Origin of the sequence: Streptomyces sp. NPDC001401 (assembly GCF_042895385.1) — a bacterium.
GTDB lineage: Bacteria > Actinomycetota > Actinomycetes > Streptomycetales > Streptomycetaceae > Streptomyces.
Genome location: NZ_JBIAWI010000002.1, coordinates 111,586 through 169,256, shown reverse-complemented (window position 1 = coordinate 169,256; position 57,671 = coordinate 111,586). Strand labels below are relative to the sequence as shown.

General features: G+C 70.0%; 43 protein-coding genes and 2 pseudogenes (2 of these 45 only partly in view). 14 read left to right on the top strand and 31 right to left on the bottom strand.

Annotation, left to right across the window (positions count from 1 at the left end; translation table 11 throughout):
• From ACFY10_RS08470 to ACFY10_RS08440, 7 genes are all read right to left on the bottom strand, one after another.
• Window positions 1-810, bottom strand: the 5' portion of a protein-coding gene (locus ACFY10_RS08470) for a S1 family peptidase (protein WP_390664300.1). Its footprint begins 27 nt before the window's first position; 810 of the gene's 837 nt are visible here — the first part of the coding sequence; it begins with the start codon at window positions 808-810; its stop codon lies off the left edge, out of view.
• A gap of 137 nt (window positions 811-947) precedes the next feature.
• Window positions 948-2,477, bottom strand: a complete 1,530-nt coding sequence (locus ACFY10_RS08465; RefSeq protein ID WP_390664299.1) for an RNA polymerase sigma factor — start codon at window positions 2,475-2,477, stop codon at window positions 948-950.
• A gap of 427 nt (window positions 2,478-2,904) precedes the next feature.
• Window positions 2,905-3,792 carry a FadR/GntR family transcriptional regulator gene (locus tag ACFY10_RS08460; RefSeq protein ID WP_123967933.1) on the bottom strand — a complete coding sequence of 296 codons (888 nt, stop codon included), beginning with the start codon at window positions 3,790-3,792 and terminating at the stop codon, window positions 2,905-2,907.
• A gap of 161 nt (window positions 3,793-3,953) precedes the next feature.
• Window positions 3,954-5,960, bottom strand: coding sequence for an ATP-binding cassette domain-containing protein (locus tag ACFY10_RS08455; RefSeq protein ID WP_390664298.1), 2,007 nt, complete (start codon window positions 5,958-5,960; stop codon window positions 3,954-3,956).
• Window positions 5,961-6,049: 89 nt separating this feature from the next.
• Window positions 6,050-6,808, bottom strand: a complete 759-nt coding sequence (locus ACFY10_RS08450) for an NUDIX domain-containing protein (RefSeq protein WP_030939512.1) — start codon at window positions 6,806-6,808, stop codon at window positions 6,050-6,052.
• 131 nt (window positions 6,809-6,939) lie between these two features.
• On the bottom strand, window positions 6,940-8,808 hold the full coding sequence (locus tag ACFY10_RS08445) for a glycogen debranching N-terminal domain-containing protein (protein WP_390664297.1): 1,869 nt from the start codon (window positions 8,806-8,808) through the stop codon (window positions 6,940-6,942).
• A gap of 899 nt (window positions 8,809-9,707) precedes the next feature.
• Window positions 9,708-11,396: a DUF4192 domain-containing protein gene (locus ACFY10_RS08440; RefSeq protein WP_390664296.1), complete on the bottom strand. Its 1,689-nt coding sequence runs from the start codon at window positions 11,394-11,396 to the stop codon at window positions 9,708-9,710.
• 186 nt (window positions 11,397-11,582) lie between these two features.
• Between ACFY10_RS08440 and ACFY10_RS08435 the strand changes: the two genes are divergently transcribed.
• Complete coding sequence (locus tag ACFY10_RS08435; protein ID WP_390664295.1) at window positions 11,583-13,748, top strand: RecQ family ATP-dependent DNA helicase; 2,166 nt, start codon at window positions 11,583-11,585, stop codon at window positions 13,746-13,748.
• 311 nt (window positions 13,749-14,059) lie between these two features.
• Window positions 14,060-14,695: a hypothetical protein gene (locus ACFY10_RS08430; protein ID WP_390664294.1), complete on the top strand. Its 636-nt coding sequence runs from the start codon at window positions 14,060-14,062 to the stop codon at window positions 14,693-14,695.
• A 344-nt stretch (window positions 14,696-15,039) separates the two neighbouring features.
• On the opposite strand, the gene ACFY10_RS08425 is transcribed toward ACFY10_RS08430, so the two are convergent.
• The 3 genes from ACFY10_RS08425 to ACFY10_RS08415 all read right to left on the bottom strand — a co-directional run bounded on the left by ACFY10_RS08425 (window position 15,040) and on the right by ACFY10_RS08415 (window position 17,153).
• Entirely contained in the window at window positions 15,040-15,678 is a 639-nt protein-coding gene (locus ACFY10_RS08425; RefSeq protein WP_390664293.1) for a hypothetical protein, read from the bottom strand.
• A 68-nt stretch (window positions 15,679-15,746) separates the two neighbouring features.
• Window positions 15,747-16,448 (bottom strand): ribonuclease HII, encoded by a 702-nt coding sequence (locus ACFY10_RS08420; protein WP_390664292.1) that lies wholly within the window; start codon window positions 16,446-16,448, stop codon window positions 15,747-15,749.
• A gap of 81 nt (window positions 16,449-16,529) precedes the next feature.
• Window positions 16,530-17,153: a TetR/AcrR family transcriptional regulator gene (locus ACFY10_RS08415; protein WP_390664291.1), complete on the bottom strand. Its 624-nt coding sequence runs from the start codon at window positions 17,151-17,153 to the stop codon at window positions 16,530-16,532.
• Between the two features lie 187 nt (window positions 17,154-17,340).
• Here ACFY10_RS08415 and ACFY10_RS08410 point away from each other — a divergent pair, with 187 nt between their 5' ends.
• Entirely contained in the window at window positions 17,341-18,888 is a 1,548-nt protein-coding gene (locus ACFY10_RS08410; protein WP_390664290.1) for an MFS transporter, read from the top strand.
• A gap of 318 nt (window positions 18,889-19,206) precedes the next feature.
• On the opposite strand, the gene ACFY10_RS08405 is transcribed toward ACFY10_RS08410, so the two are convergent.
• The 3 genes from ACFY10_RS08405 to ACFY10_RS08395 all read right to left on the bottom strand — a co-directional run bounded on the left by ACFY10_RS08405 (window position 19,207) and on the right by ACFY10_RS08395 (window position 21,538).
• Window positions 19,207-20,127 (bottom strand): ADP-ribosylglycohydrolase family protein, encoded by a 921-nt coding sequence (locus ACFY10_RS08405; protein WP_390664289.1) that lies wholly within the window; start codon window positions 20,125-20,127, stop codon window positions 19,207-19,209.
• 12 nt (window positions 20,128-20,139) lie between these two features.
• Complete coding sequence (locus ACFY10_RS08400) at window positions 20,140-20,799, bottom strand: histidine phosphatase family protein (protein WP_390664288.1); 660 nt, start codon at window positions 20,797-20,799, stop codon at window positions 20,140-20,142.
• A gap of 133 nt (window positions 20,800-20,932) precedes the next feature.
• Entirely contained in the window at window positions 20,933-21,538 is a 606-nt protein-coding gene (locus ACFY10_RS08395) for a YdbC family protein (protein WP_344401720.1), read from the bottom strand.
• A 159-nt stretch (window positions 21,539-21,697) separates the two neighbouring features.
• Between ACFY10_RS08395 and ACFY10_RS08390 the strand changes: the two genes are divergently transcribed.
• Window positions 21,698-22,231, top strand: coding sequence for a TerD family protein (locus tag ACFY10_RS08390; RefSeq protein ID WP_390664287.1), 534 nt, complete (start codon window positions 21,698-21,700; stop codon window positions 22,229-22,231).
• A gap of 93 nt (window positions 22,232-22,324) precedes the next feature.
• Here ACFY10_RS08390 and ACFY10_RS08385 read toward each other — a convergent pair whose 3' ends face one another.
• Window positions 22,325-25,219: a vitamin B12-dependent ribonucleotide reductase gene (locus tag ACFY10_RS08385; RefSeq protein WP_390664286.1), complete on the bottom strand. Its 2,895-nt coding sequence runs from the start codon at window positions 25,217-25,219 to the stop codon at window positions 22,325-22,327.
• A 163-nt stretch (window positions 25,220-25,382) separates the two neighbouring features.
• Window positions 25,383-25,943 (bottom strand): transcriptional regulator NrdR, encoded by a 561-nt coding sequence (nrdR, locus tag ACFY10_RS08380; RefSeq protein WP_275781107.1) that lies wholly within the window; start codon window positions 25,941-25,943, stop codon window positions 25,383-25,385.
• 565 nt (window positions 25,944-26,508) lie between these two features.
• Here nrdR and lexA point away from each other — a divergent pair.
• Entirely contained in the window at window positions 26,509-27,288 is a 780-nt protein-coding gene (lexA, locus tag ACFY10_RS08375; RefSeq protein ID WP_030947215.1) for a transcriptional repressor LexA, read from the top strand.
• 153 nt (window positions 27,289-27,441) lie between these two features.
• Here the strand turns inward: lexA and ACFY10_RS08370 are convergent, their stop codons facing one another.
• The 4 genes and pseudogenes from ACFY10_RS08370 to ACFY10_RS08355 all read right to left on the bottom strand — a co-directional run bounded on the left by ACFY10_RS08370 (window position 27,442) and on the right by ACFY10_RS08355 (window position 34,650).
• Window positions 27,442-29,418 (bottom strand): ATP-dependent DNA helicase, encoded by a 1,977-nt coding sequence (locus tag ACFY10_RS08370; RefSeq protein WP_390664285.1) that lies wholly within the window; start codon window positions 29,416-29,418, stop codon window positions 27,442-27,444.
• Between the two features lie 223 nt (window positions 29,419-29,641).
• Window positions 29,642-30,451, bottom strand: a complete 810-nt coding sequence (locus tag ACFY10_RS08365; protein ID WP_390664284.1) for a GNAT family N-acetyltransferase — start codon at window positions 30,449-30,451, stop codon at window positions 29,642-29,644.
• Window positions 30,452-30,528: 77 nt separating this feature from the next.
• A pseudogene (locus tag ACFY10_RS08360) lies at window positions 30,529-32,490 on the bottom strand (IucA/IucC family protein).
• A 564-nt stretch (window positions 32,491-33,054) separates the two neighbouring features.
• Window positions 33,055-34,650: a diaminobutyrate--2-oxoglutarate transaminase family protein gene (locus ACFY10_RS08355; protein ID WP_390664912.1), complete on the bottom strand. Its 1,596-nt coding sequence runs from the start codon at window positions 34,648-34,650 to the stop codon at window positions 33,055-33,057.
• A 370-nt stretch (window positions 34,651-35,020) separates the two neighbouring features.
• Here ACFY10_RS08355 and ACFY10_RS08350 point away from each other — a divergent pair, with 370 nt between their 5' ends.
• On the top strand, window positions 35,021-36,253 hold the full coding sequence (locus ACFY10_RS08350; RefSeq protein ID WP_390664283.1) for a trypsin-like serine peptidase: 1,233 nt from the start codon (window positions 35,021-35,023) through the stop codon (window positions 36,251-36,253).
• 214 nt (window positions 36,254-36,467) lie between these two features.
• Here the strand turns inward: ACFY10_RS08350 and hflX are convergent, their stop codons facing one another.
• From hflX to miaA, 6 genes are all read right to left on the bottom strand, one after another.
• Window positions 36,468-37,961, bottom strand: a complete 1,494-nt coding sequence (gene hflX / locus ACFY10_RS08345; protein ID WP_390664282.1) for a GTPase HflX — start codon at window positions 37,959-37,961, stop codon at window positions 36,468-36,470.
• Between the two features lie 146 nt (window positions 37,962-38,107).
• On the bottom strand, window positions 38,108-39,664 hold the full coding sequence (locus ACFY10_RS08340; RefSeq protein ID WP_390664281.1) for a M1 family metallopeptidase: 1,557 nt from the start codon (window positions 39,662-39,664) through the stop codon (window positions 38,108-38,110).
• A gap of 235 nt (window positions 39,665-39,899) precedes the next feature.
• Entirely contained in the window at window positions 39,900-42,035 is a 2,136-nt protein-coding gene (locus ACFY10_RS08335; RefSeq protein ID WP_390664280.1) for a RelA/SpoT family protein, read from the bottom strand.
• A 298-nt stretch (window positions 42,036-42,333) separates the two neighbouring features.
• A complete protein-coding gene (gene dapF / locus ACFY10_RS08330; RefSeq protein WP_390664279.1) occupies window positions 42,334-43,227 on the bottom strand; it encodes a diaminopimelate epimerase in 894 nt (297 codons plus the stop codon).
• A 75-nt stretch (window positions 43,228-43,302) separates the two neighbouring features.
• Window positions 43,303-43,806: a hypothetical protein gene (locus tag ACFY10_RS08325; RefSeq protein WP_390664911.1), complete on the bottom strand. Its 504-nt coding sequence runs from the start codon at window positions 43,804-43,806 to the stop codon at window positions 43,303-43,305.
• A 108-nt stretch (window positions 43,807-43,914) separates the two neighbouring features.
• Window positions 43,915-44,853 carry a tRNA (adenosine(37)-N6)-dimethylallyltransferase MiaA gene (gene miaA, locus ACFY10_RS08320; RefSeq protein WP_390664278.1) on the bottom strand — a complete coding sequence of 313 codons (939 nt, stop codon included), beginning with the start codon at window positions 44,851-44,853 and terminating at the stop codon, window positions 43,915-43,917.
• 296 nt (window positions 44,854-45,149) lie between these two features.
• Here miaA and ACFY10_RS08315 point away from each other — a divergent pair, with 296 nt between their 5' ends.
• Both ACFY10_RS08315 and ACFY10_RS08310 read left to right on the top strand, forming a co-directional pair.
• The gene (locus ACFY10_RS08315; RefSeq protein ID WP_390664277.1) at window positions 45,150-45,305 is read left to right on the top strand and encodes a gliding motility protein; all 156 of its coding nucleotides are present in this window, start codon (window positions 45,150-45,152) and stop codon (window positions 45,303-45,305) included.
• 62 nt (window positions 45,306-45,367) lie between these two features.
• The gene (locus ACFY10_RS08310; protein WP_390664276.1) at window positions 45,368-45,637 is read left to right on the top strand and encodes an antitoxin; all 270 of its coding nucleotides are present in this window, start codon (window positions 45,368-45,370) and stop codon (window positions 45,635-45,637) included.
• Window positions 45,638-45,707: 70 nt separating this feature from the next.
• Here ACFY10_RS08310 and ACFY10_RS08305 read toward each other — a convergent pair whose 3' ends face one another.
• From ACFY10_RS08305 to ACFY10_RS08290, 4 genes and pseudogenes are all read right to left on the bottom strand, one after another.
• A complete protein-coding gene (locus ACFY10_RS08305; protein WP_390664275.1) occupies window positions 45,708-46,442 on the bottom strand; it encodes a class III extradiol dioxygenase subunit B-like domain-containing protein in 735 nt (244 codons plus the stop codon).
• A 54-nt stretch (window positions 46,443-46,496) separates the two neighbouring features.
• Window positions 46,497-48,014: a tRNA (N6-isopentenyl adenosine(37)-C2)-methylthiotransferase MiaB gene (gene miaB, locus ACFY10_RS08300; RefSeq protein ID WP_390664274.1), complete on the bottom strand. Its 1,518-nt coding sequence runs from the start codon at window positions 48,012-48,014 to the stop codon at window positions 46,497-46,499.
• 58 nt (window positions 48,015-48,072) lie between these two features.
• A pseudogene (locus ACFY10_RS08295) lies at window positions 48,073-48,428 on the bottom strand (response regulator transcription factor); the annotation flags it as partial.
• A 363-nt stretch (window positions 48,429-48,791) separates the two neighbouring features.
• Window positions 48,792-49,196: a MazG nucleotide pyrophosphohydrolase domain-containing protein gene (locus tag ACFY10_RS08290; RefSeq protein ID WP_390664273.1), complete on the bottom strand. Its 405-nt coding sequence runs from the start codon at window positions 49,194-49,196 to the stop codon at window positions 48,792-48,794.
• A 112-nt stretch (window positions 49,197-49,308) separates the two neighbouring features.
• On the opposite strand from ACFY10_RS08290, the gene ACFY10_RS08285 reads away from it, so the two are divergent.
• Entirely contained in the window at window positions 49,309-50,310 is a 1,002-nt protein-coding gene (locus ACFY10_RS08285; RefSeq protein WP_390664272.1) for a TAXI family TRAP transporter solute-binding subunit, read from the top strand.
• A gap of 41 nt (window positions 50,311-50,351) precedes the next feature.
• Here the strand turns inward: ACFY10_RS08285 and ACFY10_RS08280 are convergent, their stop codons facing one another.
• On the bottom strand, window positions 50,352-51,755 hold the full coding sequence (locus ACFY10_RS08280) for a sensor histidine kinase (protein ID WP_390664271.1): 1,404 nt from the start codon (window positions 51,753-51,755) through the stop codon (window positions 50,352-50,354).
• 9 nt (window positions 51,756-51,764) lie between these two features.
• Complete coding sequence (locus ACFY10_RS08275) at window positions 51,765-52,451, bottom strand: response regulator transcription factor (protein ID WP_390664270.1); 687 nt, start codon at window positions 52,449-52,451, stop codon at window positions 51,765-51,767.
• 286 nt (window positions 52,452-52,737) lie between these two features.
• On the opposite strand from ACFY10_RS08275, the gene ACFY10_RS08270 reads away from it, so the two are divergent.
• From ACFY10_RS08270 to ACFY10_RS08250, 5 genes are all read left to right on the top strand, one after another.
• Window positions 52,738-53,514: an amino acid ABC transporter ATP-binding protein gene (locus ACFY10_RS08270; RefSeq protein ID WP_390664269.1), complete on the top strand. Its 777-nt coding sequence runs from the start codon at window positions 52,738-52,740 to the stop codon at window positions 53,512-53,514.
• A 60-nt stretch (window positions 53,515-53,574) separates the two neighbouring features.
• Complete coding sequence (locus ACFY10_RS08265; RefSeq protein WP_390664268.1) at window positions 53,575-54,411, top strand: glutamate ABC transporter substrate-binding protein; 837 nt, start codon at window positions 53,575-53,577, stop codon at window positions 54,409-54,411.
• A gap of 121 nt (window positions 54,412-54,532) precedes the next feature.
• Window positions 54,533-55,198, top strand: coding sequence for an amino acid ABC transporter permease (locus ACFY10_RS08260; RefSeq protein WP_390664267.1), 666 nt, complete (start codon window positions 54,533-54,535; stop codon window positions 55,196-55,198).
• A complete protein-coding gene (locus tag ACFY10_RS08255) occupies window positions 55,195-56,124 on the top strand; it encodes an amino acid ABC transporter permease (RefSeq protein ID WP_390664266.1) in 930 nt (309 codons plus the stop codon). The genes ACFY10_RS08260 and ACFY10_RS08255 overlap by 4 nt, the downstream gene beginning before the upstream one ends.
• Window positions 56,125-56,299: 175 nt before the next feature.
• On the top strand, window positions 56,300-57,671 hold the 5' portion of the coding sequence (locus ACFY10_RS08250; protein WP_390664265.1) for an FAD-dependent monooxygenase. It continues 230 nt past the right edge of the window; only the first 1,372 of its 1,602 coding nucleotides appear in the window; it begins with the start codon at window positions 56,300-56,302; its stop codon lies off the right edge, out of view.

The window sequence follows — 57,671 nt, the reverse complement described above, 5'->3', positions numbered from 1 at the left end:
TCGTAGGGCCTCGGACACGCGCGTGTAGACGCCGGGGCTGCCCGCACGGCCGCAGCCGCTCCCCCAGGACACCAGCCCGATGAGCTTGCCCTGGGCGACGAGAGGCCCGCCGCTGTCGCCCTGGCAGGCGTCGTGGCCACCTGCGGCCTCCCCGGCGCACAACATGCTCTTGGCCAGGTACGTGCCGTCGGCGCTGCCCGGATACGCCTCCTCGCACCGGGCGTCGGGCAGCACGTGCACCCGTGTCGCCCGCAGACTGTGTGCGTAATCACCGCCACCGGTGAGGTCCCCCCACCCGGAGACCGTCGCGCTCGTACCCGGCTTGTACGCAGGATCGCCGGCCGCCGCCATCCCGATGACCGAGCTGCGTGGCAGCGGTCTGGCGAGAGTGAGCACGGCGAAGTCCTCGGCGTTGCTGTCGCTGTCGAAGGTCGGATTCACCCGGACGTTACGCACCGAGATCTCCCGGCCGCGGCCCGAGAGCAGGTCCGTACGGTTCGCGATGACCTTGAGGTCGTGGACACGCTCCGGCGGCGCCCCCAGGACGTCCTCGCCCATGCAGTGGGCCGCGGTGAGCACGGTCGTACGACTGATGGCCACACCGCCGCAGAACTGCCCCGCACGCGTACCCCCGAACCGGTCACGGCTGGACAGTGCCACCGTCCACGGACTCTCGGACACGTCGATCGGGAAACTCCCTATGACAACGCTGTCGGCGGCCACGGGGGAAGTGGAAAGCAACGGTATTGCGGTCGCCGCGGCCACAAGGGCCAGCGGCCGGGCCAGGGCCCGGACAAAGGGACGGCGCATACAGGCTCCTCACTCTGGGATGGTCGTGGGAGACCCAGAGTGATCCAGCCCGCCACACCCCGCACCTGCGCGACAGCACGAGAAGGCCCGGTTCCCCACGAGGGAGAACCGGGCCTTCGGTGTCGTACGACGGCGACCTAGTCGAGGTAGTCGCGCAGCACCTGCGAACGCGACGGGTGGCGCAGCTTCGACATGGTCTTGGACTCGATCTGGCGGATTCGCTCGCGCGTGACGCCGTACACCTTGCCGATCTCGTCGAGGGTCTTCGGCTGACCGTCGGTGAGACCGAAGCGCATCGAGACGACGCCCGCCTCGCGCTCGGACAGGGTGTCGAGCACGGAGTGCAGCTGCTCCTGCAGGAGCGTGAAGCTGACCGCGTCGGCCGGAACGACCGCCTCGGAGTCCTCGATGAGGTCACCGAACTCGCTGTCGCCGTCCTCGCCCAGCGGGGTGTGCAGCGAGATGGGCTCGCGGCCGTACTTCTGGACCTCGATGACCTTCTCCGGGGTCATGTCGAGTTCCTTGGCCAGCTCCTCCGGGGTGGGCTCGCGGCCCAGGTCCTGGAGCATCTGGCGCTGCACGCGCGCGAGCTTGTTGATGACCTCGACCATGTGCACCGGGATACGGATGGTGCGGGCCTGGTCGGCCATGGCGCGGGTGATCGCCTGACGGATCCACCAGGTGGCGTACGTGGAGAACTTGTAGCCCTTGGTGTAGTCGAACTTCTCGACCGCGCGGATCAGACCGAGGTTGCCCTCCTGGATGAGGTCCAGGAAGAGCATGCCGCGGCCGGTGTAGCGCTTGGCCAGGGAGACCACCAGACGGAGGTTGGCCTCCAGGAGGTGGTTCTTGGCGCGGCGCCCGTCCTCGGCGATGATCTCCAGCTCGCGCTTGAGCTTGGGGGCGAGCTTGTCGGCGTTGGACAGCTTGTCCTCGGCGAACAGACCGGCCTCGATGCGCTTGGCGAGCTCGACCTCCTGCTCGGCGTTGAGCAGCGGGACCTTGCCGATCTGCTTGAGGTAGTCCTTGACCGGGTCGGCGGTGGCACCGGCGGCCGCGACCTGCTGCGCCGGCGCGTCGTCCTCGTCCTCGTCGGAGAGCACGAAGCCCGCGCTCTCGGCGCCCTCGGGCTCGTCGGCGCCCTTGGGGGTGTCCTCGAGCACCTCCTCCTCGATGACTTCGCCGTCGTCCTTCTTGGCACTGGTCTTCTTGGCCGCCGCCTTCTTGGCGACCGTCTTCTTCGCGGGCGCCGTCTTCTTGGCGACCGCCTTCTTCGCAGCGACCTTCGTGGCGTCGTCCTCGACGGGCGCGTCGGCGGCGGGCGCCTCGGGGGTGGCAGTGGCAGTGGCCTTCTTGGTGGTCACCGTCTTTGCCGCGACCGTCTTGGTGGCGGTGCGCTTGGCCGGACTCTTCGCTGCGACGCTCTTTCGGGTGCGCTTGGGCTCCGCGGCACTGACCATCAGCGTCACACCCTCTTCCTCGAGGATCTGGTTGAGGCTGCGCAGTACGTTCTTCCACTGAGTGGCCGGAATCTGGTCAGCTTCGAAGGCCCGACGCACATCGTCGCCGGCGATCTGCCCCTCAGCCTTTCCCCGCTCAATGAGAGCCATGACAGAGACGGACTCGGCGATCTCCGGCGGGAGCGTACGGGATGTGCTGGCCGACACGAACAACCTCTCGGAACGTTGGAAAACGGCTTCCGGCCCCGTCCAGGACGGACAGGAGCCGACCGCCGGCTTGGGGATTGGGCCGACGGCGCGGGCGGGGGCCGGGAAGATGCACAGCGCCGCAAACGGCGTCCGTATTCCCTCCTCGGCTGTCACCTCTTAGGTCATCGCGCTGTTTCCCCGAGTGTTACGCCCAATCTGCGTGGTCCGAGTCACACCCTGTAAGCGCTCAAAAACGGTCATATGCGGATAGATGTGGTTACCAATGGGTGAGACTGGGGCTCTCTCAAGGTTGCCACAGCCCGTGGCGCCGTCGGACCCCGCAGGATCCCGGAGATCCTGCGGGGTCCGACGGAGGCGGTTCGGCGGCCGAGCCATGCCCCAGGAGGGGGAGGCATCTCCCGGCCGCGCCGCCCGCGGGGTGCGGTCAGTGTTCGCGCGGCGCGGGCACCACGCGCTCCACCTCGGGGTGGACGGTGAGCAGTTGACGCATGGCCGACTCGGCCGCCGTACCGTCCCCCGCGCCGAGAGCGTCGACGATCCTGCCGTGGTGCGCCAGAGACGTCTCGTTCGGCCGGTCGCAGCCGGTGACCGGGCCGCCGGAGACCTGGAGGGCGGCCGAGACGATCCCGGAGAGGTGCTCCAGCATCCGGTTGCCCGCAACCTGGATGAGCAGGGAATGGAACTCGGCGTCGGCGCGGGAGAAGGTGATGGCGTCACCCTGCCCCATGGCGTGGCCCATGATCTCGACCATGTCGGCGAGCCGCTGCTGGACGTCCTCGCGCCCGTGCCCCGCGGCGAGGCGGGCCGCGAGCGGTTCGATCGTCCAGCGCAGTTCGCTCAGCTCGCGGCGCTGGTCGTCGCGCTGCGGCCCGAAGGCGCGCCATTCGATGATGTCCGGATCGAGGAGGTTCCAGTCGCTGACCGGGCGCACACGCGTGCCGACGTTCGGCCGGGCGCTGACCAGGCCCTTGGCCTCCAGGACACGGAGCGACTCACGGACGACGGTGCGGGAGACCTCGAAACGCTGGCCGATCTCTTCGGGCACCAGCGGACGGTCGGCGCCCAGATCGCCGGAAACGATCATCTGGCCCAGCTGCTGGACGAGTTGGCCGTGCAGCCCGCGTCCGCGGCTGCCCGCGGCGCGCCGGCCCACGCGGCCCAGCTCCGGGTCCGCGCTCTCCCAGGCGGGGGCTCCGACGCGGTCGACCACGTGGGCCTCGGCGTAGGGGTAGCGGTCGAGATCGCCCGGGCCGGCCAGACCGGAGTCGGCGGAGCGGGCGGCGGTCATCATGGTGTGCGCAAGGGTACTCACGGATCCTTTGTCGGCGCCGTCTCCAACTCCCTTGAGGTCTTTGGTGAAAAGCACACGAAAGGGTGATCGCTCACCCCGTCGCAATTGACGCCTTATCGGAAAGAAATGGGCTTTCCCCAGGGAGTTGCGCACAGGGTGGGACGAAAGCGCGCGGGCTGTCGTCATCGGACCCTGCTGCGCAAGGTGGTGAGCAGATACGCGCAGAGCAGAGCGGTGAGCGACAACGTCAGGGCACCGCCCACGGGTTGGGCGATCACCCTCGCCACGGCCGACAGATAGCGCTCTCCCCCGAAGGGCCACTGCAGCAGGAACACCTCGCGCAACCGCAGCGGAAGCCCGGCCGCCATCCGCACGGACGATCCCGCCAAGGCCTTCTGTACGAGCGGAACGACGAGGACCGGTACGGAGATCACGGCCGCCAGTCCTGCCGTGGTGGACCGGAAGACGCCGGCGGCCAGCACTCCGGCCCAGGCACATCCGACGACCAGCCCGAGCCAACTGGCGCTCAGCGAAAGCCAGTCCGCGGGAACTTGCATGAGCTCCCGTCCGTAGACGAGGTAGAGCGCTTCGGCGTCGCAGCCGACCGTGAGGAAGGCCAGCATCAGCGCGGTGGCCGTGGCGACGAGGAGTTTTGCGGCGAGCAGCCCCAGCCGACGGGGCACGGTGCCACGGTCCACCGCAAGCGCGGGGTGGCGGAACTCGTCGCCGAAAGCCAGCGCGCCGAGGAGTCCCGCACCGAGCGCGGCGGGCGGCAGCGGCAGCTCGCGCGGCCACGCGGCCAGCAGGCGCGACTGCGGGGTGTGTCCGATCCGGGCCAGGAGGACGGCGGCGAGGGCGGACACGACGAGCACGATGGCCCCGGTGACGAACCCCGTGCCGATGCCGGCGGCGCGACGGATTTCGTAGCGCAGAGGGCGGAGGGGACTGGGAGCCGGGCGGACGGAGATGGGAGGCGGAAGGGAGGGCGGGCTGTCGAGGGCGCCGGCTTCGGTCGGGCGTACGGCCGGCGTCGGGGCGCGCCCGGAAGCCACACGCGACTGGGGTGCGGTGACAGGTGACTTCGGCGCGTCGGCGCTGCGGGGCGCGTCGGCCGGTGCCGGGGATTGCGCTTCGCGGGACGCATCAGCGCGAGTGAGGGAGCTCGGTGAGGCGTCTCCCTGCCGGGACGCTTCAGCCGGGGCCGAGTGGTGCGGTGCCGCGCCGGGCTCCGGGGCCCCGTCCGCCGTGCGCGGCTCCGACACCTGCGGCTCGTCGGCGGCTTCCGGCCCGCCGACGGGGGGTTCCACCGCACCGGGCCCCATGTCCCCGATCTCGTCGGCGAGTTGATGTACGAGGATGCCGTGGCGGAACGCGGTCTCTCCGACGTCGGCACAACTACTGCCGTACACGGAGAGGCGGTTGCCGCCCTCGTGTACGACTTCGACGGAGCGATGCGCGGTGCGGGCCTCCTTGGTGAGCAGGGCGGCGAGGCGCACGACGTGCGGGCTGCGGACGGCGACACGGGGGCGCAGCCGGGTGCGGGCGAAGTCGTCGGCGACCTGGTCGGCGACGAGCCTGCCCCGCTCCAGCGTGACGACCCGGTCGGCGCTGCGCGCGGCCTCCTTGGGGTCGGCCGTGGTGAACAGGACCGTGCCGCCCTGGGCCGCGTGCGCGCGCAGCATGCCGTACAGCCAGCGGGCCTCGCGGGTGGAGAGCCCGCCGGCGGGGTTGTCGAGTACGAGTGTGTGCGGGTCGGACAGCAGCGCGCAGGCCAGGCCGAGGCGGCGGTCCATGCCGCGCGAGAGGGTGCCCAGGCGTTCGTCGCGCAGGCTGACGAGGCCGACCACCTCGAGGACCTCGTCGGCCCGGCGGGCGGGGACTCCCGCGGCGGCGCACAGCATGCGGAGATGGCCGCGGACGGTACGAGCGGGGTGCCCCGGTACATCACCCAGGAACACGCCGACTTCGCGCCCCGGATGGGCGATGCGGTGCAGGGGGCGGCCCTTGAAGTAGGTGATGCCACGGCCCTGTTGGAGTTCGAGCATGAGTTTGAGTGCGGTCGTCTTGCCCGCTCCCGGCGCGCCGAGCAGCGCGGTGACGCGGCCTGCGCGTACGTCGAAGGAGACGTCGTCGACGGCGGGCGGAAGCTCCTTGCGGGGACTGCTGGTCAATCCGTAGGCCTGGATCACCCGAAGCAAGATAGCGCGCTATGTCCGATTTTTCGGGTATAGCGTGGCCCGCTCTGCAGGCCGCGGCCGGTCCGCCCGGAACCCTGCCGTCACACTTCGGGGCGCAACATCGGGGGGTTGAGCAGTGTGGCGCCGCCGGCCCTGAACAACTGGGCGGGGCGCCCGCCCTGGCGTGTGGTGGTCCCGCCGGTGGGAACGAGGAAGCCCGGTGTGCCCGTGACCTTGCGGTGGAAGTTGCGCGGGTCGAGCGCCACGCCCCACACCGCCTCGTAGACCCGGCGCAGCTCGCCGACGGTGAACTCGGTGGGGCAGAACGCCGTGGCGAGGGACGAGTACTCGATCTTGGAGCGGGCGCGCTCCACACCGTCGGACAGGATCTGGGCGTGGTCGAAGGCGAGCGGCGCCACCGGTTCGCCGTCACGGCCGTAACCGCCCTGCTGGAGCAGTTCCTCAACCGGAGCCCAGCGCGCATTGCTGGCGTCGCCGCCCGCTCGGGGTGCGGGCAGGTCGGGGGCCAGCGCCAGGTGGGCGACGCTGACCACGCGCATCCGGGGGTCCCGCTTGGGGTCTCCGTAGGTAGCGAGTTGCTCCAGGTGGGCGCCGTTGTCCTGAGCGGGAACGGCCGGGTCGTGGGCGCGCAGCCCGGTCTCCTCGGCCAGCTCGCGTGCGGCTGCCTGCGCCAGATCCTCGTCGGCCCGTACGAAGCCGCCCGGGAGCGCCCAGCGCCCCTGGAACGGTGGTTCGCCCCTGCGTACCGCCAGCGCACACAGGGCATGGCGGCGCACGGTCAGCACGACCAGGTCCACGGTGACGGCAAAGGGCGGAAACGCTGACGGGTCGTAGGGCATGCGGCGATCATAGTCGTCTGCCTGACGATAAACACTCCCTTCGTCGGCCGCTTCGGTGGCTGATCCACTTCGGTCCGGTATGGACCTCACCATCTGGTTCCGGGTGCTGTGCGGTGGTGCGTCATCCGAGGTCACACTCCCAATTGCAGCCCTTCGGCAGCCTCCTCGACCATGGCGAGGCCGAGTCGGCTGACCCGCACGGAGAAGGGAGCACCGGCGATCCGCAGTCCCCTCAGAACGATCTCGCCCAGGGGTGCACTGTGCATGGGCCGCAGTGTGACGGTCCCGGCCGGAGCATCCGGACGGATACCCGCGAGAGTCACCAGCAGCAGCACGCCGGCGGCCGCCGCGGTGGCGGCGGGACGACAGGCCGCCGGGTGCGGGAGGGGAGCGCTCCCGGCGGTGCGCTGCTCCCCCGCGTACATCTCGGGCAGCCGGTGCCCGAAGCTCTCGGCCGCCGCCAGTGCGCCCCTCAGTAGTGAACTTGCCTCCTTCTCGTAGCCGGCAGCGGCCAGGCCTGCGACGCCGATCGCCGTCTCGTGGACCCGCACGGCGCCGCTGCGGTGGCCGAACGGGTTGTATCCGGCTTCCTTCGCGCCGAGTCCGCGCAGACCCCAGCCCGAGTCCATGCCCGGGCCGCCGAGCAAGCGTGCCAGCTGTTCGGTCTGCACCTTGTCGAGCAGGCCGGGGGCCGACTCGCCGCCGCCGAGCAGTCCCGTGTCGAGGAGATGGGCGGCAGCAGCACCCAGGTGCGGCACCGGGGTGCCGTCGGGCGCGCGAGCGGCGGCCGGTCGGCCGCCGCCCCGGTCGTCGATCCAGAAGTCCTCCCTGAACGCCGCCCGTAGCGCCTGGGCCCACTGCCGCAACTCGGCGCCGCCCGGCCTCCCGCAGGCATCGAGCAGATCGGCGCCCAGCAGGGCCGCACGGTGGGCGTGGGCCTGCGTCTCGCAGCGGACGGGACCGCCGGGGTGCGGGTCACACAAGTAGGTGCCCTCGCCGACGGCCGTCCGCAGCCAGGCCAGACAGTGCTCGGCCGCCGGCAGCAGGACCTCCGTCTCGGCCTCGGAAAGGCCCCAGCGGCGGGCCTCCGCGAGGAGCGAGGGGAAGAGCAGCGTGGCTTCCGTGCCGGTACAACCAGGCGGCAGATGGGGGCCCGTGTCCCGTCGTGGCCCGGGGATCATGCCGGACTGCGGTCCCGCGCTCCGGAGTTGGCTGCGCGCGAGGGTACGCAGCGTGCCTGCGGCGAGCCGGGTGCCGAGGGGCAGCGTCATCCGCGCCGCGACCAGTGCCTCGGCCGGGGCCGGACCGCAGCGCCAAGGGGCTCCTGCCGCGAGATGCATGTCCGAAGGGTGCGCGGGGTCGCGCAACAGAAGGGCATGCAGATCCTCGACGCTTGTCCGCAGGAGCGACTGGACCCTGAGGTCGTCGCCGGACGCCCGAGCGGCGGCGAGAGGGCTCGTGGCCATGCGGCCCACGGCCCGGACGGGTCCCGCTCCGTCCGGCCGCACCCGTAGCTCCACGCTTCTGCTGCCGCCGGGTGGCAACTCGAACTCCCAGCGCAGCAACCCCGCCGAGGCCAGTGCATCCGCGGGCGGCGGATCTGCCGTGACCGACGAGTTCCCGGTGGCGCAGGACCAGCGCAGGCCCGAGTCGTGGACGCTGGCGGGCAGTTCGGGCCCGGCGGTGCCGGACGCGATGGCGCCCAGGTCGGCCAGATCCGTACCGAGGGCGACTTCGAGAGGCACACGCAGGGGGCGCAGGGCCGCACTGTGCAAGGTGATCCGCTCCGTCCCGTCCGCATGGCGAATGCGCTCGACGACGAGGTCCGGGTCCGGGCCGGAGTGCGGCGAGGCACGCAGCGCACCAACGAAGCGGGCCCGGTCGGCCGAGGTCATCCGGGCTTGGACCACCAGCGGTTCGCGCCCGGCCACGCGGACCTGGCAACGGGAGAGCACGCGTCGGCCCGCACGGTAGAACCCCTCCAGCCCCTGACCCGTCATCTCCCCCTGCTCCGACGAGATGGCGAGTCCAGGGAGCGCGACGCAGATCATGGCGGTGTGCGTGGACGGCAGTTCGACGGACCGGCGCGGTGCTGGAAGCGGAGCGGCTCGGGGCGGTGGAGTGGCTCCTGGGGGCGGGAAGGCGGACGAGCGGGGCGTCTGGCCTGCGGGGGAGGGCAGGGTCCGGCCTGCGGGTGGTTGCAGTGAGCGTTGCCGGCCTGTCAGTGGGGCGGAGGGTTGGGCCGGGCCGGGCGACCAGGCCGGGGGTTGGTCCGGGCCCGTCGGCCGGGACACAGGGTCGCCCGGCTCGGTCGGCTCGAGCGCACAGGGCCCAGGGACGTGCGGGCGAACGGCGGTGAGGCCCTGGTCGGTCGGCCTGACAGGGGGCCGGTCCTGACAGGCCGCCCCGACTGCGGACCGGGGTCGGTCCGTCGACACAGGCGGATACCAGTCCTGGCCGGTGGGTGGAGCGGCGCGTGCGGCGTCGGCCGCGAGCCGGGGCTCGCGCCGGCCTGCACGGTCCGCATGTGTCGGCAGGCGAGCGCCCGCCCCGGGAGACAGCGTGGACCGGTTTGCGCCGGAAGGGCCGTCACCGGCAGCGGAGGGCGGAGTCGGCTGATGCATGGACGGCTTCTTCTGCGCTCGGTGCACCTCGGGCGGATGCGGCGCCGGGTGGGGGGTTCCGGACGGGCGTGGGCTCTGCGGCGGCCCGGCCCATCCGGGCGTTCCGCCACTCAGGTGAACGGAAGAGCAGTCCTCCGGGTCACGCCCGCGGCGGGCCCGCCCGGACGGACGCCGGCGCCGCTGATCGCCCCCGGCGATTTCTCGTTGCCGCGCGCGGATCGCTCCACGACTGCCGTCGATCCGACCGCACCGACCAGCGCTCGCCCTGCACTCGCTCACGCCTCCTCCTCTGTGCTGTCGCTTCCGGGGCGAAGGCTTTCGGGGCACTTGTCGCGGCGGTGCGCTGCGCCCTTGCCGGTGGTACGCGGGCGCGTGCGGCCAGCCCGTTCGGATCCGGGATGGGTGCCACCTGCCACCGGCGTCCGCCGGCGAGGGACGCCAGTACCGCTCCCCCGGCCTTCTGCCCTCGCCGGGCGGGGATGGCTGCGGACCGTGCCGCTCGAGCGGACACGGCGTCGCGGACGGGAAGCCTCCTCCGACACCCACTCCGGCTCGATGGCCTCGGCCGTCACCGGCTCTGCGGTTCCCTCCCTGTCGTGCGAGAGCTGGACTGCCGTCCGCCCGCGGTCCTGTCGCTCCGCACGCAGGCAGCGGCGGATCGACTCCGGGTCCAGGCCCTCGTTGCAGGCCTGGTGCAGCAGGCGGGCGAAGAGGTAACCGGGGTCCGCGCCGAGAGCCATGGCGAGGGCTTCCCGGGCCTCCAGGTCGTCACCCGTGGACCAAGCGACCCACCCGGCCAGCGTCAGCGGTGCCGCCGCGTGTTCGCCGTAGGGTCCGACGCACCGGCGGGCCAGGGCCCGCCAGAGCCGGAGTGCGGGCGCGGCCTCCTCGCCCTCCATCCACTCGGCCGCGCGGTCTCGGGTTGCACGGTCCTGCAGGCCGAGAATCAGTGTCGCGGCTTCGTCGTGTGCGAGCAGTTCGTCATCGCGGAGATCCGCCGTGAGCGTGCCGGGCACCGGCGGTGCGTCGGCCAGCCGACACATGATCCGCGCGGACAGCTCCAGTGTCTCCTCGGCCACGCCCGCGCGGCTGGCGCCGTCGAGGATCCTGGGGACCAGCGCCATGCTCGCGGCGTCCAGGGCGCTCTCCTGCTCCAAAGCGGCCGCGGTCTCCCAGGGCAGCAGCCTGGCGCGCAGTTCGCGCAGAGTGCCGCGCACCTGCAGGCCGGCGTAGGTGGCAGCGGCGGCCAGCACAGAGGTGCCGGGCAGGCCCATGGGCAGGCCTTCGGGTGGGCAGCACGCCTCGTTCCCGCAGCAGTAGGACCAGAAGCGGCCGTCCGAGATGCACAGCGCCTCGATCACCGGTACATCGAGCTGACCGCACTCGACGCGCAGTTTCTGGGCCAGCGGGCGCAATCGCTCCATGACCTGCCGGCCCGACTCGCCCTTCGCCGGTTCCTGACAGAGATAGGCGACCATCTGTTCGGGCCGGGCTCCCCTGCGCTCGCTGCCCGTCACCAGCCCGTGGGCCAACTGCTGGGCCACGGAAGCCCAGTCGTCCGCACTCGCGGGAATGCCGAGCCGGGCGCGGCCGCCGAACCGTCCGCGGCCGTCCCTGTCGTGCAGGGCGACCAGCACGATGCTTTCCTCGGGGCGGTACCCCAACAGATAAGGGAGGGCGTCGGCCAGTTCGGCCGGGGTGCGCAGCGTGACCTGGTGCTCGGCGCCGTGACTGTCGTAGGCGGTGCAGTCGACGTGGGCCGGGCGGCCCGGGTGCTTGTCCCGCACGTCCTGTGCGCCGCACCTGCCCTGCGCGGCGGGTCCGCCGTGGTCGTCCGAGGCGGTCGGACCGACGTGCTTCTCCTGTCGGGCGGGTTCGCCCTGTTCGTCGTGAGGCCCGGTACCGTCGCGTCCGGCGGCCTTGCCGTTTTCGGGGGATCCAGTGGTTTCGCCGTGGTTCGTCATGCGCCGACGATCTCGCGGATCGCGATATTCCGGTTTGCCCTGTGGATAAGTCAGGCCAGGGACACGTCAAGTCGATGCCCAGCGGATGCAACTTGCCCGATGCCCAGGGCGTTGCGATGTCTCCCCCGCCCTTCTCCTCCACAAGCCTGGTCCGGCTTGTCAGTGCCGTCCTGTTTGATGGGATGCATGGAGCACACGAGCAACGCGGAACTCCGGGCGGCCGCCGACACGGTCCTCGCCCGCCTCGTCGGGGACGCCACGGGCGCGGCCCGGCTGCGCGAGGACCAGTGGCGGGCGATCGAGGCGCTGGTCGCCGACAGACGCCGGGCGCTCGTCGTACAGCGCACGGGGTGGGGCAAGTCCGCGGTCTACTTCGTGGCGACGTCGCTGCTGCGGGCCCGGGGCAGCGGGCCCACCGTCATCGTCTCTCCGCTGCTCGCGCTGATGCGCAACCAGGTCGAGGCCGCAGCCCGGGCCGGTATCCATGCACGGACGATCAACTCCTCGAACACCGAGGAGTGGGACACCGTTCAGGACGAGATCGCCGCGGGTGAGGTCGACGTCCTGCTGGTCAGTCCGGAGCGGCTCAACAACCCGGACTTCAGGGATCAGGTGCTGCCCAAACTCGCCGCCGCCACCGGACTCCTCGTGGTGGACGAGGCGCACTGCATCTCCGACTGGGGGCACGACTTCCGCCCGGACTACCGGCGGCTGCGCACCATGCTCAGCGATCTGCCGCCGGGCGTACCGGTGCTCGCGACGACCGCCACCGCCAACGCGCGCGTGACCGCCGACGTCGCCGAACAGCTCGGCACCGGGGGCTCGTCGGACGCCCTGGTGCTGCGAGGCCCGTTGGACCGGGAGAGCCTGAGCCTGAGCGTGCTGCGGCTGCCGGACGCCGCACATCGAATGGCCTGGCTCGCCGACCACCTGGGCGAGTTGCCGGGTTCCGGGATCATCTACACACTCACCGTGGCCGCCGCCGAGGAGGTCACTGCCTTCCTGCGGCACCGCGGTCACACTGTCGCTTCCTACACGGGGAAGACCGAGAACGCCGACCGGCTGCAGGCAGAGGACGACCTCCTCGCGAACAGGGTTAAGGCCCTGGTCGCGACCTCCGCACTGGGCATGGGGTTCGACAAACCGGACCTCGGATTCGTGGTGCACCTCGGCTCGCCGTCCTCGCCCATCGCCTACTACCAGCAGGTGGGCCGCGCCGGACGCGGCGTCGAACACGCCGAGGTGCTCCTGCTGCCGGGGAAGGAGGACGAGGCGATCTGGGAGTACTTCGCGTCGCTCGCCTTCCCGCCGGAAGATCTGGTACGCCGCACTCTCGACGTCATCGCGCGCGCGGACAGGGCCTTGTCACTGCCCGCCCTGGAGCCCCTGGTGGAGCTGCGCCGCTCCCGCCTGGAGACCATGCTCAAGGTCCTGGACGTGGACGGGGCGGTCAAGCGGGTCAAGGGCGGCTGGACCGCAACCGGACAGCCGTGGACGTACGAGGCAGAGCGGTACGACTGGGTCGCGCGGCAGCGCAGGACCGAGCAGCAGGCGATGCGCGAGTACGCCTCGACGACCGACTGCCGCATGGAGTTCCTGCAGCGCCAGCTGGACGACGAGGGCGCCAAGCCCTGCGGCCGCTGCGACAACTGCGCGGGCGCGCGGTTCACCGCGGACATGTCCACGACCGCACTGGACGCGGCACGCGTCGATCTCGGTCGGGCGGGCGTCGAGGTGGAGCCACGCCGTATGTGGCCGACCGGCCTGCCGGCGATCGGCGTCGACCTCAAGGGGCGTATTCCGGTTGGTGAACAGGCCGCTTCGGGGCGGGCGTTGGGCCGCCTTTCGGACATCGGCTGGGGCAACCGGCTGCGGCCGATGCTCGCGCCGCAGACCCCCGACGGCCCCGTGCCGGACGACGTGGCGAAGGCCGTTGTGGGCGTGCTCGCGGACTGGGCCAAGGGGCCCGGGGGATGGGCCTCGGGAGCGGCGGACGCACAGGCGCGCCCGGTGGGTGTGGTCACCGTCTCCTCGCGCACTCGACCCCAGTTGATCAACTCCCTGGGCGCCCGCATCGCGCAGGTCGGCAGGCTGCCGTTGCTCGGCTCGGTGGAATACACGAGCGACGCGCCCCATGTCTCCCGCAGCAACAGTGCACAGCGCCTGAAGGCACTGGACGGCATGCTGACCGTGCCGCCCGCCCTCGCTTCCGCCCTCGCCGAGGCCGGCGGCCCGGTCCTCCTCGTGGACGACTTCACCGAGACCGGCTGGACGCTCGCGGTCGCGGCCCGCATGCTCCGACGTGCCGGTGCGCAGGGGGTGTTGCCACTCGTCCTGGCCGTCCAGAGCTGATCGCGGCGCGGCGCCCCAGGCCCGCTCGGCGGCCTTGCCCTGGACCACGTCCGCCCCAACGGTGTACTAACTCGGGGTGAACGGTCGCCTCATGCGTCGTGGCGCGACGCACTGGGTAGGGATATAAACCGCAGACCGAGATGTTCCGGTCAGTGGCCCCAATTGCTCGTTGCCGCATCCAAGTTCGGCAGGAAGAATTGAAGTCCGCTCCCCGCACGGCTCGTCCGTGGTCCGGTAGGGCTCTGCTGCGGCGTGCGCTCCCCTGAACAAAACCCCGCCCGTAGTGTGGGCGCGTAGCCGAAGGGAGGACCGTGACCTTCGGATTCGCTCCGTCCTCGGCGGCATCCACGTCGACGTCTGCCGACCTGTCCGCCGCATCCGCCAACCCTCTCGCCCGCATGCTCGAACCCGCGGAGTGGGCCGCCGCCGGAATCCCCCTGCTGCGCAATCCCCGAGAGGTCGTCAGCGGGCTCCATTCCCGGCATCACCCCAGGCCTGCGACCGCGATCGTGGCCGTACTCGACCCGGACGAACGCCTTTGCGCGAGCGCCTCGTTCACCCGCCGCCCGGCTCCGGCCGACGGCTGGATGTTCCGCAACACGCTGCTCGCGCAGCTGCGCCGGGTCATCCCGCACGACCTGCGGCGCCGCACACCGGTGCGCACCGCGGTGCTGCTCTACTGCCGTGAGGGCGACGCGCGTTGGACCGAGGAGGACGGCGCATGGATGTGGGGCCTGCGTGACGCGTGCACATTGCACGGTCTGCGCTGCGGGGCGTACATCACGCTGACCCGGGACGGCTGGCAGGTGCTGGGCGAGGGCCGCGGCGGGCGCCGTCCCAACGCGGACTCGTCACCGGAGTCCTTCGGCATGTCCGAGGCGTTGCCCCCGCTGCCACGCACGGGTGGTGCCGCCTCGGAGGTCCTGCGCCGCGCTGCGGCTCGCTGAGAACCCCGCCGGGCCACGCCCGGCCGACCGGCACGCTCCCCTCGTACGCCACCTTCGCCCCGCACCGAACGAGGGATCTTGCACACGCCGGTCAAGGCCGCCCGTCGGCACTCCGAGCACCCACCCCCGCACGCTTTGGGGCACCTTCGCTGCACGGACGACGGACGCCCGGCCCCGCGTTGATGCTCCCCCACGTCCTCGTCACACATCAAAGGGCCAGGCGGAAGCGCTCGCGCACCGGGCATCCCGACGGGTTCTGCGCACGCCGAAACGCCCGCCGTGCCGATGCCGCCGCAGCGGCGTCCTCGTCGCTCCGGCGTCCCCGTGGACGTACCGGAACAGACTCAGACGCCGGCGCCCAGCACCGAGTTGATCTGCTGCGGGTCGCCGCAGACGATCAGCAGGGCTCCGGCCCGGGTGAGGGCCAGCGGCAGGGCGGAGGCGGCGGCTGCGTCGGAACCACCATTGACGGCCACCACGACCACGGGGCGCGAGGCTGCGCGACCGGCGACAGAAGCCTCCGTGTAGAAGACGTCGTCGCCCGCGTCGTGCTGCGCCCAGTAGGAGGCTTCACCGAAGGACAGCTCGTGGGCGGCCCACGGGTGCTGTTCACCGGTTGTGATCACCAGTACGTCGCCGGGGGCACGACCCGAGTCCAGAAGCAGGTCCACGGCTTCCTCGGCGGCGTCGAGCGCGCCCTCCGCCGAAGCCGGGATCAGCTGGATCTGCGGGGTGGCCGAACCAGTGACAGTGGCCGGAGCAGCCGGGACCGAGGGTCCGGGCTTGGCCGCGGCCACGTCACGCGGCGTGCGCTGCACCGGCGGCGTGGGCCGGAGCGGACCAGGACGACCGGGACGCGGCGGAGCCGCGGGACGGGGACCGGGTACGGGACGGGGGGTCGGCGCGGTGCGGCCACTGGCCGGAGTGGCGCGGGGACCCTGGGCACTCTCGTGAATCTGAGGCTCCTCGGGAATGAGAGGCATGAGCTGATATTTATCAAACGTTGGTACGGCTCGCGTCAGCGGGTGGCACATGAGTGCGAGCGGATTCGTCAGAAATCGAAGCCGAGCTGACCCTCGATCTCCGGAACGCTTCCGTCCGCCCCGCTACGGACCTTCTTGAGATGCCGCCACTGGGGCAGCGCATCAAGATACGCCCACGACAACCGGTGGTACGGGGTGGGGCCCCGCTCCGCCAGTGCGGCCTTGTGCACGGGCGACGGATACCCGGCATTGTCCGCAAAACCGAAGTCTGCATGGTCGACAGCCAGTTCGGCCATCATTTTGTCGCGCTGAACCTTGGCGATCACCGAGGCCGCCGCGACCGCCACACACGAGCGGTCGCCCTTGATCACCGTACGGACCTGCCAGGGAGCGCCGAGATAGTCGTGCTTCCCGTCGAGGATCACCGCATCGGGGCGGACCGGCAGAGCCTCCAGGGCGCGCACCGCCGCCAAGCGCAGGGCGGCGGTCATGCCCAGATCATCGATCTCCTCCGGGGAGGCATGCCCCAGAGCGTACGAGGTCACCCACTTCTGCAGCTCCACGGCAAGAACGGTGCGCCGTTTGACGCTGAGCAGCTTGGAGTCGGTGAGGCCCTCGGGGGGCCTGCGCAGTCCGGTGACCGCCGCGCAGACGGTGACGGGGCCGGCCCACGCACCGCGCCCCACCTCGTCGACACCGGCAATGATCTTCGCTCCGGTCGTGGCGCGAAGGGAGCGCTCGACGGTGTGAGTAGGTGGTTCGTACGGCATGGCGCCTTCAGACTACGCCCCGCGGATCACCAGGCGACACCCCGGCTCCCACAACCACGTCACAGCCCCCGGGCCCCGCACTCAGCCGCAGCTCGGCCGCAGCAGCGGAACCATCAACTGGTCGATCATCTCCTCGAGATCACGATCGATCCATTCGCTTCCGCGCATCTTGGAGCGATACATCATCATCGCCGGGATGGCGTCGAAGACATAGCTGTTCGCCGCGTCGGGTCGCACCTCATTCCGCTCTATTCCGCGGGTGATGACCTCACGGAGCAGCTTGATGGTGGGCTCCACGATCCCGTCGAAGATCACGCCATGGAAGCGCTCCGCCTGGATCGGGTCGCATTCGTGAATCACGGCGCGGACCGCGAAGCCGGGTCGGGAGAACATTGCCTCACGCGCCTGTCGGCACAGCGCGAGCAGATCCTCGCGCACACTGCCCAGGTCGGGCGCCTCCTCTATGCGCGGCAGTCCGGCCTGCAGCGCGTCCGCGACGAGATCCTCCTTGGACGGCCAGCGCCGGTAGACCGCGGCCTTGCCGGTCTGGGCACCGGCGGCGACGCCCTCCATGGTGAGGCCGTTCCAGCCGACCGTACTGAGCTGTTCCAGGGCGGCATCGAGGATCGCGCGTTCGAGCACGGCGCCGCGCCGACGGAGGGAGGCCGCCTGAGCGGGGGCGGCCGTCCAGCGCGAAGTAACCATCTGAGTGTCTCCAGCGAGCAAGGGGAGCGGGGATTTCGGGGGTTGGGGGCGCGCCACGTGGCGGCAACGGGGGATTCGCCACGCGACACCAATTTAAGTGAACGCTTGCGTTCACTATCGGGGACTCACTACGGTTGACGCGACAGTGAACGCGAGCGTTCACTAACGCACTTGTGGGGGACCCATAGTGACAACCTCTCAGTTGATCAAGGAACAGAAGCCAGGTGCGGCTCGCCGGGACGGACATCCAGGCATCGCGCTCGCAGTCATCGCAGCCTGCCAACTCATGGTGGTACTCGACACGACGATTGTGAACATCGCGCTCCCGCACATTCAAGACGCTCTGAAGTTCAGCACCACCGACCTCACCTGGGTCGTCAGCGCCTACACGCTCACCTTCGGCGGCCTGCTGCTTCTGGGCGGCCGGGCCGGTGACATCCTCGGCCGCCGCCGGGTCTTCATGACCGGCATCGTGCTGTTCACCGTCGCCTCGATGCTCGGTGGACTCGCCCAGGAGCCCTGGCAGTTGCTGGCCGCACGCGTCCTGCAGGGCATGGGTGGCGCAATTGCGTCGCCCACCGCGCTGGCGCTCATCACCACGACGTTCCCCGAAGGCCCCGAGCGCAACCGGGCGTTCGGCGTCTTCGCCGCCGTCTCCGCGGGCGGCGGCGCGATCGGTCTGCTCGCCGGCGGCATGCTCACCGAGTGGCTCAACTGGCGCTGGGTGCTCTTCGTCAACCTGCCGATCGGCATCGCGATCACCCTGCTTGCACCGCTCTACATCAGCGAGTCCGAACGGCACACCGGCCGCTTCGACATCGCGGGGGCCGTGACCTCGACGGCGGGCATGGCATCCCTCGTCTACGGCTTCATCCGCGCTGCGGACGACGGTTGGCGGGACAGCCTGGCCCTCAGCTCCTTCGGCGCCGCAGTGGTCCTGCTGGCGGCCTTCGCGCTCATCGAGTCCCGGGCCAAGGAGCCGATCACTCCGCTGCGGATGTTCGCCGACCGCAACCGCTCCGGGACGTACGTGATCATGCTGAGCCTGGCCGCGGCGATGTTCGGCATGTTCTTCTACATCGTGCTCTTCGTGCAGAACGTGCTGGGGTACAGCCCGATCCAGGCCGGCCTCGCCTTCCTGCCGGTGACGGTCGTGATCGCGCTCGGCGCGGGTCTGTCCCAGCGGTTCCTGCCGGTGCTCGGGCCCAAGCCGTTCATGCTCACCGGTTCGGCTCTCGCGGTGATCGGGCTGGCCTGGCAGACCCTCATCAGCTCCGACAGCTCGTACGCCGGCGGAGTGCTCGGTCCGATGCTGGTGTTCGGCTTCGGCATGGGCCTGAACTTCGTGACGCTGACGGTCACGGCAGTCTCCGGTGTCGCCCAGCACGAGGCGGGTGCGGCCTCCGGGCTTCTCAACGCCACGCAGCAGGTGGGCGGTTCGCTCGGCTTGTCCATCCTGACGACGGTGTTCGGGTCGGCCAGCAAGGACGAGGCGCAGAAGCAGCTGCCGAAGTTCCTCGCCAACGGTTCGGCGGATCAGAAGGCAGAGTTCGCCAAGACGCACCAGCTGCCCGGCACGTGGGGGCACGAGGTGCTCGCGCAGGGCATTTCGATGGGCTTCGTGGCAGCCGCGGCCATGGCCGTACTCGCCTTCGGCACTGCCTGGTTCGTGATCCGGGTCCGCAAGAGCGACCTGGAAGCACTCGCCGGCACGGCGGGGGCAACGGCCGGCTGACCCGGCCGCGCCCGCCTGGGGCCGCGGATGGCCGGACCGAGTCCGGGGGACCGACGGCGAGGACGTCGGTCCGGCCATCCGCACACGTCCTGCAGGGCTCAGTGAGGTCAGAACCGACAGCACTGCCAACACGACCAACACGACCACCAACTGCATGACCACCCCCAGGCCCTCTCGCACGTCAGGTGCGGACACCGACTCATGCGCCACACGGCTGATGCCACGACAACGGATGCATGGTCACGCAGAGTTCCCGACAAGCACAGAGAGTTTCCAGCGGCCCGTCACCCTGACAAGCTCCACGAGGCAGCAGAGGGCTCAGGCCGACGGTGTTGTGCGGACGTTCGGCACCCAGTCCGGCAGCGCCTCAGTCAGCCCCGCCCATTCGGCCGGCGGCATTCCCGCTTTCCCGGCGGCGAGCACACCACCCACGATGGCGCAGGTGGTGTCCACGTCACCACCGACCTGCGCGGTCGTCCAGAACGCCTGCTCGAAGTCGCCGAGGGCTCGCGCGGCAGACCAGAGCGCGAAGGGCACGGTGTCGTGGGCGGACGTACGCCGTCCGCAGCCCAGTACGGCCGCGACGGTGCCCGCGTCTGCGTAGTCGAGCATGTCCCGAGCGCGCCGCAGCCCCGCGCCGACGGCGCTCTTCGGGACGAGTGCGACGACTCCGTCGAGGAGTGCCTCCGGGCTCGGCGGGCCGCCGGGGGCGGCAACCAGCGCGGCGGCCGCCGCAACCGCCATGGAGCCGACGACGGCCTCGCGGTGCTGGTGGGTGGGGTACGCGGAGATCTCCGCCTGATGCGTCGCCTGTTCCGGGTCGTCCGCGTACCAGGCGCCCAGTGGGGCGATCCGCATGGCCGCTCCGTTGCCCCAGGAGCCCTGTCCCTTGAAGAGCTCGGCGGCCAGCTCACGCCAGTCCCCGCCCTCTCGAACCAGCCGCAGCAGACGATTGACCGCGGGACCGTACCCCCGGTCGAAGTCATGGTGGTGGGCGAAGGAGTGCGCCAGGGCGTCCTGGTCGATGCGGTGGTGAGCGGCCAGGACCGCGACCACGGAGCAGGCCATCTCCGTGTCGTCGGTCCACTGCCAGGGGCCCGGCGGCAGCTCGCGACGCTTCAGCAGCGGATAGTTCACCGGTACGAAGAACTGGGAGCCCAGCGCATCCCCCACCGCCAGTCCACGCAGGCTGGCCAAGGCGCGGTCCAGGCGCCCGTCGGAAGAGGAGTCAGGGGTCATTGCTCTGCCACTCTATCCGGTGATCCCGTACGGTTCCGGATCTCGCCAGCGGTCGAAAGGCCGGTCAAGCGCGTACTTGCCGTCGTCCCCGAGAACGAGCATCCGCATCTCCGCGTTCCCCGGATTCGACAGCGACTCGAATTCTGCGACGGTCCAGTGGAACCACCGCATGCAGAACAGCCGCATGGCCAGGCCGTGGGTCACCAGCAGCACGTTGGACGGGTGATCGGGGGCCTCGAAGCTGCGGTACAGGCTCTCCAGGAAGCCGCCGACCCGGTCGTACACGTCGGCACCGGACTCCCCCTGGGCGAAGCGGTAGAAGAAGTGGCCGTACGCGTCCCGGTAGGCCTTCTGGAGGCGCACGTCGTCGCGGTCCTGCCAGTTTCCCCAGTCCTGTTCGCGCAGCCGCGGCTCCTCGCGCACCCGTATGAGCTCGGGATCGAGATGGAAGGCGCGCAGGGTCTCGTGTGTGCGGCGGTACGGCGAGACGTACACGCTGACGCGCTCACGGCCGAAGACCTCGCGCAGCCGTTTGCCGGTTTCCTCGGCCTGCTGCCAGCCCCGCTCGGTCAGCGCCAGCGCATGGTCGGGCTCCCGCTCGTAAACGGTGTCATCAACATTGCCCGTTGACTCTCCGTGCCGGACAAGGACGATGCGCCGTGGTCGTGCCATGCCAAAACCCTAGATCGGGTGACGGCCGATCGAGCACTCGTACGGGCTCCATACAGCGTAGGTCACACACTTCCTGCACCACTGGCCACGCCAGGACGCACGATTAACGCGTCCAGTTTCCAAACCCACCGCGTCAAACCGTCCAGGTCGGCTCCAGCTCGATGATGTCACCCGTGAGCGCCGCGATGTCCGCCTCGGTCTGGGCCCGCAGGGCGAGCCTCTCCACGCGCTCCGTGCGGTACTTGCCGTGTTCGGCGGCCGATCTCCACATGGACAGCACCAGGAACTCGTGTCCCGGTGCCTCGCCGAACAGGCCCCGGATCATGCCGGGAGACCCGGCCATGGCGGGGTTCCAGACCTTCTCCTGCATCAGCGTGAAGTGCTCGGCCCGTTCCTCGTGGACTCGGCACAGGGCGACCCGCAGCAGGTCCGCGTCCGTGAAACGCGGTTCGAAGCCGGTCTTCACGTCGAACCGGTAGTCGAAGAGCTTGACCTGCGCATCCTTGAAGGTGCCCGACTGGGCCGCCGCCAGCCGATCGTGGGAACGGGCCATGAAGGAGTCGTAAAAGGCACGACTCTCCCAGAAGGCGAAGATGTGTGCCACTCCGGTCCGTCCCCGACTCCAGCCACCGCCTTGTCCCCGAAACCCCGGCTCCCCCAGAAGCCCCGCCCACTTTCGCTGCCCCCGCTCGAAGCCGCGGCGGTCCACCACGGTGCAGCGAATCCACTTGACCAGCACCGCGCCATGGTAAGGCCACGGAGCGTGGCGCCGGTCACGCTCCGGTGGACAGCTCCGCGGCACATGTACGCGCGCGCGTGGCAGGATGGACAACCGGCCTTGTCCGTCCGGCAGTTCGGGGCGGAGGCAGCGCACGGGGAACGGGGAAGGGGAAGTCTGGTGAACGGCCTCAACAAGGGGATCCGCAAGGCCGAAGTCGCACTGAAGTGGGACCCGAGTCCGACGGGGCAGCCGCCCACCGATCTGGACATCGTCGCCGCCACCTACCTGGCGGGCGATCCGTACGGCGAGCCCGCCTATGTGGTGCACTTCGACAGCCGCTCCCCCGACGGCACCATCTATCTCAACCGGGACAGCAAGGACGGCAAGGGATTCGGCTGGGACGAGGTCATGACGCTGGAGCTCGACCGGCTGGACAGCCGGTACGCGCGCGTGGTGGTCGGAGTCGTCATTCAGCAGCGCACGGCGCACCGGACCTTCGTCGGCGTGCTCAACCCAGGCCTGCGGATCCGCGAGGGTTACACGGTCCTGGCCGAGGACGACTTCGGCAGCGTCCTCGGGGCCACGGCTGCGACGGTCGGGGAGTTCGTACGCGACGCATCCGGCGGTTGGAATTTCCAACCTGGCATCCACGGCTTCGAGGACGACCCGGCGACGTTCACCAGGACCATGGGCCGGGCGCACCAGTCCTGAGAGGCGTCGTACGGCGAGGAGGGGCGCCGACGCATGGTCGGCGCCCCTCCTCTTCAGGGACTGTCTGTCAGGCGGGGCGTGCCCCTGCCTGGGTCAGCTGCAGCCGCTGGTCGAGCCGCAGCCCTCGCAGATGTAGCAGGACCCGGCCCGCTGCATCTTCGTCCCGCAGGAGAAGCACAGCGGGGCGTCGGCCTGGATGCCAAGCTGCATCTCCACCAGTTCGGCGCTGGTGTGGGCCTGCTTCGGGGCGGGCTTGGCCGCCTCGACCTCGGCACGCGGCGTGGCGACAGCCTTCAGCTCCTGGGCGCGCGGCGCCGACTGGGCCAGGCCCTCGACGTCCACCTCGTCATCGGAGGGCTCGTACGAACCGGTCTCCAGGTGACGCTGGCGCTCCTCGGCGGAGTGGATCCCGAGGGCGGAACGCGTCTCGAAGGGCAGGAAGTCGAGCGCCAGGCGGCGGAAGATGTAGTCGACGATCGACTGCGCCATCCGCACGTCCGGGTCGTCCGTCATGCCGGCCGGCTCGAAGCGCATGTTCGTGAACTTCGAGACGTACGTCTCCAGCGGCACGCCGTACTGCAGACCGACCGAGACGGCGATCGAGAAGGCGTCCATCATGCCCGCGAGGGTGGAGCCCTGCTTGGACATCTTCAGGAAGACCTCGCCGAGACCGTCGTCCGGGTAGGAGTTGGCGGTCATGTAGCCCTCGGCGCCGCCGACGGTGAAGGACGTCGTGATGCCGGGGCGGCCCTTGGGGAGGCGCTTGCGGACCGGGCGGTACTCGACGATCTTCTCGACCGTCTCGCGGATGGTCGCCTCGGCCTTCTCCGTGACCTCGGTCTTCTCCTTCTCCTTGGTCTTGGCGGAGAGGGGCTGGCCGACCTTGCAGTTGTCGCGGTAGATGGCGAGCGCCTTGACGCCCATCTTCCAGGCCTCGAAGTAGACCTCTTCGACGTCCTCGACGGTCGCCGTCTCCGGCAGATTGACCGTCTTGGAGAGCGCGCCGGAGATCCACGGCTGGATCGCGGCCATCATGCGGACGTGGCCCATCGCGGAGATGGAGCGCTCGCCCATGGCACAGTCGAACACCTCGTAGTGCTCGTGCTTGAGGCCCGGGGCGTCGACGACATTGCCGTGGTCGGCGATGTGGGCGACGATCGCCTCGATCTGCTCCTCCTGGTAGCCCAGGCGCCGCAGGGCCTGCGGAACCGTGCCGTTGACGATCTGCATCGAGCCGCCGCCGACCAGCTTCTTGAACTTGACCAGGGCGAGGTCGGGCTCAAGACCGGTGGTGTCGCAGGACATCGCGAGGCCGATGGTGCCGGTCGGGGCGATGACGGACGCCTGGGCGTTACGGAAACCGTTCTTCTCACCGAGGCGCAGCACGTCCTGCCAGGCCTCCGTGGCGGCGGCCCAGATCGGCGTGTCGAGGTCGTCGATGCGGACGGCCACGGTGTTGGCGTCGGAGTGCTGCTTCATGACGCGGTTGTGGGCGCTGGCGTTGCGGGCGTAGCCGTCGTACGGGCCGACGACCGCGGCGAGTTCGGCGGAGCGCTTGTACGACGTGCCGGTCATCAGGGAGGTGATGGCGCCGGCCAGGGAACGGCCGCCGTCGGAGTCGTACGCGTGGCCGGTCGCCATCAGCAGGGCGCCGAGGTTGGCGTACCCGATGCCGAGCTGGCGGAACGCGCGCGTGTTCTCACCGATCTTCTGGGTCGGGAAGTCCGCGAAGCAGATGGAGATGTCCATCGCGGTGATGACGAGCTCGACGACCTTGGCGAAGCGCTCGACGTCGAAGGACTGGTGGCCCTTGCCGTCGTCCTTCAGGAACTTCATCAGGTTCAGCGAGGCGAGGTTGCAGGACGTGTTGTCCAGGTGCATGTACTCGCTGCAGGGGTTCGAGCCGTTGATACGGCCGGACTCCGGGCAGGTGTGCCAGTGGTTGATGGTGTCGTCGTACTGGATGCCCGGGTCGGCGCAGGCCCAGGCCGCCTCGGCCATCTTGCGGAACAGGGTCTTGGCGTCGACCTCTTCGATGACCTCGCCGGTCATGCGGGACGTCAGGCCGAACTTGCCACCCGACTCGACGGCCTTCATGAACGTGTCGTTCACCCGGACCGAGTTGTTGGCGTTCTGGTACTGGACGGAGGTGATGTCGTCCCCGCCGAGGTCCATGTCGAAGCCCGCGTCGCGCAGGGCGCGGATCTTCTCCTCTTCCTTCACCTTGGTCTCGATGAAGTCCTCGATGTCGGGGTGGTCGACGTCGAGGATGACCATCTTGGCGGCACGGCGGGTGGCGCCACCGGACTTGATGGTGCCGGCGGACGCGTCGGCGCCGCGCATGAAGGAGACCGGCCCGGAGGCGTTGCCACCAGAGGACAGCAGCTCCTTGGAGGAGCGGATGCGGGAGAGGTTCAGGCCGGCGCCGGAGCCGCCCTTGAAGATCATGCCCTCTTCCTTGTACCAGTCGAGGATCGACTCCATGGAGTCGTCGACGGCCAGGATGAAGCAGGCGGAGACCTGCTGGGGCTGCGGGGTGCCCACGTTGAACCACACGGGGCTGTTGAAGCTGAAGATCTGGTGCAGGAGGGCGTACGCCAGCTCGTGCTCGAAGATCTCCGCGTCGGCGGGCGAGGCGAAGTACTTGTAGTCCTCGCCGGCCTTCCGGTACGTCTTCACGATGCGGTCGATCAGCTGCTTGAGGCCGGTCTCGCGCTGCGGGGTGCCGACGGCACCGCGGAAGTACTTGCTGGTGACGATGTTGACCGCGTTCACCGACCAGAAGTCGGGGAACTCGACGCCGCGCTGCTCGAAATTGACCGAGCCGTCGCGCCAGTTGGTCATGACGACGTCACGGCGCTCCCACTGAACCTCGTCGTACGGGTGCACGCCGGGGGTGGTGTGGATGCGCTCGATACGCAGTCCCTTGGTCGCCTTGGTGCCCTTGGCGCGGGAACTCCGTGCCGGACCGCTCGCCGTCTCTGTCATGCCGCCTCCCTGTACGGGCTAAAACGCCCTGAAGTGCCCCGATGTTCCCGTGGCACGGTGTGGTGTCTGGTGTTGCGGGCATCTCGCGCTGCCGCCCGCAACGGGTCTTCGATAGCCGCCGTCCGGCCGGAATCGGGGTCTCCGCCCGGTTCCGGCCCGCCGGTCAGTCGGCGGCGTGGGCGGGCTCGGGGACCTGAGCAGTCCCTCCGGGCCCGCAGTCTTCTTCCTGGCCCCCCGCGACAGCGTCCTCGCGGTCGTCGTTGTCCGCGGCGACGGGTCGCATCTCCTCCCTGAGTTCCGCGATCGCGGCCTCGAAGTCCTCGAGCGAGTCGAACGCCCGGTAGACGGAGGCGAATCGCAGATACGCGACGAGGTCGAGCTCCTGCAACGGGCCGAGTATGGCCAGCCCCACGTCGTGGGTGGTCAGTTCGGCGCTTCCCGTGGCCCGCACCGCCTCCTCGACCCGCTGGCCGAGCTGGGCGAGTGCGTCCTCGGTGACAGGCCGCCCCTGGCATGCCTTGCGCACGCCATTGATGACCTTGGTACGACTGAAAGGCTCGGTGACTCCGGACCGCTTGACCACCATGAGCGAGCACGTCTCCACAGTCGTGAAACGACGGGAGCAGTCCGGACACTGGCGGCGCCTGCGGATCGACGTACCGTCGTCGGTCGTACGACTGTCGACGACGCGGCTGTCGGGGTGCCTGCAGAAGGGGCAGTGCATGAACTCCCAACCCTCCTCACAGCAGACTCAATAGCCTCGCTGGGCCTCATGGGCCCCTCGAAGCAGCCCCAAGCATAGGCGATCGCCAGGGGCCTGGAGACCCCGGGGACCACAACTTCTGGGCTGCTGCTGCAATCCAACCACTAGATGTGGGGATTGGCCCATGCATGCACGCCATACGCGCGTGTCGCGCACGTATTGGCATGTGCCACGTGACCGGAGCGCCGCACCGGATCCGGAGGCGCACGGCCGTACCGTTGCGACACATGCGGAGATACCGTGGGCGCCACAGGGAGGCGACGTGGGGCTCCCGCAGAGATGGGTGCCGGTTCCCGGTTGACGGAATGCCGGATGGCAGACTGGGGCAGTAACCCACGAGGTCAGCACCCCGGCGGTGAAGAGTACAACAATGGGCCCTTTTGTCCGCCAGGTGCCGCGTTAGCTATACACCCAGACACATGATCAAGTCAGGCTATCCGCGTTTTTTCACTCGAACGTGTGTTTGGCGCAACCTTTCGAAAGCAACTACCGTTGTCCAGCAGGGAGACCATCGAGAGGGGCCGACGTGACCACCACCGCAGACAGTGCCACCATCACTGCCCAGGACCGCTCCCAGGGCCGACTCGAGCCGGTGCATGCGATGAACGAAGCCGTGAATCCCGAGGGGCACAAGCGCTCCCTGCCGGGCCGACCTCCAGGCATCCGGGCGGACAGCTCGGGACTCACCGACCGGCAGCGCCGGGTGATCGAGGTCATCAGGGACTCCGTGCAGCGGCGCGGCTACCCGCCGTCGATGCGGGAGATCGGCCAGGCGGTCGGCCTCTCCAGCACGTCCTCGGTTGCACACCAGCTGATGGCACTGGAGCGCAAGGGCTTCCTGCGCCGCGATCCACACCGTCCACGCGCGTACGAGGTGCGCGGCTCCGACCAGGGCGCCTCCGTGCAGCCCACCGACACCGCAGGCAAGCCCGCCGCGTCGTACGTCCCGCTGGTCGGCCGCATCGCCGCCGGTGGCCCGATCCTCGCCGAGGAGTCGGTCGAGGACGTCTTCCCTCTCCCCCGCCAGCTGGTCGGTGACGGTGAGCTGTTCGTGCTGAAGGTCGTCGGCGATTCCATGATCGAGGCCGCGATCTGCGACGGCGACTGGGTCACGGTGCGCCGCCAGCCCGTCGCCGAGAACGGCGACATCGTCGCGGCCATGCTCGAAGGCGAGGCCACCGTCAAGCGCTTCAAGCGCGAGGACGGGCACGTCTGGCTCCTCCCGCACAACGCGGCGTACGAGCCGATCCCCGGCGACGACGCGACCATCCTCGGAAAGGTGGTGGCCGTGCTGCGGCGCGTATGACGGCTGCGGCGGGCGGTTCGTACAGAACCACCCTCTGACCGGGCCCCGGGACCCCTGCGCCGGTTCCGGGGCCCTGTGCTGTCCGGGCCCCACCGGCAGGTGTTTTGCATCGGGGGTTGGTCCGTCGCACCGCCGCGACAGACCAACCCCGGATCATTCGGCCTCTGTCTTCTTCGCTGCCGCGTCGATCGCCGCCAGCGACTTCCGGACCTGGTTACGGTCCGTCGTGTACCAGAAGTCCGGCAGTGACGCCTTCAGATAGCTGCCGTACCGCGCCGTGGCCAGTCGCTGGTCCAGTACGGCGACCACCCCGCGGTCCCCCGAGGCCCGTACGAGACGGCCGGCGCCCTGGGCCATGAGCAGCGCGGCGTGCGTGGCGGCGACTGCCATGAAGCCGTTGCCTCCCGCGTCCTCCACCGCCTTCTGGCGGGCGCTCATCAGCGGGTCGTCCGGACGCGGAAACGGGATCTTGTCCATGACGACGAGCTGGCAGCTGGGTCCGGGGACATCGACGCCCTGCCAGAGCGACAGCGTGCCGAACAGGCAGGTTTTCGGGTCGGCGGCGAAGTTCTTGATCAGCTCGCCGAGCGTCTCCTCACCCTGGAGGAGGATCGGGAACTCCGGGATCCGGGAGCGCAGTTCCTCGGCGGCGAGCTGCGCAGCCCGCATGGAGGAGAAGAGGCCGAGGGTGCGGCCGCCGGCCGCCTGGATCAACTCCGTCAGCTCGTCCAGCATGTCCGCGCGGTCGCCGTCCCGCGCGGGGCGCGACAGATGCTTGGCGACGTAGAGGATGCCCTGCCTGGGGTAGTCGAAGGGCGAACCGACGTCGACACCCTTCCACTGCGGGAGGTCCTCGCCCTCCGTGCCTTCCGGGGCGAGCCCGAGGGAGGCGCCGACGCCGTTGAAATCGCCGCCCAGCTTCAGCGTCGCGGAGGTCAGGACGACGGAGCGGTCCGCGAAGAGCTTCTCCCTCAGGAGTCCCGACACGGACATGGGGGCAACACGCAAGGAGGCTCCGAAGCGGTCATGGCGCTCGTACCAGACGACGTCCCACTCGGAGCCGTTCGTGATCCGCTCCGCCACGTCGTGCACCGTCTCCACAGACGCCAGCGCCTGCTTGCGGACCGCATCCTCGTCCTGGACGGACTTGTCACGGGTCGCGCCGATCGCGGAGATCACCGTCCGACAGGCGTCGCGCAGCGCCATGAGCGCATACCCGAGGTCCTCCGGGATCTCCTCCAGGCGGCCCGGCAGGGCCAGCTCCATCAGCCGCTCGAAGCCCTCGGCGGCGGTCTGGAGCTGGTCGGCGGCCTTCTCGTTGACCAGCTTCGCGGCGCGGCGGACCGCACGGTTGACCTGGCCCGGCGTGAGCTCGCCCGTGGCCACTCCGGTGACTCGGGAGACCAGCTCGTGCGCCTCGTCGACGATCAGCACCTCGTGCTGAGGGAGGACCGGGGCGCCCTCGATGGCGTCGATCGCAAGCAGAGCGTGGTTGGTGACGACGACCTCGGCGAGCTTGGCCCGCTCTCGGGCCATCTCGGCGAAGCACTCGGCGCCGTACGCGCACTTCGTGGCACCCAGGCACTCCCGGGAGGAGACCGACACCTGCGCCCAGGCCCGGTCGGACACCCCGGGGGTGAGGTTGTCGCGGTCGCCGGTCTCGGTCTCGTCCGACCACTCGCGCAGCCGCAGCAGATCCTGACCCAGCTTGCTGGTGGGCGCGGCTGCCTCGAACTGGTCGAAGAGACCCTCCTCCTCGTCCTGCGGGACGCCCTCGTGGAGGCGGTGCAGGCAGAGGTAGTTCGACCTGCCCTTCAGCATCGCGAACTCCGGGCGGCGGCGCAGCAGAGGGTGCAGCGCATCGACGGTGCGCGGCAGATCCCGCTCGACGAGCTGGCGCTGCAGGGCGAGGGTGGCCGTCGCCACGACGACACGCTCCCCGTGCGCGAGCGCGGGCACGAGGTAGCCCAGCGACTTTCCGGTGCCGGTGCCGGCCTGGACCAGCAGATGGGAACCGTCGTCGATCGCCTCCGCGACGGATTCGGCCATGGTCACCTGGCCGGGGCGCTCCGTACCACCGACGGCAGTGACGGCAGCGTGCAGGAGTTCGGGGAGTGAGGGCTTCGTCATAGCGCGACCACCCTACGGCCCGGCACTGACAAACGGGTGATCAAGGCAGGGACGAGGGGCGGGATCAAGACCGGGTGCTCCTCGGGTGAGGGTCGGGGCGGATCGCTCGGGAAGATCGGCTCGGGTGTCCTTGAGACCGGCGTTGGTGGAAACCGGATCGGCGCCAGTGGGAACCGGATCGGCACGGGCGGTGTACCAAAAGTGAAGCTGTCGTGGCACGGCGTCACAGCAGATCGCGCAGGGACCGGTCTCGGATCATGAGGGCGGCCCGCTTGGCGGGCAGGTCGACCTCGGCGGAGAACCGGAACCCGGCGCTCAGAAAAGCAGCGACGGAGGGGGTGTTGCGAAGGTCGGGTTCCGCGATGACGCGTGCGCAGGCAGGCCGCCTGTCTAGGGCGAGGTCGGCCGCGGCTCTGAGCAGTGTGCTGCCGAGTTTGCGGCCTCGGTCGGCGACTCCGCCGATGAGGAGGTGGATTCCGGTGTCATGAGGTCGAGCAGGATAGTGGCGGGCCAATGGGTCGAGGTCTGCCCGGTAGATCTCCCAGTAGCTCATCGGCGTGCCCTCCAGCACACCGAGACACGGAACGCTGCGTCCGTCGCCGGAGAGCTGGGCCCGTAGGTGGCCCTCCGTCACGGTCGCAGGGCCGGCCAGCTCCCAGAACTCCGCGACGGCAGGGTCGTTCATCCAGCGGCTGATAAGCGGTAGGTCCCGCTCGACGTGCACGGGGGCAAGGTGGAACACACCCGCGGATGTGACGACCGGCCCCCAGCCGGCGACACGGTCGAGGAGGTCGTCGTGGGCTCTGGTGACGGAAGCGGGCGGGGCTGGATCTTCGCGCCGCCTTCGTGTCTCGCCGGAGTCGGTTTCCCCTGCAAAGAGTGCAACCAGTTCGTCGGGCAGCCGAAGGTCCAGTGTGTCCTCGTTGTCCGTGCCCATGCCGGTACTGCTCTCGGCCCTAAGGGAGCCCGAGTCGGCGCCCAGGTCAGTGCCGGGGGCGGTGGCTGCGTGTGTGCTGGCGTCGGTGGGAGGCACGGCGCCGCTCCTCTCAGAAGACGGGATGGGGCATGTTCCTCAGAAGCGAAGGGAGTTGATGGTGGTCGGCGGGGCCGTCAGAAATGAAGGAGGTTGGCGATCGTGACGTAGACGGACTGGGTGTCGACCGGGCCGACGAGTTCGTCGAGGCCGTGCAGGCGGGTCAGCAGGTTGGCCTTGCAGCGCAGGACAGGTGAGTCCAACAGGTGGGCAGGCAGTGAAGTGTCCAACCGGGCAGGGCCGGAGGCGACGTCGCCGAGGAAGTGGCGGAAGGCGGCGAGCAGCACCTGTTCGTCGGCGAGGCGCTGGGAGCCGAAGGCACCGATGAGGCCGAGCACGTTGTTGATCGCGAGGTAGTAGGCGAAACGCTCGTCTGTGACCTCGTCGGAGACGAAGGTGTCGCTGTGCTCGCCGATACCGGGCAGCCGTGCGTCGAGTTCCGTGCGCCGGGACTCCCGGAAGTAGTAGCCCTGGTTGTCGCGGTAGCGGCCGCCGGTGGGCCAGCCGTCGGTGTCCAGCAGGAGCAGCGTGTTCTGTTGATGCGCCTCCAGGGCGATCCCCGCCTCCGCGTCCAGCCACAGCACGGGACGGACGACCTGCTCGAGGTAGCGCAGGAACCACTCGGCGGCAACGGCCGCACAGGGACGACCGGTTCGGCCCGCGAGGCGCATGACGACCCTGGCGAGACGGGACTGCAGGGGCGGCGGGCCATCCTCCGGGCGGCGCGCCGGGCCCGCTGAGGTGCCGTCTGCCTGAGCCTGCGGCCGGGGCGAGACGAGTCCGGCAATGCAGGAGACGTTGTCGGACGGGCTGAACGGGTTGTGGCGGATCATCACGTCGAGTCCGGGCACGGGGCTGCCGTCCGGCGCGTCGACCGCGAGCCAGGCCGGGTCGCGGACGATGTCGAACCCCGGGTGCGCAGCCTGCCACTACTTGGACAGGCCGCTGCGCAGCAGCCGGTGGACCTCGACACCTCGGTGCAGTTCCTTGCGGAGGTTCTCGCGACGGGAGTTGGTGATCCGCAAGCCCAGCGACAGTTTGAGCATGGCAGGGGAGCCGGACCGGTGGACGGTGCGTACGGAGGAGGTGGGGTGCCATGGTGAGCCATGCGTACCGAGGTCGCGGAGTAGTCCGGCGTCGAACAGGGCAGCGGTCTCGGAGCGTTGCCGAACCTCCCGCAACTGCCAGGGGTGCAACGGCAGAGCTGCGTAGCCGTCGGGAAGCATCAGCTCGGCTTCGGCAAGCTGAGCCATGAGCCGGGGCGCGGGGACGGGACGGCCGCGCTCGGTCCATGCGGAGTCCGTGGCAAGTGCAGAAGGGGCGACAGCCAACCAGTGCAGGGGGAAGGAGCCGCGCAACTCCGGTGAGTACAGGCGCGCTTCAGCCTCGGAGAGACCTTCACGGCTCTTCGGGGTCGGGTGCAGCGGGTGCCCGAGTACGAGTGCCTGCTCGGACGCGAGGAAGAGGTCGGGTCCGTCGAACGGTCGTTCCCGGCGGTCACGGATGAACGTGACGGTACGGCGGAGGGAGTCGGCGACGCGGGCGACCAGGTCCGGGCCGGATGTCGAGGTGGTGGGGGCGGGGGCTGGTGTCGGTGCAGTCGCGGGGCTGCAAGCGGCGCTGGTCGTGGGTCCGGGGGTGGCTGACAGGGCGGCCGAGTCGTTGCCACTGCCAGGCGTCTCCCTGGCCAGCAGTGCAGCGACTGTGACCGCGTCGGCCGGTGGGGAATGTTCGGGGGCATTGGCCAGGAACGGGAGACCGAACCGGTGCCATCCCGTCGGGGACCAGTAATGGACCGGGGCAAGGAGGGCCGTGCCGCTGGCGGGCAAGGGGATGCGGAGTGTGCCGTCGTCGGGGGCGTGCAGGCCGGCTTCGCGCACCCAGCAGCGCAGCAGGTTCTCGACCGCCGCGGCCTCGGCTGCGGTGCGCGGGTCGGGGTGCTCGAGGAGATCGGCGGCGGCGTGGCGCGAGCTTTCGGCGACGGGGACTTTGCGCTGCTCCCGAGCCCTCGCTAGCTCAGAAGCCCTTTCTTGCTCCAGGGGCCTCTCTTTCTCCAGGGCCCCCTGTTGCTCTGGTGCCGGCCCTTGTCGCGGCACGCTCTGTGGCTGTCGGTCACCCTTCTGCACCGGAATCCTGCCTGCCCCCGAGCCTTCGCCCCGCTTCGGTCCGCTTCCTGCTTTCTGACCGGCGTCCCTGCACTCCCCCGCGGCTCCACCCCCGGCCGAAGCCCGAGCCGGGCCCGGCCCCTGCTCCGACTCCCGCCCCGGCCCCGGGCACTGCTCCGGCTCCCGCGCGGCGGCCCGTCCCTGCTGACAAGGCACTGATGGGGTCGCCGGTGCAGGTGGCGTGTGCTGGGAGGGCGGTACGTCGGAGGGGCCACGTTCGGGGGCGTGGGCACGGGCGTCGGATGCGGAGGTGGGGTTCAAGGCGGTCCTCGTGGGTGGTTCTGGCTCGTGCGGTGACGAACCTGGGCCGTACTGCGCTACGGGCGAGGTGGAGGTATGGGAGTCCTGGTTTCAAGGTGTTCGAGAAGTTCAGGGAGGTACGGGACATGCACAGGCATGGACGTTGGTGCCGACGGGACGTACAAGTGCACTCCGGCATCAGTTGCCGTACTGACCTGCCCGCTCGGCTGGCTCGCCCTGCCGTCGGTGCTGCAGGGCGGGTCCGTGCGGCCGTCGTATTCCGAGTGGTCGGCCGGAGCGGTCGCGGGCTGCCGCCTCCACTGCATCGGCCAGTCGGTCGAGTACGGCGGCGGCCTGTTCGTCGCTGATCGTCAGTGGCGGGAGGAGCCGTACGACGCTTGCGTGGCGGCCCCCCAGTTCGACGATGAGGCCGCGTCGCAGGCACTCCCGCTGGACGGCGGCCGCGAGTTCGGGATCGGCCGGGCGTGGGCTGCCGGCGCAGGAATCCGGCACCGCCGCCGGAGCCACCCCACGGTTGAGGGGCTCGCACCCCATCGAGGGATCGACCCTGCCCCTGTGACGACTCCGATCCAACCCGTCCACCCCCCGACTCGGCTCGTCAGGGGCCCAATCCAATTCCCCGAGCCCCCGTTCGAGCGCCACCGAACCCCCAACGCCGCCACGGGAGCCCCCGCCCTCGTGCCCCCCGCAATACCCCTCCGCATCCACCAACTCCACCCCGATCATCAGCCCCCGTCCCCGCACATCCCCGACGCACGGAAACTCCCGTGCCAGGGAGCGGAGTTGGGCGAGCATGCGGGAGCCGAGGGCGGCCGCTCGCTCGGCGAGGTGGTTTTCGCGGACGTAGGTCAGAGTCGCCGTGCCTGCAGCCATGGCGAGTTGATTGCCACGGAAGGTGCCTGCGTGGGCGCCGGGTTCCCAGACGTCGAGGTTGTCGCGGTAGACCACCACGGCGAGGGGGAGGCTGCCGCCGATGGCCTTGGAGAGGACCATCACGTCGGGGGTGATGCCGCTGTGCTCCACCGCCCAGAAGGCACCGGTCCGTCCGACGCCCGTCTGGACCTCGTCGGCGATCAGCGGGATGGAGCGGGCCGATGTGACCCTTCGCATGCGCCGCATCCACTCGTCCGGCGCGGGGATTACCCCGCCCTCGCCCTGGACGGGTTCCAGGATCATCCCCGCAGGATGTGGCACCCCCGACTTGGGGTCGTCGAGGACGGATTCGGTCCAGCGGGCTGCGAGTTCGGCGCCACGCGGGCCGCCGACGCCGAAGGGGCAGCGGTAGTCCTGGGGATAGGGGAGGCGGGCGACTCGTACGTCCGAGGCGTCCCCGGACGCGTCAAGGGCTCCGGCGGTCATGCCGTGGTAGGCGCCGGTGAAGGCCAGGAGTCCGGTGCGACCGGTCGCGGTGCGGACCAGCTTGAGCGCGGCCTCCACCGCGTCGGTACCCGCCGGTCCGCAGAACTGCACGCGCGCGTGGTCGGCGAGACCGCGCGGCAGGGTGTGGAACAACTCGGTGACGAAGGCGTCCTTGACGGGGGTCGCCAGGTCGAGGACGTGCAGCGGGGCGCCCGAGTCGAGGACTTTGCGGATGGCCTCCAGCACCACGGGGTGGTTGTGGCCGAGGGCGAGCGTTCCGGCTCCGGAGAGGCAGTCGAGGTAGCGGCGGCCGTCGGCACCCTCGATGGTCATCCCCCGGGCCCGCACCGGCACGATCGGCAGGGCACGCGCATAGGTGCGCGCCGCCGACTCGCGAGCCGACTGGCGCCGCAGGATCCCCTCGTGCGCGGCCCGCGCGGTCGCGGACACCTCACCGACAGCACGCCGCCCAAGAGTCTCCTCGGACGCACTCCCGCCACCTGCAGACTCGGCCACGACTCCCTGTCCTCCCGCCGGGGGACCGCACACGGACAGCAGAACCCCCACCGCTACCAACCCCCCATCGCTCACCGGGTTACGGGTTGTCTCAAGATCCTTTCCGTGACGGAACCGTTGCCGTTCCGTCGGAAGTCCCCCACAGCGAGCGCATAGTGTGTGATGCCGTTCCAAGGAGCCGTGAAGTCACATGAGATCACCTGCACCAAGCGTGAAATCACGGACGTAGCACCCGATTTGTTCAGTTCACCCCAGGGGGAGTCAGAGCATGCGATCCATAAGGCCGTCCGCCACCGTTCACCGGAAACGGGGTGCCCGCCGCAGAACCTCCCCCGTTCTGGCCGCCGTTGCCCTCGCCTCGGCACTTGCGCTCACCGCCACCGCCTGCAACTCGGGCGACGACAAGGCCGACGGCCAAGTTTCCGCCTCCGCTACCGGCATCGGCAGCAGCGGCGACGGCAAGATCAAGATCCCGGACGACATCAAGAACAAGCTCAAAGAGCACGGGATCGACATCGACAAGTGGAAGAACGGCGACTGGAAGAACTGGAACAAGGACGACTGGCTGCGCGAGGCCGACGACTTCATCAACCCGATCATCAAGGGCCTGTGGAACCCGGACCGGATGCGGAAGGCCAACGACCCGGACAAGGGCGTCGACGACAACGACCTGTCCGGTGACCAGGGCGTGACCGACCCGACGCCGGCAGCAGTGGACGCGAAGGCCGTGGCGCCTACGTACCACGCCAACGCGGCGACGTCCGGGAAGGTGTTCTTCGACTCCCCCGAGGGCACGATGGTCTGCTCGGCGACGGTCGTGGAGGACCCGGCCCACCCCGGCAAGTCGAACCTCGTGTGGACGGCGGGCCACTGCGTGCACGCCGGCAAGAAGGGCGGCTGGTACCGCAACATCGCGTTCGTGCCGTCGTACAACAACGCGGGCAAATCGGCCGCCCAACTGCACAACGCCACCAAGGAGGAGGCCGCTCCGTTCGGCGTCTGGTGGGGCGACTGGGCGCAGACCTCGCAGCAGTGGATCGAGAAGGGCGGCGAGACGGGCGGTGACGGTGCCTCGTACGACTACGCCGTCATCCATGTGACGCCGGAGAAGGGCGGCAACGGCAAGTCGCTGGAGGAGACGGTCGGTTCGGCACTGCCTGTCGACTTCAACGCCCCGGCCGTGCCGAGGGTTCCCAGCATCACCGCGACCGGTTACCCGGCCGCCGCGCCGTTCGACGGCCAGAAGATGTTCCAGTGCACGGACAAGCCGGGACGGCTGTCGATCAACGCCTCGGACCCGACGATGTACCGCATCGGCTGCACCATGACCGGCGGTTCGTCCGGCGGTGGCTGGGTCGCGACGGGTTCGGACGGCAAGCCGGCGCTGGTGTCCAACACCTCGATCGGCCCGGTGACTTCGGGCTGGCTGGCCGGACCGCGGCTGGGTGATGTGGCCAAGGGTGTGTACGACTCGGTGAGCAAGAAGTTCGCCGGTCAGTAGGGATCAGCAGAGAGACGCGCCCCGGCCGCCTTGTGACGGCTGGGGCGCGTTGCCTCGCTCAACTCCGTTCCGCACAGCGGGAGTCGATTTGTCACTCGCCTCAACCCATTGAGCGCGACATACGGCGGTCGTTGACCCGCTCGTGCGGAAGGCCCGCCCCCGGGTGAAGGGGCGGGCCTTTGGCGATTCTGCGGGAATTCAGCTGTCCGTCGGCTCAGACGACCGGGGCCGGGACATACGGCGCGAGGTCCGCCGCCAGTTCCTCGTGCACCCGCACCTTGAGCAGCGTGCCCTCCGGGGTGTGCTCCTCGGAGATCACCTCGCCCTCGTCGTGGGCTCGGGCGACCAGCTTGCCGTGGGTGTACGGCACCAGCGCCTCGATCTCGACGGACGGCCTGGGCAGCTCGTTGTCGATGAGCGCGAGCAGTTCCTGGATGCCCTGGCCGGTGCGGGCCGATACGGCGATGGAGCGCTTCTCGATCCGCATCAGCCGCTGGAGCGTCAGCGGGTCGGCCGCGTCCGCCTTGTTGATCACGACGATCTCGGGTACGTCGGTGGCGCCGACGTCCCTGATCACCTCGCGCACGGCGGCCAGCTGCTCCTCCGGCGCCGGGTGCGAGCCGTCGACCACGTGCAGGATCAGGTCGGACTCGCCGACCTCCTCCATGGTGGAACGGAACGCCTCGACCAGGTGGTGCGGCAGATGCCGTACAAAACCGACCGTATCGGCCAGCGTGTACAGGCGGCCACTCGGCGTCTCCGCCCGGCGGACGGTCGGGTCCAGGGTCGCGAACAGTGCGTTCTCGACCAGGACACCGGCGCCTGTGAGGCGGTTGAGCAGGGAGGACTTGCCCGCGTTGGTGTAGCCCGCGATGGCGACGGACGGCACCTTGTTGCGCTTGCGCTCCTGGCGCTTGATCTCGCGGCCGGTCTTCATCTCCGCGATCTCCCGGCGCATCTTCGCCATCTTCTCGCGGATCCGCCGCCGGTCCGTCTCGATCTTGGTCTCACCGGGACCACGGGTGGCGAGGCCGCCGCCCTTGCCGCCGCCCATCTGCCGGGACAGCGACTGACCCCAGCCGCGCAGCCTCGGCAGCATGTACTGCATCTGGGCGAGCGCGACCTGCGCCTTGCCCTCTCGGGACTTGGCGTGCTGGGCGAAGATGTCGAGGATCAGCGCCGTACGGTCGATGACCTTGACCTTGACGACGTCCTCGAGGTGGATGAGCTGGCCCGGGCTGAGCTCACCGTCGCAGATGACAGTGTCCGCGCCGGTTTCGAGAACGATGTCCCGCAGCTCGGTGGCCTTGCCGGAACCGATGTAGGTGGCGGCGTCGGGCTTGTCGCGGCGCTGGATCACGCCGTCGAGCACAAGCGCACCCGCGGTCTCCGCGAGGGCGGCGAGCTCCGCGAGGGAGTTCTCCGAGTCCTGCGCGGTCCCCGTGGTCCAGACGCCGACGAGCACGACGCGCTCCAGGCGGAGCTGGCGGTACTCGACCTCGGTGACGTCCTCGAGCTCGGTGGAGAGGCCCGCCACGCGGCGCAGGGCCGCGCGCTCGGAGCGGTCGAACTGGTCGCCGTCCCGCTCTCCGTCGATCTCGTGGCTCCAGGCGACGTCCTCTTCCATCAGGGCATCGGCCCGAAGACGCTCGGGGTAGGTGTGCGCGAAGCGCTCAGTGTCCTGGGAAGGGGATGAAGAGGAGGTCATTGGGTCCTTACGTCGATGGGGATTCCGATACGGCGATCGCGACAGCCGTCACTGTGCACAACGCACAAGTACCCCGGGAGATTCCCGTGACCCGTGCCGCGCCGACCCGAAGATGGTCGCACGGCACAGGCCGTCCGGTCATCGCCTTATTTCGCGGCTTTTGCAGCCTTCGTGGCGGGCGGCGCCGGCTTCCAGTCCGGGTGACCGGGCATCGGCGGGGTCTTCTTGCCGTACAGCCAGGCCTTGAAGAAGCCGCTCAGGTCGCGCCCTGAGATCTGGGAGGCGAGCTGTTCATAGTCGGCGGTGGTGGCCGTACCGTCGCGGTGGAGGCTCACCCAGGACCGTTCCAGGCGCTCGAAGGCGGGGCGGCCGATCTCCTGGCGCAGGGCATAGAGCACGATCGCGGCGCCGTCGTAGACGTTCGGCCGGAAGATGCTGATCTTCTGACCGGGGTCGGGCGCCTTGGGCTCGGCCGGCGGCCCGCCGACGGCTCGCCAGCCGTCGGAGGCGGCGTATGCGGCCTTCATTCGTTTCTCCATGGGCATGTGGCCCTTCTCCTCCGCGTACAGGGCCTCGTACCACGTGGCATGCCCTTCGTTGAGCCACAGGTCGGACCATGTGCGCGGGCTGACGCTGTCGCCGAACCACTGGTGGGACAGCTCGTGCACCATGATCGACTCGACGTACCACTTGGGGTAGGTGTGGCCGGTGAAGAGCTCTCTCTCGAAGAGAGAGAGCGTCTGCGTCTCGAGTTCGAAGCCGGTGGACGCCTGTGCCATGAGCACGCCGTACGTCTCGAAGGGGTAGCGGCCGACCTTGCTCTCCATCCAGGCGATCTGGTCAGGGGTCTTGGCGAGCCACGGTTCGAGCTCTTTGCGGTCCTTGGTGGGCACGACGTCGCGTACGGGCAGGTGATGCGGCCCGGTGCGGTTCAGCACGCTGGAGCGGCCGATGGACACCTGGGCGAGCTCGGTGGCCATGGGGTGCCGGGTGCGATACGTCCAGGTGGTCGACTTGTCGCCGCGTTCCACGCCGGTCGGCAGGCCGTTGGCCACGGCTGTGTAGCCATTGGGGGCGGTGATCCGGATGGTGAACAGCGCCTTGTCGGAGGGGTGGTCGTTGCACGGGAACACCACATGCGCGGCATCGGCCTGATTGGCCATGGCCAGCCCGTCCTCGGTACGCACCCAGCCGCCGTCCTGGTCCTTGGCGGCCACGGGGTTGCTGGTGTGCCGCACGGTGATCCGCGTCCAGCTGCCCGCGGGCAGCGGCCTGGCGGGCGTGACGACGAGGTCGTCGCCCGCGCTGGCGAACGTGGCCGGCTCACCGTTGACCTGGACCGATTCGACCTTGCCGTGGGCGAAGTCGAGGTTGAGCCGGGCCAGGTCCGTGGTCGTCCGGGCATTGATCGTGGTGACCGCCTGGAGAGGCTTGCTGTTGGTCCCGGGATAGGTGAACGAGAGGTTGTACGACTCCACGTCGTATCCGGGGTTGCCGAGGTCCGGGTAGAGGCGGTCGCCGACGCCCAGGGGGGCGGGAGGCGAGCTCGCGGCCAGGAGGCAGACGGAGACGGCGGAGGCGAGCAGTGCGGTCGCCTTCAGACGGCGGGGACTCCGGGGAGGGCGGCGGAACCGAGCCGCGATGCCGGGACGCGGGCCGTGGGTGCCGGGTCGTGGGGCCTGGGAGCGCGGGGTGAGCAGCATGGATCACCGCTATCAGCGCGCGCGTGCCGGACGGCGACGACTCGCGTTCGGCCCACCCGAATGGGTAGGTCTCACGTGCGGGTGTGCGGCTCTGGCGTTATGGGGCGCGCGGCACGGGGCTCACGCGGGGCTGGGCTTCGCGACACGTGCGGCGTATCCGTCACGCGCGCGTGACGGATACGCCGCACACCACACGCTCACCCCAATGCGGGTCGGACGCACCCCGGTCCCCCGCTCACGCCCCCGGCGTCTGCGCCCGGCTCACGTCGTAAACCCCCGGTACATTCCGCATCGCCCGCATCAGCGCGGGCAGGTGGGCCGCGTCCGGGAGTTGGAGTGTGTACGTGTGGCGGACGCGCTGCTGGGTCGGGGGTTCGACCGTCGCGGACACGATCTCGGCGCCTTCGAGGGCCATGGCCTCCGTCAGGTCCGCCAGCAGATGGGGGCGAACGAACGATTCGGCGAGCAGCGTGACCCGGCACTCGGTGGTGTCCCCCCAGCGCACGTCGACCTCGGCGCGCCCCCCGCTCTTCATGCGCTCCACAGCGGCGCACTCGACGCGGTGGACGGTGACCACGCCGCCGCGTACGGCGAAGCCGGTCACCTCGTCGGGCGGTACCGGCGTGCAGCAGCCGGCGAGGCGCACGGTCGCGCCGGCCTGGTCGACCGTGATGTCGTCGGTGGTGGGGCGGGAGGTCGGTCCCTCGGCGGCGGGCCGGGGAGCGGCCGAGAGCTCCTCGTCGGTCTCCTGCGCCCTCTCCTGCTCTTCCTCCTGCGCCTCGGCGTGCGTCGGGTGCGCCGCGAGCCACCGCTGGATGGCGATACGGGCGGCAGGCGTGTGGGCGTGCTCCAGCCACTCTCTGGAGGGCTCGGAGGCCGGGTCCTGGCCCATGAGGAGCTGGACGGTGTCGCCGTCCCGCAGAACCGTGCTCAGCGTCGCCAGGCGGCCGTTGACGCGGGCGCCGATGCACGCGTGCGCGTCCTCGCCGTACTGGGCGTACGCGGCGTCCACGCAGGTGGCGCCCTCGGGCAGGCCGAGCGTGCCGCCGTCGGGACGGAAGACGGTGATCTCACGGTCCTGGGCGAGGTCCTCGCGGAGGGTGGACCAGAACGTGTCCGGGTCGGGCGCGGCCTCCTGCCAGTCGAGGAGGCGGGAGAGCCAGCCGGGGCGGGTGGGGTCGACGCGCTCGCCGTCGGCCGGGGTGTGCTCCTCCGGAGGAGGAGCGTAGGGATTGCCGAGCGCGACGACGCCGGCCTCGGCGGCCTTGTGCATCTGGTGGGTGCGGATGAGGACTTCGGCGACCTGGCCGTCCGCGCGTGCGACCGCGGTGTGCAGGGACTGGTACAGGTTGAACTTGGGGACGGCGATGAAGTCCTTGAACTCCGAGACCACGGGCGTCATACAGGTGTGCAGTTCGCCGAGGACGCCGTAGCAGTCCGCGTCCTCGTTCACCAGCACCAGCAGGCGGCCGAAGTCGGAGCCGCGCAGTTGGCCGCGCTTGCGGGCGACGCGGTGGACGGAGACGAAGTGCCGCGGCCGGATGACGACTTCGGCCGGGATGTCGGCGTCGCGCAGCACGCCTCGTACCTCGTCGGCGATCTCGGCGAGCGGGTCGTCGGCGCGGGAGGCGTTGTCGACGATCAACTCCCGCGTGTGCTCGTACTCTTCGGGGTGGAGAATCGCGAAGACCAGGTCCTCCAACTCGGTCTTCAGCGCCTGAACGCCGAGCCGCTCGGCGAGCGGGATGAGGACGTCGCGGGTGACCTTGGCGATGCGTGCCTGTTTCTCGGGGCGCATGACGCCGAGGGTGCGCATGTTGTGCAGCCGGTCGGCGAGTTTGATCGACATCACGCGGACGTCGCTGCCGGTGGCGACGAGCATCTTGCGGAAGGTCTCGGGCTCGGCGGCGGCGCCGTAGTCGACCTTCTCCAACTTCGTGACGCCGTCGACGAGATAGCGGACCTCCGACCCGAACTGCTCGCCGACCTGATCAAGCGTCACGTCCGTGTCCTCGACAGTGTCGTGGAGCAGAGAGGCCGTCAAAGTCGTTGTTTCGGCGCCGAGTTCGGCCAGGATCAGAGTCACCGCGAGCGGGTGCGTGATGTACGGCTCGCCGCTCTTGCGCATCTGGCCGCGGTGCGAGGACTCGGCCAGCACGTAGGCGCGGCGCAGGGGTTCGAGATCGGCGCTGGGGTAGTGGGCCCGGTGAGCGTCGACGACATGGCTGATGGCGCTGGGCAGCCGGTCACGAGTGGCGGGGCCGAGCAGGGCGGCACGGCCGAGGCGGCGCAGGTCGATCCGCGCCCGCCAGCGCGCCGCCGGGCCTGATACCGGACCTGGGGTCGCGGGATTCGTGGCCTCCGCACTCATGGGCACCTCCGGCTGCGTGGACCGGCGGACGGGGTGCCCCATGGCGGACACGGCTCAGGGGATGGCAACGGTCCCCCGTCCGGGCCGGTGCTTGATGCTACCGAGCCCATCACGTGCGGCTGACCGCCTCTCGCCGAGCGTGAAACGGATCACCCATTCGAGCGAAGGTCTGCACGTTTACGGTTTCGCGCCACGTGACAGGGGGCCGCCCGTGATTTCGAACGCGCGGTCGTCGTCCTGGAGATCCTCCTGTGCACCACCCGGCACACAGGCCTCGGATCCCAGGCAGTCACGCTGTTCAGCGGACGAATGTTTCCAGCCACTCGGATTCGATCTCGCCCTCGGCGACGATCACTGCGGGGCCGGTCATCTCGATCTCGCCGTCGGGCTGTTCGGTGATGACCAGGGTCCCGCCGGGCACATCGACGGTGTACGTCGCGGGGCTCCCGGTGACCGCCGGGTCGACGCCGTCCCGGCGGGCGGCGGCGACGGCGACGGCGCACGCGCCCGTGCCGCACGAGCGGGTCTCGCCGGCGCCGCGCTCGTGGACGCGCAGCGCGACGTGCCGGGGGCCGCGGTCGACCACGAACTCGACGTTCACCCCGTCCGGGTATGCGGAGGCCGGGCTGAAGGGCGGCGGGGAGTACAGGCTGCCGGCGTGCGCGAGGTCGTCGACGAACGCGACCGCGTGCGGGTTGCCCATGTTCACGTTCCGCGCGGGCCAGCTGCGCTCGCCGACGCTCACCGTGACGTCCCCTTCGGGGAGGCGCGCCTTGCCCATGCCGACGGTGATGTCACCCGCGCCGGAGCCGCCGCTGGATGCGGTCTTGGCGATGTGCACCCTCTTCACGCCACCACGCGTGGCGACCGCGAGGTCGCCCTCGCCGACGTATCCGGCGCGCTGGAGGTAGTGCGCGAACACCCGCACGCCGTTGCCGCACATCTCCGCGATCGAGCCGTCGCCGTTGCGGTAGTCCATGAACCACTCGGCTTCGGCCGCCATGTCCTGCGCCTCGGGGTGCGCGGCGGACCGCACCACGTGCAGCAGGCCGTCACCGCCGATGCCCGCGCGGCGGTCGCACAGGGCGGCGACGGCGGCCGGGGGCAGGTCGATGGAGTTCTCGGGGTCCGGCACGATCACGAAATCGTTCTCCGTGCCGTGGCCCTTGAGGAAGGCGATCCGCGTGCTCATTCCTCGATCGTACGGGGTGGGTACGACACCGGGTCGCACGGAGGGACGTCCGGACTCCGCACGCGCGCGTGGAGGTCAGCGCAGCCGGGCCACTCGCCACACGGCCAGCACGACCACCGCGGCCACCACGACGACGTACGCGAGGACCACCCGCCAGTCCGGGCGCCGCCCGGAGCCGCGCTGCGGCAGGCCCGGGCCGGTGTAGCCGACCCGGCGGGCGGCCATCATGCCCCAGCCCGCCGCGCAGGAGCAGATCAGGAGCCCCAGCATGGCGATCACGGCCCCGCTGTCACCGAAGTCGAAGGCGAGCGGGAAGGCGAACATCAGGGAGCCGACCGCGGCGAGGGCGACGATGGGGGCGAGCTGCCAGATGCGCAGGCGGCGCTGCGGGCGCAGCTCGACCTCGACCTCGGGGCCACCGGCGAACATCTCGTCGGGCTCGGGGCCGTCGGCGGTCACTCCGCCCTGCGTCTCGTCCGGCCCGTCGGGGCTCAGACGGTCCTCGTCCTGCTCCGGTTCACCGCTGTCGACGGTGAGGGGCTCGGTGCCTTGTGCGGTGTCGCGAGGGCCGGCCTCCATCGCCACGCGCCCTCCCAACTAGGACTCCACTTGGTCGATCGAAGCTCGATGATGGCACGGCGTCGGAGGCCGGGACGGCGGCCGGAGCGTCCCGATGCCATGACGTGATCAGGCTGTAACCGGTCGTTCGACCAACGCCAGTGCGCGGTGCGGAAGTTCTGTGAGATCCGCCGCAGCCCCGCTGAGCCAGTGCACCCGCGGGTCGCGCCGGAACCAGGAATCCTGACGGCGCGCGAAGCGCTTGGTGGCGCGCACGGTCTCGGCCCGCGCCTCCGGCTCGGTGCACTCCCCCGCCAGCGCCGCGAGCACCTGCTGGTAGCCGAGCGCGCGGGCAGCCGTACGCCCCTGGCGCAATCCCTGCGCCTCCAACGCACGCACCTCGCCCACGAGCCCCGCGTCCCACATCCGGTCGACCCGGCGGGCGATGCGCTCGTCGAGTTCGGGGCGGGCCACGTCGACGCCGATCTGGACGGTGTCGTAGACCGAGTCATGACCGGGGAGGTTTGCGGTGAAGGGCTGGCCGGTGATCTCGATCACTTCGAGGGCTCGGACGATACGGCGGCCATTGCTGGGCAGGATCGCCTGCGCCGCCTCGGGGTCCGCTGCGGCAAGTCTGGCGTGCAGAGCGCCGGACCCGCGCAGTGCGAGCTCCTCCTCGAGCCGGGCCCTGACCTCGGGGTCGGTGCCGGGGAACTCCAGGTTGTCGACGGCCCCGCGGACGTACAGGCCGGAGCCGCCGACCAGGATCGGCCAGCGGCCTTCGGCGAGCAGGCCGTCGATCTTGGCGCGAGCGAGCTTCTGGTACTCGGCGACGGAGGCCGTGACCGTCACGTCCCAGATGTCGAGGAGGTGGTGCGGGACACCGCCGCGCTCCTCGGGCGTCAGTTTGGCGGTTCCGATGTCCATCCCCCGGTAGAGCTGCATGGAGTCGGCGTTGACGACCTCGCCTCCGAGCTGCCGGGCCAGAAAAACGCCCAGATCGGACTTTCCGGCCGCGGTCGGTCCGACGACGGCAATGACTCGGGGGGCGGGGGGTGCGGTGCTCACCGCACCAGTCTCGCAAACCCCGAGGGCTCTCCTCGAACGAGTTACGTGACGGCACGAGTGCCGGGTCGTTGCCCGTTGCGAGGTTCCCGCCGCCGGTTTCGGGGGGCGGCGACCCGGGCGGCGCAAACGGACGCACCGGACGACGCGGGATTTCGCCCGCACGAGTAACGTATGGAGTGGATATGGGCGTTTTTGCACGACTTCTCCGAAGGTCGAAGGCTACGGAGGAGGCGTCAACCGCCGAGGCTCAGGCCGACACACCGACGGCCGAGCCTGCGACGGAGGGGGCGGCAGAGGTGAAGGGGTCGGCCGAGGCCGAGGAGCTGACCGAGGGCGAGCCAACGGCGACGGAGGCCGCCGAGTCCGCCTCCGGTGAGGGTGTCGACATCCCCAAGCAGCAGTCCGTCGAGGAAGCTGCCGACAGCGATGCCGGCGAGGATGCCCGCACGTAACCGCCATCCACGCGAGTGAGCCGAAGGGGCGTGCCGAGCCCGGGAACAACGGAAGGTGGACCATGGGTCTCCTGAACAATCTGAAGGCCAGGCTCAACCCGGCCAAGGGCAAGGTCTCCGGCCTCGCGCAACAGCACGGGGACAAGATCACGCACGGTCTCGACAAGGCCGCGAAGGCCGTCGACAAGAAGACCAAGGGCAAGTACAGCGACAAGATCCACACCGGGACCGGCAAGGCCAAGGACGCCATGGACCGACTCGCGCACAAGGACGGCACGAGGACGGGCGGCGGCACAACCGCACCGCCGGACTCCACGCCGCCTGCTTCCTGAACGGCACGGCACACCGTCGGACGGCCGCGGGGCTCAAGGGCTCCCGGCCGTCCGCCGTTTCCCGGCGCTTCTACGACCAGGTCGCGACCACGTACCCCACGCCGTACGGCGCGTCCTCGTACAGCAGTGCGCCGGCGAGGTCCGTGCCCTCGGCCGCTCCCGCGAGGACCTGCCAAGGAGCTCGGCCCGATGCCTTCAGCTCGGACGCCAGCTCGGTGTCCAGCGCCTTGAGGGCCGCCAGGTCCGCCGCTCCCAGCGCACGCGCGACCTCCGCGTCGAAGGGTGCCGCGCGCTCGTCGAGGTAGCCGGGGGCCTTGAGCGTGCGGCAGGCACTGGCGTCGCCCATGACCAGCAGCGCCAGCCGCTCAGCCCCTGCGGCGATTTCCCTTCCGACTTGAATACACCGCTCAGCCGCGAGAGGTTCCCCCACACCGAGTCCCTCGATCGGGGCGTCTGACCACCCGATGCGCTGAAGCAGCCACGCGGCCACCGCCAGCGAAGGCGGAAGCGAGCGCTCCGACGCCGGGGCCGGGACTTGGGCCTCGGCGTCCCCGGCACTGCCGAGCCGTACCTCCACGTCGACGCCGAAGCCCCGGAAGGAGCCCCGCGTGCCCTCCGGATGCGTGCCACGGCCGCTCTGCTCGGCGGGACCGACGACGACGAGCCGGTCGGGCCGGGCGGCCGCGAGCACACCGAGCGCGTCCGTGCACGCGGCACGCGCAATGTCCAGTTCGGCGGCGGCACCCGCGGCGACCTCGGGCACGAGCAGCGGCGGGCAAGGGCAGACTGCGGCGGCGACAAGCATGATCGGCAGGGTAACCCCGCCGACTGCCCACGGACACTGCGCCAAGCGGACGGGTCAGTCGCAGCCGCAGCCGCTCCCCGCCGCGACCGGCAGCGGCTTGGGCACCCCGATCTTCGGCAGGCCCAGCATCACGCCCGCCGGCTTCGCCGCCTCGGCCGCATTGCGCTTCTCCCAGGCGTCCCCCGCGCGCGTGCGGCGCACGTCCAGGACGGCGCCCTCGGCGAGGAGGTGGTGCGGGGCGGCATACGTTATCTCGACCGTGACCACGTCACCCGGGCGCACTTCTTGCTCGGGCTTGGTGAAGTGGACAAGGCGGTTGTCGGGGGCGCGGCCGGAGAGGCGGTGGGTGGCGCCGTCCTTACGGCCCTCGCCCTCGGCGACCATGAGGTCCAGGGTGCGGCCGACCTGCTTCTTGTTCTCCTCCCAGGAGATCTCCTCCTGGAGGGCGACGAGACGCTCGTAGCGCGCCTGGACGACCTCCTTCGGGATCTGGTTCTCCATGGTCGCGGCCGGGGTGCCGGGACGCTTGGAGTACTGGAAGGTGAAGGCCTGCGCGAACCGCGCCTCGCGGACGACGTGCAGGGTCTGCTCGAAGTCCTCCTCGGTCTCGCCGGGGAAGCCCACGATGATGTCTGTGGTGATCGCCGCGTGCGGAATGGCGGCCCGCACCTTCTCGATGATCCCGAGGTAGCGCTCCTGCCGGTAGGAGCGGCGCATCGCCTTCAGGACCGTGTCCGAGCCGGACTGCAGCGGCATGTGCAGCTGCGGCATCACGTTCGGGGTCTCGGCCATCGCGGCGATCACGTCGTCCGTGAAGTCGCGCGGGTGCGGGGAGGTGAAGCGGACGCGCTCCAGGCCCTCGATCTTTCCGCAGGCGCGCAGCAGCTTGCTGAAGGCCTCGCGGTCGCCGATGTCGGAGCCGTACGCGTTGACGTTCTGCCCGAGCAGGGTGATCTCGGAGACGCCCTCGTCGACCAGGGCCTCGATCTCGGCGAGGATGTCGCCGGTGCGGCGGTCCTTCTCCTTGCCGCGCAGTGCCGGGACGATGCAGAAGGTGCAGGTGTTGTTGCAGCCGACGGAGATCGACACCCAGGCCGCGTAGGCGCTCTCGCGGCGCGTCGGCAGGGTGGAGGGGAACGCCTCCAGGGACTCGGCGATCTCTACCTGGGCCTCTTCCTGCACGCGCGCGCGTTCCAGCAGAACTGGCAGCTTGCCGATGTTGTGCGTGCCGAAGACCACGTCCACCCAGGGCGCCTTCTTCACGATGGTGTCCTGGTCCTTCTGCGCGAGACAGCCGCCGACCGCGATCTGCATCCCGGGGCGCTTCGTCTTCATCGGGGCAAGGCGGCCGAGGTTGCCGTACAGCCGGTTGTCGGCGTTCTCCCGCACGGCACAGGTGTTGAAGACGACGACGTCCGCGTCCCCGTCCGACCCGTCGGGCGCACGCACGTAACCGGCCTCTTCGAGCAGCCCGGACAATCGCTCGGAATCGTGGACGTTCATCTGGCACCCATAGGTGCGGACTTCGTAGGTCTTCACGCCCACTGCCTGGCTCCGGTCGATGCTGCTCATGCGACAAGGGTAGGCGGTGCCGGAAGTGCCTCCGGTCTCCCTGTGGACAACCGGGGGCTCAGGGCTCGATCAGAGCCGTTCGGATCGCATAACGGATGAGTTCCAGGCGGTCGCGCATACCCAGTTTGTGCAGCAGGTTCACGCGGCGGCAGGTTGTCACGCCGGTGCAGGCGGTCGAGGTAGCAGCGGACGAGGGCCCCTTCCGCGACCGGCTGCACGAACGACTCGTCGCGTACGGCCTCCCGGCACGCCCCGACCATGTCCCGGTCGGCGGCGGACGTGAGGACGTAGCCGCTGGCTCCGGCCTTGAGGGCCCTCGAAGAAGTGCTGGTCGTTGTCGTACATCGTCAGGACGAGGATGCGCAGGCCGGGCGGGTGGCGGGAGAGTTCGCGGGCCGTCTGGAGGCCTGTCATCCCGTACGGATTCCTCGCAGGCAGCGAAAGCGGGCGCGTCGGATGGGTGACTGACGGCCCTGGCGGAGGGCCCGACGGGAGGGCTCACGCACCGTCGCGCATCCATCGGTCGGTGGGCGGCGACGGCCTCGTCGACGGGGCACGCTGCAGGACTCGTGCGACGTCGGCCACCCACCGCCCGGCGGACGAGTGCCAGGCCCGTCGGCGGGCCGCGCCGCGGACTCACGCGACGTCGGACACCCGTCGCCCGGTGGACAACTGCCCGCCCTGTCGGCAGGGCACGACGAAGGCCTCACTCACCGCCTCTCACCCATCGCCCGACCGACGACTGACGGGCCCCGTCGACGTGCTGCGCCGCAGGACTCACGCACCCTCGGGCATCCACCCCTGCCGGCGCAGCACCGCCGACACGTCCGGGGCTTCGTAGTGGTCGCCCTTGAGGACCTTGCCGTCGGCTCGGCGGGCGACCAGGCCGTCGGGGCCCAGCTTGGTCATGTTGGAGCGGTGGATCTCGGCGATCACCGCGTCGAGGTCGATGCCGTGGACCAGGGCCGTGCCATAGGCGACGTAGACGACGTCGGCCAGTTCGTGTGCGAGCTTGTCGAGCGGGCCGGCGACCGAGACCTCGGCGACCTCCGCGGCCTCCTCCGCGAGCAGTTCTCCCCGGTGGGCGGCCAGAGAGGGCGGGACTTCGGTGGGCGTACTACGGGCGTCGAGCCCGACGGCGAGGTGGAATTGGCGAACCAGGTCGGCGGGCGATGAGCTCATACGGCGACTCTAGCGACCGCCACTGACAACGCCCGGTCGTGATCCCGTTGTGACCCCTGCCCTGGTCAGCAGCCCTGGTCAGCACCGCGTTCCGGCTGGCAGGATCCCTCGCATGTCCAAGATGTTCCCCCGGATCGGCAGGCGCTGGGCCCTGCAGGGCGCGGCCGCCGGCTTCGTCGCCCTCGGGCTGCTGCTGTGGTGGCTGCTGCCCCTGGGCGAGGCTCCTCCGAGCGGAACGATCACGTTCAGCACGGGAACGCCGGCCGGGGTGTACCAGCAGTACGGCAAGCTGCTGCGCACCGCGCTCGACAAGGACATGCCGGACCTCAAGGTGAAGCTGCTGACCAGCGACGGCTCCCAGGAGAACGTCAGACGCGTGGCGACCGGCAAGGCCGACTTCACCATCGCCGCGGCCGACGCGGTGGAGACGTACGAGCTCGCCGGTCACAACCCCGGCGCCCACCAGTTGCGCGGTGTCGCCCGCCTGTACGACGACTACGTACAGCTCGTCGTCCCGCGCGACTCGGCCATCAAGTCCGTCGCGGACCTCAAGGGCAAGCGGGTGGCCATCGGACCGCCCAGCTCAGGTGTGCGACTGATCGCCAACCGGGTGCTCAAGGCGGCCGGCATCGACGCGGCGAAGGACATCACGCCGTTTGCCGACGGCATCGACACCGGGCCGGACCGGCTGAAGCACGGCAAGATCGATGCGTTCTTCTGGTCGGGCGGGCTGCCCACCGAGGGGCTGCAGACGCTCGCCGACACCTTCACCTTCCGGTTCGTGCCGATCAAGCCCGAACTCGTCGCCAAGCTGCACGGCCAGGACCAGGCCACCGGCTACTACCGCGCCACCAACATGCCGGAGTCGGCCTACCCCAGCGTCCAGGGGGGGTTCGCCGTGCCTACGCTGGCCGTGTCCAACCTGTTGATGACGCGCAAGGACATGGACCCCCGGCTCACCGAGTGGATCACCCGCACCGTGATCAGGAGCCGTGACGGCATCGGCACGAGGGTCCATTCCGCGCAGCTCGTCGACCTGCGCACCGCGATCTACACCGACCCACTGGCCCTGCACGAGGGCGCCCGGCGCTACTACCGCTCGGTCAAGCCGTAGCGGTACCGCCCCCGGGCCAGGCCGCAGCGGTCCCCCGCCGGTCAAGCCCTGGGGCTGTTCCTCGGCACGGACACCGTCACCGTCAGGCCGTGCGGCTCGTGATGGCCGTACGAGATCGAGCCGCCGCCCGCGGCGAGCAGTGTGCGTGAGATGGACAGGCCGAGGCCGGAGCCCTTGATGTTCTGGTGGCGGCCGCTGCGCCAGAAGCGGTCGCCGACACGGGCGAGTTCCTCGTCGGTCAGGCCCGGGCCGTTGTCGGTGACCACGACGGTCGTGGTGTCGCCGTCGGCCGCGACCGTGACCTCGACGCACTCGTCCTTCGGCGTGAACTTGACCGCGTTGTCGATCACCGCGTCCAGGGCGCTGGACAGGGTGACCGGATCGGCCCAGGCGGTGGTCGGCGGGCAGTCGCCCACCAGCCGTACGCCCTTGGCCTCGGCGGTCGGCGTCCAGGCCGCGACGCGCTCGGCGGTCAGCGCGCCGATGTCGGTGATCCGCAGGTCGGCCTCGGTGTGCTCGGCCAGGGCAAGGTCGAGCAGGTCGTCGAGGACCTCCGCGAGGCGCTTGCCCTCGGTGCGGACCGATGCGATCTCCTCGTTGCCCTCCGGCATTTCGAGAGCGAGCAGTTCGATACGCAACAGCAGCGCCGCAAGGGGGTTGCGCAGCTGGTGCGAGGCGTCGGCCACGAAGGCGCGCTGCTGCTCCAGCACGTCCTCGACGTTGTCCGCCATCTCGTTGAACGAGTGGGCCAGGCGCCGGAGTTCCGGAGGACCACCGGCAGCCGCCACCCGGGACTTCAGGCGGCCACTCGCGATCGCGTGGGTGGTGGCGTCCAGCACCCGCACGGGCCTGAGCACCCAGCCGGTCAGCCGGAGCGCGGCGCCGACGGCCAGCAGCATCGCGGCGATCTCGCCGACGCCGATGACCAGCCAGCCGTGCAGGATCCGCGAACGCAGCGCTCCGGTGGGCGAGTCGGTGACGACGACCGCGACGACGTCGCCGTCCCGGATGACCGGTGAGGCGACGACCAGACGGTGGCGCTGCCAGGGCCACACCTGCTTCGGGTCGTGGCTGCGGCGGCTGAGCAGCGACTCGGCGAACGCCTCGCGCACCTCGCCCTTGTCGGGGAGGAAGAAGCTCTGCGGCGCCTGGGCCATGGGGATGTCGGTGCGGCAGAACACCCCGGCCCGGATGCCGTAGACGCCGTAATAGCTGGCGAGTTCACTGCGCAGAGTCTCGAGGCGCTCGTCCGTGGACGTACGCGTGGAGCTGCAGGCGTCGGTGACGAACTGGGCGAGGGACGCGAAGCGTGCCGTGTCGTCGATCCGGTCGACGACGACCTTCTGCTGCTGGGCGGAGGCCACGCTCACGGCGAGCGGGATGCCGAGCGCGAGCAGTACGGCCGCCATAAGGACGATCAGCAGCGGAAGAAGACGTGTACGCACCCGTGCACGCTACGAGGCCGGAGCGACGAGCCGGTAACCGACGCCGCGTACGGTCTCGATCAGGGCCGGCATCCGCAGCTTGGCGCGCAGGGACGCGACATGCACCTCCAGGGTGCGTCCGGTCCCCTCCCAACTGGTGCGCCACACCTCGCTGATGATCTGCTCCCGGCGGAAGACGACCCCCGGGCGCTGCGCGAGCAGGGCGAGAAGGTCGAACTCCTTACGGGTCAGTTGGACAACCGAACCGTCAACGCTCACTTGCCGGGTGGGCAGTTCGATGAGCATGGACCCGAGGCGCAGCTCGTGCTCGCCGCCCGCAGCGGCGTCCTCGTGGACGCTGCGCCGGCTGACGGCGTGGATCCGGGCGAGCAGCTCCCCCGTGTCGTACGGCTTCACCACGTAGTCGTCGGCGCCGAGATTGAGGCCGTGGATGCGGGAGCGGACGTCGGAGCGCGCGGTGACCATGATCACCGGAGTGCTGGTGCGCTTGCGGATCTTGCCGCAGACCTCGTAGCCGTCCTGGTCGGGCAGACCCAGGTCGAGCAGGACGACGCCGAAACCCTCGCCCTCCGGAACCAGCGCCTGGAGAGCTTCCTCGCCGCTACGCGCGTGCGTGACGTCGAAACCGTGCCGCGCCAGAACCGCAGAAAGAGCGGCGGCGACATGGTTGTCGTCCTCGACGAGGAGCAGTCTCATCCGGGCCTCCTTCGGTTCATCGGCCGTACGATCAGGATGGACAGGAAAACGCGTGCACGCGCGCGTGCACCAACGCAGTCACGCTGATGGACGAGGACGGCGTCAAGTGGGTTCCAGTTGCGCGCCGCTTTAGTTACCCGGCCGATACGTGACCGCGCGCAACTGCTACGACACGTGTCCGATTGCTATCGGATCGTGATGCTCAGATTCCCCTCAGATGTAATGACGCAGGTGGAACGGGGTTACTACTGTCCTCCGAAACCGAGGAGGACGGAGCCCGATAGCGATGACCGAAGTATCGGTGGCCAAGGAAGATGTGGCCGCGACCGGCGAACTGGTCGTCCTGAAGAGCGTCAACAAGCACTTCGGCGCGTTGCACGTACTCCAGGACATCGACCTGACGATCGCCCGCGGCGAGGTCGTCGTGGTCATCGGGCCCTCCGGGTCCGGTAAGTCCACCCTGTGCCGCACCATCAACCGCCTGGAGACAGTCGACTCCGGCTCGATCGCGATCGACGGCAAGGCGCTGCCCCAGGAGGGCAAGGAGCTGGCCCGGCTGCGCGCCGACGTCGGCATGGTCTTCCAGTCCTTCAACCTCTTCGCGCACAAGACCGTGCTCGAGAACGTGATGCTGGGCCAGATCAAGGTCCGCAAGGCCGACAAGAAGAAGGCCGAGGAGAAGGCCCGCGCCCTGCTCGACCGCGTGGGCGTGGCCACCCAGGCCGACAAGTACCCCGCTCAGCTCTCCGGCGGCCAGCAGCAGCGCGTCGCCATCGCGCGGGCCCTGGCCATGGACCCCAAGGTCATGCTCTTCGACGAGCCGACGTCGGCCCTCGACCCGGAGATGATCAACGAGGTCCTCGAGGTCATGCAGCAGCTCGCCCGCGACGGCATGACCATGATCGTCGTCACCCATGAGATGGGCTTCGCACGATCGGCTGCAAACCGTGTGGTCTTCATGGCGGACGGCCGGATCGTCGAGGAGGCTGCGCCCGACCAGTTCTTCAGCAATCCGCGCAGCGACCGGGCCAAGGACTTCCTGTCGAAGATCCTTCACCACTGACGGTTTGCGCCTTCCGCCATTGCCGGCCCTCATCTCTTCATCACCCAAAGGATGTTCATCATGAAGCTCCGCAAGGTCACTGCCGCCTCGGCCGCCGTCCTCGCCCTTGCCGTGGCCGCCACGGCTTGTGGGTCGAGCAACAACGACAGCGGTTCCTCCGGTGGCGGCAAGAAGATCAAGATCGGCATCAAGTACGACCAGCCCGGCCTGGGTCTGAAGGAGCCGAACGGTTCCTTCTCCGGCTTCGACGTGGACGTGGCGACGTACGTGGCGGGCAAGCTCGGGTACAAGCCCAGCCAGATCGAGTTCGTCGAGACCAAGAGCGCCGACCGCGAGAACGCGCTGGCCCGCGGCGACGTGAAGTTCATCGTGGCCTCGTACTCGATCACCGACGAGCGCAAGCAGAAGGTCGACTTCGCCGGCCCCTACTTCCTGGCCCACCAGGACCTGCTCGTCAAGGCGAACTCGAAGATCAACAAGGGCACGGACCTCAATGGCCAGAACCTGTGCTCTGTGACCGGCTCCACCTCGGCACAGAACGTCCAGAAGACGATCGCCCCCAAGGCCAACCTCAAGGAGAACAGCGGCTACTCGGAGTGCGTCTCCAGCCTCCAGAGCGGCGCCGTGGACGCGCTGACCACGGACGACTCGATCCTCGCGGGCTACGCCGCGCAGGCCCAGTACAAGGGCCAGTTCAAGCTCCTCGGACTCAAGCTCAGCAACGAGAACTACGGCATCGGTGTGAAGAAGGGTGACACCACGACCCTCAACAAGATCAACGACGCCCTGAAGAGCATGGTCAGCGACGGCACCTGGAAGAAGGACGTCGAGAAGAACTTCGGCCCGGCCAACTACAAGTACGAGCCCGCGCCGCAGATCGGCCAGATCGTCAAGTAAGGCAAGGGCTGCAGCCCAGGGCCACCGCAGGGTTCCTCGGGCGCGCCGCCGCCAGCCGCGATCACGGCGGCGGCGCGCCACGCCCTCCTCGTACGCCACACACCCGGAAGCGCGGGAGATCGTGTTCGACTTTCTTCAAGGTTATGACGTCCTGGGGGCGTTCTGGATGACGGTGAAACTCACCGTCCTCTCCGCCGTCGGCTCCCTGATCTGGGGCACCCTGCTGGCCGGGATGCGGGTCAGCCCGGTCCCGCTGATGCGCGGGTTCGGCACCGCCTACGTCAACATCGTCCGGAACATCCCCCTGACGGTCATCATCGTCTTCAACTCGCTAGGCCTCGCCGACGTCTTCGGCGTGACACTGGGCGCCTCCGACTTCAAGGTCCAGGGCTTCAGGCTGGCGGTGCTCGGTTTCATCGTCTACACCTCGGCCTTCGTCTGCGAGGCGCTGCGCTCCGGCATCAACACGGTGCCGCTGGGGCAGGCCGAGGCGGCCCGCGCCATCGGGCTGAGCTTCAGCCAGACCCTCAGGCTCATCGTGCTGCCGCAGGCGTTCCGCTCGGTCATCGGTCCGCTGGCCAACGTACTGATCGCGCTGACCAAGAACACCACCGTGGCAGCCGCGATCGGCGTGGCCGAGGCTGCCTACCTGATGAAGACGATGATCGAGAACGAGGCCCAGACGCTGCTCATCGGCGCGGTCTTCGCTTTCGGGTTCGTGGTTCTGACCCTGCCCACCGGCCTCATCCTCGGCTGGCTGAGCAAGCGACTGGCGGTGAAGCGATGACCTCGGTCCTGTACGACGCCCCCGGCCCCCGGGCCAAGCGGCGCAACGTCCTCTTCTCGGTGGTCTTCGTCGCCCTGCTCGCCCTGCTGGCATGGGGGATCTGGCGGACGATGGACGACAAGGGCCAGCTGAAGTGGTCCCTGTGGCAGCCGTTCACCACGTCCGAGGCCTGGACGACGTATCTCCTGCCGGGCCTCGGCAACACCCTGAAGGCCGCCGCACTCGCCATGGTCATCGCCCTCCCGTTGGGCGCCTTCTTCGGCATCGCGCGCATGTCCGACCACCGGTGGATGCGGGTGCCCGCCGGAGTTGTGGTCGAGTTCTTCCGCTCGATCCCGGTGCTCCTGCTGATCCTGTTCACGAACGAGTTCTACGCCCGCTCCACGAACGTCACCACCGCGGACCGGCCCCTGTACGCGGTCGTCACCGGCCTAGTGCTCTACAACGCCTCGGTCCTCGCCGAGATCGTCCGGGCCGGCATCCTGGCGCTCCCCAAGGGGCAGACGGAAGCTGCGTACGCGATCGGCCTGCGCAAGGGCCAGACGATGACCAGCATCCTGCTCCCGCAGGCAGTGACCGCCATGCTGCCGGCCATCGTCAGCCAGCTGGTGGTCATCGTGAAGGACACCGCGCTGGGCGGCGTGATGATCGGCTACCCGGAGCTGCTCAACGCGCGCAGCACGTTCGCGGCCAACTACGCCGACGTCATCCAGAGCTTCATCGGCGTGGCAGCCATCTTCATCGCGGTCAACTTCCTCCTCACCAGCTTCGCGAGCTGGCTGGAAGGCAGGCTGCGGCGCAGCAAGAAGAGCACGGGCGCGGTCCTCACCGAGGACACGGTGGAGGTCAACCCGGCCGCGGTGGGCGGCAGCTTCGGCACCGGCGGCGAGGGCGGTGGCCTCCCCGGCAGCGGGACCTATCTCTGACGGCCAGTCAAAGAGCATGGACGACACGGAGGCAGTGGCATGATCGCCACTGCCTCCGTCGCTTGACGCAAACCCCGCCAATGGGTTGCATACGTTCTGTGATCGTGCACCCTGCTCCAACTTCCTGTTCACATACGTCCGTCAGGACACCGCCGCGGGCAGGGGGCGCCGCGCCGTGGACCCGGTGATCATCGTCGGAGCGGGGCCCGTCGGGCTCACGCTCGCCCTGGCGTTGGCCCGTCAGGAAGTGCCCTCCGTCGTGCTGGACGAGGGTCCCGGCAAGGACGAACCGCGCCCCGCGCGCACCGTGGTCCTGCGCGAGGACACCGCCGCGCTGATGGAGCGGCTGGCCGGCGTGCCGCTCGCACCGGAGGGGGCGCACTGGGCCGGATGGCGGTCGATGCGGCGCAAGCAGGTGATGCGCGAGGTCACGTTCGGCGGCGACGACCCCGCCCCGCTGCACATCGCCCAGCACGTCCTGACCGGCGCCCTGCGCGCCGCCCTGGCCACCGAGCCCCTCGTCGAGGTCGCCGTGGACAGCCGCCTCGACACCGTCGAGCAGGAGCCCTCGGGGGTCACCGCCCACACCCGCGGCCCCAAGGGCACCTGGTGGCGCGGCAGTTACCTGGTCGGCTGCGACGGCCCGCGCTCCACCGTGCGCAAACTCCAGGACATCCGCTTCCCGGGCCGTACCGCGGTGGAGCGACACGCCGTGGCCGCGTTGCGCACGGAACTTCCGTGGGCGGACGAGGCGTTGCTCCATCGGATGCCGCCGTGGCGGACGTCGGGGCCTTCGGCCGGGGAGGTGACCGCCCGCCCCCTCCCGGACGGCGTGTGGCGCCTGGACTGGCTGCTGCCGCCGGGCAAGGACCTGGTCACGCCCGAGCTGCTGCTGGCCCGCATCCGGGAGACCCTGGCCGGCTGGACCGGGGGCCCGACACCGCCGTACGAACTCCTCGACACGGGAGTCCACACCGTCCACCACCGGCTGGCCCGCCGGTGGCGGGTCGGCCGGGTCTTCCTCGCCGGGGACGCGGCGCATCTGCTCGGCGCGCTGGGGACGCAGGGCCTGGACGAGGGGCTCAGGGACGCCGACAACCTGGCCTGGAAGCTGGCGCTCGCCTGGCACCACGGACCGCACGAGGCGCTGCTCGACAGCTACCAGGCAGAGCGACGCGGGGTGGTCGCGGGCCGGCTGCGCGCCGCCGACCAGGCGCTGCCGCTGCTCCGCGGTGGCGGAGGACTGCGCGTATACGTGCCCGGCTCGGCCCGCGGACACGACACGCTGCTCACGGACGGTCACCTGGGGCGCGGACCGCTCGGTGCGCCGGGAGCGTACGCCGCCTCCCCGATCGCGCCCCAGCACCTCGAAGCGGAGGTCCCCGTGGACACGGCGCCCGGCGCGGCGGTCACCGATGTGCGGGTCACCGCGGAGGACGGCACCTTCGTACAGCTGCGGGACCGGCTCGGGCGCGGTGCACTGCTGGTGGTGCTGATCGCGCCGGGCACGGGAGTGTGGGACCGCAAGCACTGGGCGACCGCCGGGA

Excerpts from the sequence above, each read along its gene's own strand:
- nrdR (WP_275781107.1), bottom strand. The coding sequence starts at position 25,943 with ATGCACTGCCCCTTCTGCAGGCACCCCGACAGCCGCGTCGTCGACAGT.
- ACFY10_RS08275 (WP_390664270.1), bottom strand. The coding sequence starts at position 52,451 with ATGAGACTGCTCCTCGTCGAGGACGACAACCATGTCGCCGCCGCTCTT.
- ACFY10_RS08265 (WP_390664268.1), top strand. The coding sequence starts at position 53,575 with ATGAAGCTCCGCAAGGTCACTGCCGCCTCGGCCGCCGTCCTCGCCCTT.
- ACFY10_RS08290 (WP_390664273.1), bottom strand. The coding sequence starts at position 49,196 with ATGAGCTCATCGCCCGCCGACCTGGTTCGCCAATTCCACCTCGCCGTC.
- ACFY10_RS08445 (WP_390664297.1), bottom strand. The coding sequence starts at position 8,808 with ATGACGGGTCAGGGGCTGGAGGGGTTCTACCGTGCGGGCCGACGCGTG.
- ACFY10_RS08425 (WP_390664293.1), bottom strand. The coding sequence starts at position 15,678 with ATGCCTCTCATTCCCGAGGAGCCTCAGATTCACGAGAGTGCCCAGGGT.
- hflX (WP_390664282.1), bottom strand. The coding sequence starts at position 37,961 with ATGACCTCCTCTTCATCCCCTTCCCAGGACACTGAGCGCTTCGCGCAC.
- miaB (WP_390664274.1), bottom strand. The coding sequence starts at position 48,014 with ATGAGCAGCATCGACCGGAGCCAGGCAGTGGGCGTGAAGACCTACGAA.
- ACFY10_RS08350 (WP_390664283.1), top strand. The coding sequence starts at position 35,021 with ATGCGATCCATAAGGCCGTCCGCCACCGTTCACCGGAAACGGGGTGCC.
- ACFY10_RS08405 (WP_390664289.1), bottom strand. The coding sequence starts at position 20,127 with ATGACCCCTGACTCCTCTTCCGACGGGCGCCTGGACCGCGCCTTGGCC.
- ACFY10_RS08400 (WP_390664288.1), bottom strand. The coding sequence starts at position 20,799 with ATGGCACGACCACGGCGCATCGTCCTTGTCCGGCACGGAGAGTCAACG.
- ACFY10_RS08420 (WP_390664292.1), bottom strand. The coding sequence starts at position 16,448 with ATGCCGTACGAACCACCTACTCACACCGTCGAGCGCTCCCTTCGCGCC.
- ACFY10_RS08270 (WP_390664269.1), top strand. The coding sequence starts at position 52,738 with ATGACCGAAGTATCGGTGGCCAAGGAAGATGTGGCCGCGACCGGCGAA.
- ACFY10_RS08370 (WP_390664285.1), bottom strand. The coding sequence starts at position 29,418 with ATGACGAAGCCCTCACTCCCCGAACTCCTGCACGCTGCCGTCACTGCC.
- ACFY10_RS08305 (WP_390664275.1), bottom strand. The coding sequence starts at position 46,442 with ATGCTTGTCGCCGCCGCAGTCTGCCCTTGCCCGCCGCTGCTCGTGCCC.
- ACFY10_RS08325 (WP_390664911.1), bottom strand. The coding sequence starts at position 43,806 with ATGGAGGCCGGCCCTCGCGACACCGCACAAGGCACCGAGCCCCTCACC.
- ACFY10_RS08255 (WP_390664266.1), top strand. The coding sequence starts at position 55,195 with ATGACCTCGGTCCTGTACGACGCCCCCGGCCCCCGGGCCAAGCGGCGC.
- dapF (WP_390664279.1), bottom strand. The coding sequence starts at position 43,227 with ATGAGCACGCGGATCGCCTTCCTCAAGGGCCACGGCACGGAGAACGAT.
- ACFY10_RS08340 (WP_390664281.1), bottom strand. The coding sequence starts at position 39,664 with ATGCTGCTCACCCCGCGCTCCCAGGCCCCACGACCCGGCACCCACGGC.
- ACFY10_RS08440 (WP_390664296.1), bottom strand. The coding sequence starts at position 11,396 with ATGACGAACCACGGCGAAACCACTGGATCCCCCGAAAACGGCAAGGCC.
- ACFY10_RS08415 (WP_390664291.1), bottom strand. The coding sequence starts at position 17,153 with ATGGTTACTTCGCGCTGGACGGCCGCCCCCGCTCAGGCGGCCTCCCTC.
- ACFY10_RS08435 (WP_390664295.1), top strand. The coding sequence starts at position 11,583 with ATGGAGCACACGAGCAACGCGGAACTCCGGGCGGCCGCCGACACGGTC.
- ACFY10_RS08285 (WP_390664272.1), top strand. The coding sequence starts at position 49,309 with ATGTCCAAGATGTTCCCCCGGATCGGCAGGCGCTGGGCCCTGCAGGGC.
- ACFY10_RS08385 (WP_390664286.1), bottom strand. The coding sequence starts at position 25,219 with ATGACAGAGACGGCGAGCGGTCCGGCACGGAGTTCCCGCGCCAAGGGC.
- ACFY10_RS08335 (WP_390664280.1), bottom strand. The coding sequence starts at position 42,035 with ATGAGTGCGGAGGCCACGAATCCCGCGACCCCAGGTCCGGTATCAGGC.
- ACFY10_RS08450 (WP_030939512.1), bottom strand. The coding sequence starts at position 6,808 with ATGCCCTACGACCCGTCAGCGTTTCCGCCCTTTGCCGTCACCGTGGAC.
- ACFY10_RS08310 (WP_390664276.1), top strand. The coding sequence starts at position 45,368 with ATGGGTCTCCTGAACAATCTGAAGGCCAGGCTCAACCCGGCCAAGGGC.